The sequence below is a fragment of the Pedobacter sp. KH_004 genome (assembly GCF_057840755.1).
In genome coordinates this window covers 2,882,489-2,940,159 of sequence record NZ_CM174519.1, presented here as the reverse complement: position 1 = coordinate 2,940,159, position 57,671 = coordinate 2,882,489, and the positions used below count along the sequence as shown (strand labels likewise).

The 57,671-nt window shown below is 37.4% G+C and carries 51 protein-coding genes and 1 pseudogene (2 of these 52 running past the window's edge); 34 read left to right on the top strand and 18 right to left on the bottom strand.

What is annotated here, in order from left to right; all coding sequences use genetic code 11:
• Together AC3ITD_RS12745 and yihA are read right to left on the bottom strand one after the other, a co-directional pair.
• Nucleotides 1-153, bottom strand: partial view of a UbiA-like polyprenyltransferase gene (locus AC3ITD_RS12745; RefSeq protein WP_489360202.1) — the beginning only. Its footprint begins 705 nt before the window's first position; the window shows 153 of its 858 coding nt (coding positions 1-153); the start codon lies at nt 151-153; the stop codon falls past the left edge of the window.
• Nucleotides 154-214: 61 nt separating this feature from the next.
• A complete protein-coding gene (yihA, locus tag AC3ITD_RS12740) occupies nt 215-838 on the bottom strand; it encodes a ribosome biogenesis GTP-binding protein YihA/YsxC (RefSeq protein ID WP_489360200.1) in 624 nt (207 codons plus the stop codon).
• A 250-nt stretch (nt 839-1,088) separates the two neighbouring features.
• On the opposite strand from yihA, the gene ubiE reads away from it, so the two are divergent.
• The 13 genes from ubiE to murI all read left to right on the top strand — a co-directional run bounded on the left by ubiE (nt 1,089) and on the right by murI (nt 13,020).
• The gene (gene ubiE / locus AC3ITD_RS12735) at nt 1,089-1,820 is read left to right on the top strand and encodes a bifunctional demethylmenaquinone methyltransferase/2-methoxy-6-polyprenyl-1,4-benzoquinol methylase UbiE (protein WP_489360198.1); all 732 of its coding nucleotides are present in this window, start codon (nt 1,089-1,091) and stop codon (nt 1,818-1,820) included.
• Complete coding sequence (porT, locus tag AC3ITD_RS12730; protein WP_489360196.1) at nt 1,817-2,614, top strand: type IX secretion/gliding motility protein PorT/SprT; 798 nt, start codon at nt 1,817-1,819, stop codon at nt 2,612-2,614. Before ubiE ends, porT begins: the two co-directional genes overlap by 4 nt.
• 94 nt (nt 2,615-2,708) lie before the next feature.
• Entirely contained in the window at nt 2,709-3,467 is a 759-nt protein-coding gene (locus AC3ITD_RS12725) for an SDR family oxidoreductase (RefSeq protein ID WP_265800927.1), read from the top strand.
• Between the two features lie 105 nt (nt 3,468-3,572).
• Complete coding sequence (locus tag AC3ITD_RS12720; RefSeq protein ID WP_265800925.1) at nt 3,573-4,019, top strand: GatB/YqeY domain-containing protein; 447 nt, start codon at nt 3,573-3,575, stop codon at nt 4,017-4,019.
• A gap of 185 nt (nt 4,020-4,204) precedes the next feature.
• Nucleotides 4,205-4,969: an alpha/beta fold hydrolase gene (locus tag AC3ITD_RS12715; protein WP_265800923.1), complete on the top strand. Its 765-nt coding sequence runs from the start codon at nt 4,205-4,207 to the stop codon at nt 4,967-4,969.
• Entirely contained in the window at nt 4,969-5,631 is a 663-nt protein-coding gene (locus tag AC3ITD_RS12710; RefSeq protein WP_265800922.1) for a CBS domain-containing protein, read from the top strand. The genes AC3ITD_RS12715 and AC3ITD_RS12710 overlap by 1 nt, the downstream gene beginning before the upstream one ends.
• Before the next feature lie 8 nt (nt 5,632-5,639).
• Nucleotides 5,640-6,521 carry an NAD kinase gene (locus AC3ITD_RS12705; RefSeq protein WP_489360191.1) on the top strand — a complete coding sequence of 294 codons (882 nt, stop codon included), beginning with the start codon at nt 5,640-5,642 and terminating at the stop codon, nt 6,519-6,521.
• Nucleotides 6,522-6,523: 2 nt separating this feature from the next.
• Complete coding sequence (gene porG, locus AC3ITD_RS12700) at nt 6,524-7,327, top strand: type IX secretion system protein PorG (protein WP_265800920.1); 804 nt, start codon at nt 6,524-6,526, stop codon at nt 7,325-7,327.
• A 19-nt stretch (nt 7,328-7,346) separates the two neighbouring features.
• Nucleotides 7,347-8,087 (top strand): undecaprenyl pyrophosphate synthase, encoded by a 741-nt coding sequence (gene uppS / locus AC3ITD_RS12695; RefSeq protein ID WP_265800919.1) that lies wholly within the window; start codon nt 7,347-7,349, stop codon nt 8,085-8,087.
• Between the two features lie 84 nt (nt 8,088-8,171).
• A complete protein-coding gene (gene bamA, locus AC3ITD_RS12690) occupies nt 8,172-10,784 on the top strand; it encodes an outer membrane protein assembly factor BamA (RefSeq protein ID WP_489360188.1) in 2,613 nt (870 codons plus the stop codon).
• A gap of 99 nt (nt 10,785-10,883) precedes the next feature.
• Nucleotides 10,884-11,414, top strand: coding sequence for an OmpH/Skp family outer membrane protein (locus AC3ITD_RS12685; protein WP_265800918.1), 531 nt, complete (start codon nt 10,884-10,886; stop codon nt 11,412-11,414).
• Between the two features lie 61 nt (nt 11,415-11,475).
• A complete protein-coding gene (locus AC3ITD_RS12680; protein ID WP_056851820.1) occupies nt 11,476-12,054 on the top strand; it encodes an OmpH/Skp family outer membrane protein in 579 nt (192 codons plus the stop codon).
• Nucleotides 12,055-12,201: 147 nt separating this feature from the next.
• Entirely contained in the window at nt 12,202-13,020 is an 819-nt protein-coding gene (murI, locus tag AC3ITD_RS12675; protein ID WP_265800916.1) for a glutamate racemase, read from the top strand.
• A gap of 227 nt (nt 13,021-13,247) precedes the next feature.
• Here murI and AC3ITD_RS12670 read toward each other — a convergent pair whose 3' ends face one another.
• The 4 genes from AC3ITD_RS12670 to AC3ITD_RS12655 all read right to left on the bottom strand — a co-directional run bounded on the left by AC3ITD_RS12670 (nt 13,248) and on the right by AC3ITD_RS12655 (nt 20,144).
• Entirely contained in the window at nt 13,248-14,387 is a 1,140-nt protein-coding gene (locus AC3ITD_RS12670; RefSeq protein ID WP_489360184.1) for a cytochrome-c peroxidase, read from the bottom strand.
• 4 nt (nt 14,388-14,391) lie between these two features.
• Nucleotides 14,392-15,957, bottom strand: a complete 1,566-nt coding sequence (locus tag AC3ITD_RS12665; protein WP_489360182.1) for a DUF6850 family outer membrane beta-barrel protein — start codon at nt 15,955-15,957, stop codon at nt 14,392-14,394.
• Nucleotides 15,958-16,019: 62 nt separating this feature from the next.
• Nucleotides 16,020-17,342, bottom strand: coding sequence for a DUF4876 domain-containing protein (locus AC3ITD_RS12660; RefSeq protein ID WP_265800913.1), 1,323 nt, complete (start codon nt 17,340-17,342; stop codon nt 16,020-16,022).
• A 21-nt stretch (nt 17,343-17,363) separates the two neighbouring features.
• A complete protein-coding gene (locus AC3ITD_RS12655; protein WP_489360180.1) occupies nt 17,364-20,144 on the bottom strand; it encodes a TonB-dependent receptor in 2,781 nt (926 codons plus the stop codon).
• 235 nt (nt 20,145-20,379) lie between these two features.
• Here AC3ITD_RS12655 and AC3ITD_RS12650 point away from each other — a divergent pair, with 235 nt between their 5' ends.
• From AC3ITD_RS12650 to AC3ITD_RS12640, 3 genes and pseudogenes are all read left to right on the top strand, one after another.
• Nucleotides 20,380-22,281: an amidophosphoribosyltransferase gene (locus AC3ITD_RS12650; RefSeq protein WP_056849393.1), complete on the top strand. Its 1,902-nt coding sequence runs from the start codon at nt 20,380-20,382 to the stop codon at nt 22,279-22,281.
• 148 nt (nt 22,282-22,429) lie between these two features.
• Nucleotides 22,430-22,663: pseudogene (locus tag AC3ITD_RS12645) on the top strand (transposase); the annotation flags it as partial.
• A 588-nt stretch (nt 22,664-23,251) separates the two neighbouring features.
• Nucleotides 23,252-23,815, top strand: coding sequence for a hypothetical protein (locus AC3ITD_RS12640; protein ID WP_265800911.1), 564 nt, complete (start codon nt 23,252-23,254; stop codon nt 23,813-23,815).
• 9 nt (nt 23,816-23,824) lie between these two features.
• Here AC3ITD_RS12640 and AC3ITD_RS12635 read toward each other — a convergent pair whose 3' ends face one another.
• On the bottom strand, nt 23,825-24,451 hold the full coding sequence (locus tag AC3ITD_RS12635; protein ID WP_056849395.1) for a LysE family translocator: 627 nt from the start codon (nt 24,449-24,451) through the stop codon (nt 23,825-23,827).
• Between the two features lie 143 nt (nt 24,452-24,594).
• Here AC3ITD_RS12635 and AC3ITD_RS12630 point away from each other — a divergent pair, with 143 nt between their 5' ends.
• The 5 genes from AC3ITD_RS12630 to AC3ITD_RS12610 all read left to right on the top strand — a co-directional run bounded on the left by AC3ITD_RS12630 (nt 24,595) and on the right by AC3ITD_RS12610 (nt 30,745).
• Complete coding sequence (locus AC3ITD_RS12630; RefSeq protein ID WP_056849396.1) at nt 24,595-26,028, top strand: MFS transporter; 1,434 nt, start codon at nt 24,595-24,597, stop codon at nt 26,026-26,028.
• 63 nt (nt 26,029-26,091) lie between these two features.
• Nucleotides 26,092-26,550 carry a deoxycytidylate deaminase gene (locus tag AC3ITD_RS12625; RefSeq protein WP_265800908.1) on the top strand — a complete coding sequence of 153 codons (459 nt, stop codon included), beginning with the start codon at nt 26,092-26,094 and terminating at the stop codon, nt 26,548-26,550.
• A 153-nt stretch (nt 26,551-26,703) separates the two neighbouring features.
• Nucleotides 26,704-28,233 (top strand): glutamine-hydrolyzing GMP synthase, encoded by a 1,530-nt coding sequence (gene guaA / locus AC3ITD_RS12620; protein WP_056849398.1) that lies wholly within the window; start codon nt 26,704-26,706, stop codon nt 28,231-28,233.
• A gap of 109 nt (nt 28,234-28,342) precedes the next feature.
• Nucleotides 28,343-29,557 carry an ABC transporter substrate-binding protein gene (locus AC3ITD_RS12615; RefSeq protein ID WP_489360175.1) on the top strand — a complete coding sequence of 405 codons (1,215 nt, stop codon included), beginning with the start codon at nt 28,343-28,345 and terminating at the stop codon, nt 29,555-29,557.
• Between the two features lie 21 nt (nt 29,558-29,578).
• On the top strand, nt 29,579-30,745 hold the full coding sequence (locus tag AC3ITD_RS12610) for an RsmB/NOP family class I SAM-dependent RNA methyltransferase (RefSeq protein WP_489360173.1): 1,167 nt from the start codon (nt 29,579-29,581) through the stop codon (nt 30,743-30,745).
• A 423-nt stretch (nt 30,746-31,168) separates the two neighbouring features.
• Here AC3ITD_RS12610 and AC3ITD_RS12605 read toward each other — a convergent pair whose 3' ends face one another.
• The 4 genes from AC3ITD_RS12605 to AC3ITD_RS12590 form a co-directional block, all read right to left on the bottom strand.
• On the bottom strand, nt 31,169-31,750 hold the full coding sequence (locus tag AC3ITD_RS12605) for a MarC family protein (protein WP_265800903.1): 582 nt from the start codon (nt 31,748-31,750) through the stop codon (nt 31,169-31,171).
• A gap of 58 nt (nt 31,751-31,808) precedes the next feature.
• Entirely contained in the window at nt 31,809-33,146 is a 1,338-nt protein-coding gene (locus AC3ITD_RS12600; RefSeq protein ID WP_489360171.1) for a porin, read from the bottom strand.
• A 95-nt stretch (nt 33,147-33,241) separates the two neighbouring features.
• The gene (locus AC3ITD_RS12595) at nt 33,242-34,699 is read right to left on the bottom strand and encodes an amino acid permease (protein ID WP_265800901.1); all 1,458 of its coding nucleotides are present in this window, start codon (nt 34,697-34,699) and stop codon (nt 33,242-33,244) included.
• Nucleotides 34,700-34,829: 130 nt separating this feature from the next.
• Nucleotides 34,830-37,076 (bottom strand): sodium-translocating pyrophosphatase, encoded by a 2,247-nt coding sequence (locus AC3ITD_RS12590; protein ID WP_489360168.1) that lies wholly within the window; start codon nt 37,074-37,076, stop codon nt 34,830-34,832.
• 306 nt (nt 37,077-37,382) lie between these two features.
• Between AC3ITD_RS12590 and AC3ITD_RS12585 the strand changes: the two genes are divergently transcribed.
• The 5 genes from AC3ITD_RS12585 (at nt 37,383) to AC3ITD_RS12565 (ending at nt 43,657) form a co-directional block, all read left to right on the top strand.
• Nucleotides 37,383-38,828, top strand: coding sequence for an APC family permease (locus AC3ITD_RS12585; protein ID WP_489360166.1), 1,446 nt, complete (start codon nt 37,383-37,385; stop codon nt 38,826-38,828).
• Between the two features lie 434 nt (nt 38,829-39,262).
• Nucleotides 39,263-40,210, top strand: a complete 948-nt coding sequence (gene mnmL, locus AC3ITD_RS12580; protein WP_489360164.1) for a tRNA modification radical SAM protein MnmL/YtqA — start codon at nt 39,263-39,265, stop codon at nt 40,208-40,210.
• Nucleotides 40,211-40,556: 346 nt separating this feature from the next.
• A complete protein-coding gene (locus AC3ITD_RS12575; protein ID WP_265800895.1) occupies nt 40,557-41,945 on the top strand; it encodes an ammonium transporter in 1,389 nt (462 codons plus the stop codon).
• A gap of 37 nt (nt 41,946-41,982) precedes the next feature.
• A complete protein-coding gene (locus AC3ITD_RS12570) occupies nt 41,983-42,999 on the top strand; it encodes an outer membrane beta-barrel protein (protein WP_265800893.1) in 1,017 nt (338 codons plus the stop codon).
• Between the two features lie 82 nt (nt 43,000-43,081).
• A complete protein-coding gene (locus AC3ITD_RS12565) occupies nt 43,082-43,657 on the top strand; it encodes a DUF4468 domain-containing protein (RefSeq protein ID WP_489360161.1) in 576 nt (191 codons plus the stop codon).
• 1 nt (nt 43,658) lies between these two features.
• Here AC3ITD_RS12565 and AC3ITD_RS12560 read toward each other — a convergent pair whose 3' ends face one another.
• From AC3ITD_RS12560 to AC3ITD_RS12550, 3 genes are read right to left on the bottom strand one after another with little or no spacing between them, the layout of a single operon-like run.
• Complete coding sequence (locus AC3ITD_RS12560; RefSeq protein ID WP_489360159.1) at nt 43,659-44,126, bottom strand: SRPBCC family protein; 468 nt, start codon at nt 44,124-44,126, stop codon at nt 43,659-43,661.
• A 31-nt stretch (nt 44,127-44,157) separates the two neighbouring features.
• Nucleotides 44,158-44,685 (bottom strand): TlpA family protein disulfide reductase, encoded by a 528-nt coding sequence (locus tag AC3ITD_RS12555; RefSeq protein WP_265800890.1) that lies wholly within the window; start codon nt 44,683-44,685, stop codon nt 44,158-44,160.
• A gap of 48 nt (nt 44,686-44,733) precedes the next feature.
• The gene (locus tag AC3ITD_RS12550) at nt 44,734-45,207 is read right to left on the bottom strand and encodes a ribonuclease H-like YkuK family protein (RefSeq protein ID WP_056849412.1); all 474 of its coding nucleotides are present in this window, start codon (nt 45,205-45,207) and stop codon (nt 44,734-44,736) included.
• Between the two features lie 242 nt (nt 45,208-45,449).
• Between AC3ITD_RS12550 and AC3ITD_RS12545 the strand changes: the two genes are divergently transcribed.
• The 6 genes from AC3ITD_RS12545 to AC3ITD_RS12520 all read left to right on the top strand — a co-directional run bounded on the left by AC3ITD_RS12545 (nt 45,450) and on the right by AC3ITD_RS12520 (nt 49,014).
• Entirely contained in the window at nt 45,450-45,668 is a 219-nt protein-coding gene (locus AC3ITD_RS12545) for a hypothetical protein (protein ID WP_489360156.1), read from the top strand.
• Nucleotides 45,669-45,711: 43 nt separating this feature from the next.
• Nucleotides 45,712-47,016, top strand: coding sequence for a DEAD/DEAH box helicase (locus AC3ITD_RS12540; RefSeq protein ID WP_489360154.1), 1,305 nt, complete (start codon nt 45,712-45,714; stop codon nt 47,014-47,016).
• A gap of 86 nt (nt 47,017-47,102) precedes the next feature.
• Nucleotides 47,103-47,333: a DUF1456 family protein gene (locus tag AC3ITD_RS12535; protein ID WP_047798500.1), complete on the top strand. Its 231-nt coding sequence runs from the start codon at nt 47,103-47,105 to the stop codon at nt 47,331-47,333.
• 24 nt (nt 47,334-47,357) lie between these two features.
• Entirely contained in the window at nt 47,358-48,080 is a 723-nt protein-coding gene (locus tag AC3ITD_RS12530; RefSeq protein ID WP_265800885.1) for a GDSL-type esterase/lipase family protein, read from the top strand.
• Nucleotides 48,081-48,255: 175 nt separating this feature from the next.
• Nucleotides 48,256-48,603 carry a hypothetical protein gene (locus AC3ITD_RS12525; protein WP_265800884.1) on the top strand — a complete coding sequence of 116 codons (348 nt, stop codon included), beginning with the start codon at nt 48,256-48,258 and terminating at the stop codon, nt 48,601-48,603.
• Nucleotides 48,604-48,621: 18 nt separating this feature from the next.
• A complete protein-coding gene (locus tag AC3ITD_RS12520) occupies nt 48,622-49,014 on the top strand; it encodes a hypothetical protein (RefSeq protein ID WP_056849416.1) in 393 nt (130 codons plus the stop codon).
• Between the two features lie 46 nt (nt 49,015-49,060).
• Here AC3ITD_RS12520 and ettA read toward each other — a convergent pair whose 3' ends face one another.
• The 3 genes from ettA to AC3ITD_RS12505 form a co-directional block, all read right to left on the bottom strand.
• Entirely contained in the window at nt 49,061-50,740 is a 1,680-nt protein-coding gene (gene ettA / locus AC3ITD_RS12515) for an energy-dependent translational throttle protein EttA (RefSeq protein ID WP_489360150.1), read from the bottom strand.
• Nucleotides 50,741-50,867: 127 nt separating this feature from the next.
• Nucleotides 50,868-52,391: a DUF4394 domain-containing protein gene (locus AC3ITD_RS12510; RefSeq protein WP_489360148.1), complete on the bottom strand. Its 1,524-nt coding sequence runs from the start codon at nt 52,389-52,391 to the stop codon at nt 50,868-50,870.
• Between the two features lie 53 nt (nt 52,392-52,444).
• A complete protein-coding gene (locus AC3ITD_RS12505; RefSeq protein ID WP_265800878.1) occupies nt 52,445-52,762 on the bottom strand; it encodes a hypothetical protein in 318 nt (105 codons plus the stop codon).
• A gap of 717 nt (nt 52,763-53,479) precedes the next feature.
• Between AC3ITD_RS12505 and AC3ITD_RS12500 the strand changes: the two genes are divergently transcribed.
• Nucleotides 53,480-56,032, top strand: a complete 2,553-nt coding sequence (locus AC3ITD_RS12500; protein ID WP_463485521.1) for an ATP-dependent Clp protease ATP-binding subunit — start codon at nt 53,480-53,482, stop codon at nt 56,030-56,032.
• A 333-nt stretch (nt 56,033-56,365) separates the two neighbouring features.
• Complete coding sequence (locus AC3ITD_RS12495; protein ID WP_489360145.1) at nt 56,366-56,554, top strand: hypothetical protein; 189 nt, start codon at nt 56,366-56,368, stop codon at nt 56,552-56,554.
• A gap of 243 nt (nt 56,555-56,797) precedes the next feature.
• Here the strand turns inward: AC3ITD_RS12495 and AC3ITD_RS12490 are convergent, their stop codons facing one another.
• Nucleotides 56,798-57,671, bottom strand: the 3' portion of a protein-coding gene (locus tag AC3ITD_RS12490; protein ID WP_489360143.1) for an ATP-grasp domain-containing protein. The gene runs 8 nt beyond the window's last position; the window shows 874 of its 882 coding nt (coding positions 9-882); its start codon lies beyond the right edge, outside the window — the gene reads right to left on this strand; the stop codon is at nt 56,798-56,800.

The following is a 57,671-nucleotide window of genomic DNA, read 5'->3' as shown; positions in this document are numbered from 1 at the left end:
TCTGGCGAAAACCATACAAAGCAATACCAAGATTAATTTATACCACGAAAAAGGATTTTCGGTAGTGGTAACGCCCAGGAAAAACCCAATCATTGCAAACGGTAAAGCAAAAACCGAGTGAGCGAATAATACGAGTGAAAAGTATTTTTTCATTTACTGATATACGAATATTGTTATGTTAAGATCTCAAACTTCTTTGAAAACTGTGAAGCGCTTAAAACTTTTTATAGTCTGATGGAACCACAAAATCTTGATTCACCTCTGTAATGAAATTTAAAACTTCATCTTTTCCATTTCCTTTTTCAGCTGAGGTAATAAAGGTTGCGGGGATCTCTTCAAAAAACTCACCTAACTTTTTCTTAAAAGCAGCTACGTTTTTTTGAGTGGTGGTCATGCCCTGTTTATCTGCCTTAGTGAAAATCAACGAAAATGGGATTTGCTTTTCGCCCAACCAATAGCAAAACTCGATGTCAATCTGTTGTGGCTCTAAACGACTGTCTATCAATACGAAAACACACTGTAAGCTTTCTCTTTTGGTGATATATGCACGAATGAATTTCTCCCACTTTTCTCTACTGGTTTTAGAAACCTTTGCATAGCCGTAACCCGGCAAATCGACAATGTACCATTTCTCGTTAATTAGAAAATGGTTAATGAGTTGAGTTTTTCCTGGCCGCTGAGAGGTTTTTGCCAATCCATGTTGATTAACCAACATGTTAATTAAAGAAGATTTGCCCACATTTGACCGGCCAATAAATGCATACTCGGGCATTTTTGGTATCGGTAAAGCCGAAATCTGGGTGTTGCTGCAAACAAATGTTGCCGTTTTGATAACCATGTTGCAAAGGTAGGGTTTTGAGTCGGAAGTCCGAAGTCCGAAGCCTTTAGTCTAAATCTGCAATCTCTTGATATTGTAAAATTCGCTCAAGCATATAGTCTATCTGCTCTCCAAAACTGCATTTAAAGTCATCTGTAATCCACCTTTGGTTTAAATTTATCTTTTTATCGCTTTTGATATCTTTTGATACTTTGGACTTCCGACTATTGACTCCCGACTTCGGACTTTTTCCCTATCTTTGCCCCATACCATGAATCAGAATATCACTCCTTATCAAGTAGAAGACGCAACCAAGAAAGAGCAGGTTGCAACTATGTTTAACAATATTTCGGGTACATACGATTTTTTGAACCATTTTCTTTCTTTAGGGATTGATGTACTGTGGCGTAAAAAAGCGATCAAAGAACTGGTTTCCATTCAACCGAGGAATTTACTGGATGTAGCCACTGGAACAGGTGATTTTGCTTTCGAAGCGATTAAAAAACTTCATCCTGAGAAAGTGATTGGTGTAGATATTTCTGAAGGAATGCTGGATGTGGCTAGGAAAAAGATTAACGAACGCAGCTTAAACGAAACTTTTACCGTTCAGTTAGGCGATTCGGAAGGCCTGCATTTTGAAAACAATACTTTCGATGCCATTACCTGCGCATACGGAGTTCGTAACTTCGAAAACCTCGAAAAAGGTCTAACAGATATGTACAGGGTGTTAAAACCCAACGGCAAAATGGTCATTTTAGAATTTTCAAAACCCCGTGTTTTTCCAGTAAAGCAACTATATAATTTTTACTTCCTGCATGTTACGCCATTCTTCGGAAAGTTGTTTTCAAAAGATGCCAGAGCCTACACTTATTTACCTGAATCTGTAGCCGCTTTTCCTGATGGAACTGATTTTACAAGCCTTATGGAAAAAGTTGGTTTCAAAAGTACCAAGCAAAGAATTTTAACGTTTGGAATAAGTTCAATCTACGTCGGTACTAAATGATAAAAAAATTAAGCCTCATCTTTTCGTTATTCACAATTTCTACCGCTTGCCTGGCTCAGAACTGGGGTGGGGGAATTGATGATGAAGATTGGAGCTTTGGGTTTAATTTTCAGTATATTTCTGCAGAATACAAAATTCTTAAAAAAGAAAACTGGCGGGCACCTTTTTACGAAGTGCGAAATTCTTTGGGCGTGTCTTATGATCCGAATTCGGGTTTGCCGGTTACAAATTCTTTGAATGCTATTTCAAGTCCACCTTCGCAGGGCTTTGGTTTAGGTTTTGTGATGAACAGGCGCTTGGCAGAGAATTTTGATATTCGTGCAACTCCATCATTGATTTTCAGCGATCGTGTAGTTTCGTATGAGTATTTGCCATTAGACCCCATTGATCTCGGCAATGGCCAAACGAAAAATTATCAAACCTTAATCGATAAGAAGGTTCAGGCAACCATGTTCGAGTTTCCGATAGGTATAAAAGTTAAATCGAACCGCATGAATAATTTTAGGGCTTACTGGTTGGGCGGAGCGAAGTATTCGATTGATATTGCTTCGAAAAAGAAATTCTTCGATGAAGGCGAAACGCCAATAAACAAGCTGTTGAAAAATCAACGCAATTATCTATCCTATGAAACGGGAATAGGTTTTGACTTGTATTTCGAGTATTTCAAAATGTCGCCCGAAATTAAGTTGGCCTATTCAACCAATGATTTGCTTCAGCACGACGATACTGCTTTTGCTAATCCGATTGATAAGTTAAAATTACGTCAATTAACGTTCAGTTTAATTTTTCAATAGCCGTACAATTCAAAAAAACTTACCTTTGCCTGCATTAAGAAAAACCAATTGCAGCAATGCTCCTGGTTAAACTGAAGCTAAATTATTCATAAACATGTCTAAAATTGCATTAATTACAGGCGCAACTTCTGGTATTGGCGAAGCTTGTGCGCACACCTTCGCCCAACAAGGTTATCACTTAATTTTACTTGCCCGTCGCGAAGATCGTTTGGCGAAACTTTCGCATCATTTGGCTGATAAATATGCCATCGAAATTAAGCAGGTTTTGGCTGATGTTCGAGACAAAGAAAGTTTATCAACCGTGTTGGAAAATTTACCTGCAGATTGGAAAAATGTTGATGTATTGGTTAACAATGCAGGTTTAAGCCAGGGCTTGGATCCTATTGATAAGGGCGATACCAATGATTGGGATACCATGATCGATACCAATGTTAAAGGATTGCTGTATGTTACCAAAATTGTTTCCAACTGGATGATTCCAAATCAATCGGGTCATATCATTAACATCGGTTCAATTGCTGGAAAGGAAGTTTATCCAAACGGAAACGTATATTGTGCCAGCAAACATGCGGTTGATGCATTAAGTAAGGGTATGCGGATTGATCTTTTGCCTCACGGAATTAAGGTGACTGAAATTAATCCAGGTATGGTGGAGACCGAATTTTCGGTAGTACGATTTAAAGGGGATGAAGATAGGGCTAAAAAAGTGTACGAAAACCTGGAGCCACTTATCGCCGATGATATAGCGGATGCGATTTGGTATGTAGTAAGCCGTCCGAAACATGTAAATATAAACGATATGCTGATTATGCCGACTGTACAGGCCACAGCAACGATAATAAATAGAAATTAAAGTAGTGGGTTGCCAGTTACCGGTTGCGAGTTTACAGTTTAGGTGTTTAAAAGGTAGCTCAAACAGGTAACCCACAACCCATAACTCATAACTGATAACAGAAAAATGATATCAAACACAATAGATCAAGAAATAAAAAAAGCCATGCTGGCTAAAGATAATGCTCAACTAAGAGGATTAAGGGCAATTAAAGCGGCTTTACTGTTGGCTAAAACCGAGAAAGGTTCATCAGAAGAGATTACCGAAGAAACGGAATTAAAAATTCTTCAAAAGCTAATCAAGCAACGCCGTGAGTCTGCTGATATTTACAAGCAACAAAACCGTGAAGATTTGTTTAAGGTAGAGGAAGAAGAAATTGCGGTGATTAACCAATTTTTACCACAGCAGTTAGATAGGACTGAGGTTGCAGTTATTATCGAAAACGTGATCAAACAATCTGGTGCCACATCGGTTAAAGATATGGGGAGGGTGATGGGTTTGGCCAATAAAGAACTTGCAGGTAAGGCAGATGGCAAATTAATAGCTGAAATTGTAAAAGAGAAGCTTGCATAGTTAAGCTTAAAGACTAAAGGTAAAGACATGAATCTAGCAACTGTCTTGATACTTGATACTTGCATTTTCATGCTTTAACAAAGGTTTTTATACCGTTATCGGCTTTATTTTAGAAAAATGGCATAGAAATGCGAAAATTTAATTTTACTCTACTAACTTAGTGCACAATACCACCTATAATATATATGACATACCAGATAATTGAAGAAGACGGATTTAAATACATTGAAACTGGAAAAGGCGAAAAGTTGGTATTGCTGCATGGTTTAATGGGTGAATTAAGTAACTGGGAGCGTGTTATAGAGCAATTTAAAGATCGTTATCATGTAATTATTCCCATTTTACCTATTTACGATTTGCCAATTTTAACTTTAGGCGTTAAAGCACTTTCCAGGTACTTACATCGTTTTTTAAAATTTAAAGGATTAAATCAAGTGGTTTTAGTGGGTAATTCCTTAGGAGGTCACGTGGGTTTGGTTTTTACAGTTGCACATCAGGAGTTTGTTAAAGCTTTGGTTTTAACAGGTAGCTCTGGCTTATACGAAAACGCTTTCGGAGGTTCATTCCCACGTCGTGAAAGTTATGATTATATTAAAGAAAAGGTAGAATTTACTTTTTACGATCCAGCAACGGCAACGAAAGAATTGGTTGATGATGTGTTTAAAACCGTTAACGACCGATCTCGGGTGATTAGGATTTTAACGATGGCTAAGTCGGCAATTCGCCACAATATGGCCAAGGAACTTTCTAAAATAACCATCCCGGTTTCATTGATCTGGGGAAAGAATGATAAAGTTACACCGCCAGAAGTGGCAGAAGAATTCCATCAATTGTTGCCTAATTCTGAATTGAACTGGGTTGATAAATGTGGTCATGCCCCTATGATGGAGCATCCGGAGATATTTAATGGTTATCTGGAGAAATTTTTAGATAGAATTTTACTTAAATAATGTTTGCTGAAGAAATCATATCGAATGCTATTCCATCATTAAGAGCTGATGACACGGTGCAAAAAGCTTTAGATCGTATGAACGAATTTAAAGTGAAGCACATGCCGGTTCTTAGCGAAGCTTCTTTATTGGGTTTAGTTTCCGAAGATGATTTATTAAATATCAGCAAGCACGATACAATCTTGACGGATTCTGGCGTTAATTTCTTAAACGTTTTTACCTTAAGCGACGCACACACTTATGATGTGATTCGTTTGATGAGCCAGCTAAAACTAACAGCTGTGCCGGTTGTCGATCAGCAAAAAAACTACCTGGGCTTAATTTCTATTAACAACATGGTTGATGCCGTGGCAGAACAGTATGCTGTTAATCACCCAGGCGGAATTATTGTGTTGGAAATCAGCAACCGGGATAATTCTTTGGCACATATCTCACAAATTGTCGAAGCAGATAATGCTCAGATCCTGTCATCTTATGTCAATACTTTTGATGATTCCACTCGTATGGAAGTGACTTTAAAAGTTAATAAAACAGAAATTACATCGCTTGTGGCTTCTTTTGAAAGGTACGATTACCTGGTGAAGGAAGTTTACAACAACACACAAATTGACGATGGTTCTCAAGAACGTTATGATTCTTTCATGAACTATCTAAACGTTTAAAATATTTTATGAGGATCGCAATTTACGGGAGGGATTTTAACGATACAGTTTTGCCCTATGTGCAAGAGGTTTTTAATTATCTGGCCACTCATAATATTCAACCCGTTTTATATTCTAAGTTTAAAACTTCGCTTCACGGTAAAATTAAGCTGCCAGCCAATACAGTAATTTTTCATAACCACAAAGAACTCAAAGATCATGCAGATGTACTTTTAAGTTTAGGTGGGGATGGAACTTTGCTTGATACACTTTCGTTAATTCGCGATTCAAATATTCCCGTTATTGGGATTAATTTTGGTCGTTTGGGCTTTTTGGCCAGTATCAATAAAAACGAAATAGAATCGGCGCTTAATGCGTTGGTAAATAAAGAATATAGCTTAGATACACGTTCACTTTTGGTTTTAGAATCGGATAATGGATTATTTGGTGAAGAAAACTTTGCGCTGAACGACATCACCATCCACAGGCGGGATAATTCGGCCATGATGATTATTCATGCATCAATGAATGATGAATTTATCAATTCGTACTGGGCAGATGGGTTAATTATTGCCACGCCAACGGGTTCTACGGCTTACTCGCTAAGCTGCGGTGGACCAATTATTTATCCAGATTCAGAAAATTTTGTGGTCACGCCTATTGCTCCCCACAATCTAAATGTGCGGCCAGTAGTGCTTCCTGATGATAATAAATTATCCTTCGAAGTAGAGGCCAGAGAATCTAAATTTTTGGTTTCGTGTGATAGTAGAACTGTAACGGTTGAGCGTTCAGTTAAAATATCGATAAAAAAAGCCGACTTTTGCATAAATCTTATTCGTCTTAACAATGAAACTTACTTAAACACGTTAAGGAATAAATTATTATGGGGCATAGATACCCGTAACTACTAAGTATGACGCTAAATAAACTCCTAATCATCATCTTATTTCTTATTACCGGAGGAAAAATATCTTTTGCTCAAGAGGGCAATTGGGAGATAGGGCTGATGGGCGGCGGCGCAGGATACATTGGTGATCTTAATCAAAACCATCCTTTAAAAGTGAGTGGTATTTCTGCCGGAGTTTATGGAAAGAAAAACTTCAATCAATACTTAGGGGTAAGATTAAACTATACTTACGGCCAGATTCAGGCTAAAGATTCACAATCAAACAATGCACAGTTCAGAGAAAGAAACTTAAGTTTTAATACTTCCTTAAACGAATTGAGCGCACTAATTGATTTCAATTTTTTTAATTTCAATTTGGGTGGTGGAACCCGTCAATTTACACCTTACTTATTTGCCGGTGCTGGTTTTGTGGTATTTAAACCAAAAGTTAAATACGACGGTGAAACCTATCGTTTGGATAGACTGGCTACAGAAGGACAAGAGAATGGATATAGAAATGCCGTTTTAACCATTCCTTATGGCGTGGGTTTACGATACAATTATAAAGATACCTGGACTGTTTTTACCGAATTAGGCTATAGAACGCCGTTGACTGACTATATTGACGACGTTAGCGGAAGGTATCCGGACAGCGATAAACAGGTATTTGTTGGTTCAGATGGAAATCGCATCAATTTATCCGATCCATCTATCAGTCAAATTGGTGTTGCAGGAACCCAAAGAGGAGATTTTAGAAAAAGGGACACTTATCTATTTGTTAGTGTTGGCATATCTTTTACCTTTGTATCCTCAAAATGCTACTCGTTTTAAGCTGATTTTGACTTAATTAATGGATTTTAAAGAACAAATAGACTATAGCCGCCTGCCAAAGCACATTGCCGTTATCATGGATGGGAATGGAAGATGGGCAAAAGGCCAGGGAAAAGTACGTGTTTTTGGGCATGAGCAAGGTGTGCTATCTGTAAAAGATATTGTAGAAGGCTGTGTTGAAGTAGGTATTGAATACCTAACCCTTTATGCTTTTTCTACTGAAAACTGGAATCGTCCGAAGGAAGAGGTTGATGCTTTGATGCAAATCCTGATCTCAACAATTAACAGAGAAACCGAAACGCTCAACAAAAATAAAGTTAAGCTTAATGCCATTGGCAACATATCATCTTTACCACAAGAGTGTATTGATGATTTGAAAGAAGCAATGGATAAGACTGCCCACAACGAAAAATGTACCTTAACACTGGCCCTTAGCTATAGTGCAAAATGGGAAATTGTTGAGGCTGCCAGAAAAATTGCTGAAGCCGTAAAAGATAATACAATCTCTATGGATGATATCGATGAGGGTCTCTTTTCATCGAAACTTACAACCGTAAATATTCCTGACCCGGAGTTAATGATCAGAACAAGTGGCGAACATCGGATAAGTAATTATTTGCTTTGGCAAATGGCTTATACGGAGTTTTATTTCACTGATGTTTTGTGGCCAGATTTTAGAAGAGAAGATCTCTTTGAGGCTATTGTTGACTATCAAAAACGCGAACGCCGTTTCGGAAAAATTAGCGAACAATTGAACTAATTTTTCTTTTAACACTTTTTAACAAGCGTTTAAACTAACTTAGCACCACTTTTATACGATAAATGAAACCATAATAAGGGAAACATGGCAAATGTAAATTTTGCTAAAAAAAACATTGTTACCTTCGTGGCCATTACTGAACAAATTATTTTAATGAAAAGAATATTTCAAGTTTTAATCCTAGTCATTTTAGCTGCTCCAGCCTTTGCGCAAATACGTCCGACAGGTAAGGCGCCAGCAACCCCATCTTTAAAAGTTGGAGGCTTAGATCTCGATTATTTTAGTCCAAAAGAATATATCATTGGTGGCACAACCGTTACAGGAACGCAATATCTCGATAAAGATGTATTAATCACCTTATCAAAATTAACAAAGGGAGATAAAGTTACTCTTCCTGGTGAGGCTACTTCTGATGCAATTAAAACGCTTTGGGCACAGGGATTGTTTGATGATGTTAAAATTAATATCGAAAAATTCGTTCAGGATTCTGTGTATTTCGAAATCGAAGTGGTTGAACGTCCTCGTTTAAGTTCAATCGATTTAAAGGGAATCAGTAAATCGCAAAAAACGGCTATTCAGGAAAAACTTAATGATAAAACCGGGAAAATTGTAAATGACAACTTATACAACACTACTTCGGCTATTGTAAAGAAGTACATGCTAGATAAAGGTTATTTTTTCACTACAATAGATTACAAAACGCGTAAAGATCCAAATGCTGAAAATAGCGTGGTATTGGAAGCGAATATTGATAAAGGTAGCCGTGTAAAAGTTCAACGTATCGAATTTACTGGAAACAAGGATTTTAAAGCCGCTAAGCTTAGAAAGTACTTAAAAAATCCTAAGCAATTTGCATGGTGGCGTTTTTGGGGTTCAGGAAAATTCTCTAAAGAAAAATATGAAGAGAATAAAGTGAAGATGATTGGTAAGATGCATGAAAAGGGATACCGTGATGCTGAATTACTGAAAGATAGTATTTACCAATACAATAAGAAAAGGGTAAATATTAAAATGGATTTATATGAAGGAAAGAAATATTACTTCGGTAATATTACCTGGGCTGGAAATGCCATCTATCCTGATAGTATTTTAAATAAAGTTTTAACCATTGAGAAAGGCGATGTATTTAATGAAGAAAGGTTAAACAAGAAATTAAACGGCGGCGGTGAAAATGGTGGCGATATCAACAGTATGTACACCGATAATGGCTATTTAACTTTCAATATTGATCCGGTACAAACCAAAATTTATGGCGATACGGTTGACGTAGAAATGCGAATGTATGAAGGGCCGCAATACACCAACAATAGAATTACTTTAAAAGGGAATACAATTACCAATGATAAGGTTGTGTTACGTGAGATTCGTACCAAGCCGGGGCAAAAATTTAATAAAAGTGACTTAATTCGTACCATTCGTGAGATTGGTCAGTTAGGTAACTTTGATGAGTCGAAGACAGTTCCTACTCCTCGTCCTAATCCTGCAGATGGAACGGTTGATATTGAGTATGCTGTAGAGGAGAAACCTTCAGATCAGATTGAGTTATCAGGTGGTTTTGGTGGTGGCCGTATTATCGGTACCTTAGGATTAACTTTCAATAACTTCTCATTAAGAAATTTATTTAACCTGAAAGCTTATAAACCACTTCCAAAAGGAGATGGACAAAAACTAAGTTTACGTGGACAAACGAATGGTAAATACTATCAATCTTATAGCTTCTCTTTCTCTCAGCCATGGTTTGGTGGAGAAAAGCCAGTGAGTTTTGGTGTAAGTGCTTTTACCTCACTACAGTCAAACGGTTTAAATTCGGATAACTCTCAGTTCCAGAAAATCCGTTTAAATGGTGTTACCGTGAGTTTGGGTAGAAGATTAAACTGGCCGGATAATTATTTCCAGTTGAGCCATGCCGTTAACTTACAGCAGTATATTTTAAGTAACTACCCAGGTTATTTATTTACTTCGGGTACCTCTTACAATTTAAACTTATCGCAAGAAATCAGCCGTGACTCAAGAGATTCACCAATTTTCCCTAAATCGGGTTCATTTATTCGTTTCACTATTCAGGCCACGCCTCCATATTCATTATTTAATAAAGTGAATTATGCAACCGCACCTGATAAAGAGAAATATCGCTTTACTGAATACCACAAGTGGAAATTTGATTCGCAATGGTACCAACGTGTTGCAGGTAATTTAGTAATTAAAGCACAGGCACAGTTTGGTTTCTTGGGCCAATACAACAGTGCAGTAGGTCAATCAGCGTTTGAGCGTTTCAAATTAGGTGGTGATGGTATGCAAGGATTTGATTTCTTACAAGGATCAGAATTAATCGCGATGCGTGGTTATGCAAACAATACAGTTATTCCAGTAGGTTCAGATCCTCGTATTGCACAACAATCTGGTAGCCCGATTTACACCAAATATGTTTTAGAAGCACGTTATCCAGTTATTGCAAGTCAACAAGCTACTGCTTTCGTATTGGCTTTTGCCGAAGGTGGTAATACTTGGAATAAGTTTAGTGATTTTAATCCTTTCAACGTGAGAAGATCAGTTGGTGTAGGTGCGAGAATCTTTCTACCGATATTTGGTTTATTGGGTATTGATTATGGTTACGGTTTTGATGCGATTCCAGGATTACCTGATTCGAACAAAGGCCAGTTCCACTTTAGTATCGCACAACAATTAGGTGGATTTTAATTGATAAAGTATAAAAATTTAACTAAATATGTAATAAAACGCCTTAAGTTGAGTTTATTAAAAGCTTAGGTTATAACGAATCATTAAATACACACACAAATGAAGAAGTATCTTTTTATCGCATTTTTATTATGCACAACCTTTGGCACTTATGCCCAAAAGTTTGCTTATGTAGACACCGAGTATATTTTGAAACAGATGCCAGAATATAAGTCTGCATTAAGCCAATTAGAAGTAGCATCTAAACAATGGCAACAACAAGTTGACCAGAATTTTTCTGAAATCGACCGGATGTACAAAGCCTATCAGGCAGATCAGGTATTGTTAACTGATGATATGCGAAAACGCCGTGAAAACGAAATTATTGAGAAAGAAAAACAGGCAAAAGAGTTTCAACGCCAAAAATTCGGACCAGATGGTGAGCTTTTTCAAAGCAGAGCAAAATTGATCAAGCCAATTCAAGAGAAAGTTTCTGATGTAATTAAACAGATTGCGAAGGCTAAATATCTTGATTTCATTTTTGACAAAAGCAGTGAAGCAACCATGATGATTTATGCAAGCAGCAGCTACGATGTTAGTAATGATGTAATTGTGAAATTAGGTTACAAGCCAGGGGCTGGAAAAAATTAGTATATTCGCCCCCTTAGATTTTAGAAAACAAACAAAAAAAATAAAAAAGTAAAATAGAACGATGAGAAAGTTAATTAACGTATTCTTTGTAGCAGCAGGGTTGATGTTTACAGCGAATATGGCAAGTGCGCAACAAAAATTAGGTCATATTAATTCAGAAGATGTGTTTGCAAATCTTCCTGAAGCTAAAGCGGCTCAAACTACCTTAGAAACTTTGGGTAAAACAAAACAAGCAGAAATTGATGCGATGATCAAAGAATATCAAACTCAATTGGCTGCAGCCCAAGCGAAAGAAAAAACTTTAAGCGAAGCAAATAAAGAATCAGTTGGTAAAGAATTACAAGCCGCTGGCCAAGCATTACAGGATTTGGAAAAACGCATTACTGATGCCCGTACTAAAGCATCTCAGGATGTTGGTACTAAGCAAGGTGAGTTATTTCAACCTATTCAAGCTAAAGTAGCTACTGCAATTTCTGCTGTAGCGAAAGAAAAAGGTTTAGCTTACGTTTTCGATATCGCAAACGGACAAGGTGGTAATAACCTGGTTTTCTGGGAAGGTGGTGATGATATCACTTCAGCAGTTAAAACTAAATTAGGTATTTCTGCTACTGCAGCTAAAGCACCAGCTCCTAAGAAATAGTTTGGAGTCGAGAGTATTGAGTCAATAGTCTCAAATACAAAGTCAAATATAAAGCGGAATCGAGGCAACTTGGTTCCGTTTTTTTTTGGTCATCACCCAACTTTTCAACAACACAACTTTCCAACAATAAATAATATCTTTACGGTGATGCAAAAATGTTCGCCCATAGGTATTTTCGATTCAGGTTATGGTGGTTTGACTGTTTTTCGGTCGATAGCTGATCAATTGCCCGAATACAGTTACATATACTTAGGCGATAATGCCCGTTCTCCTTACGGTGATCATTCTTTTGATACAATTTACAAATATACCCTAGAATGTGTTGAATGGCTTTTCGCACAGGGCTGTGAATTGGTTATCCTGGCTTGTAATACCGCTTCTGCAAAAGCTTTAAGAACTATCCAGCAAAAAGATTTACCTGTTAAGTATCCAGATAGAAGGGTTTTAGGTGTCATCAGGCCAACGGCGGAGGTCATTGGCAGCTTCACATCCAGTGGCCATGTTGGCGTAATGGGTACTCGGGGAACTGTAAATTCACAATCCTATTTATTGGAGATTAATAAGTTTTTTCCAGAGGTTAAGGTATATCAGCAAACTTGCCCGATGTGGGTGCCCTTAATAGAAAACAATGAGCATTTGCAATCTGGTGCTGACTTTTTTATCAACGAATATTGCAATCGGTTAATAGAGCAGTCTGCAGAAATAGATTGCGTTCTATTAGCCTGCACACATTATCCGTTACTTATGCCAAAGTTAAAAATGATTTTGCCTGACTATATTAATATTTTAACCCAGGGAGAAATTGTAGCTAAAAGTATGGTTGATTATTTAGGAAGACATCCTGAGATAGAAACGAAGTTGAGTAAAGACGGACTTAAGTCTTTTTACACCAGTGGCGATCCGCTGGCTTTTGATGCCCAGGCTTCGATTTTTTTTGGTGAGGAATTGAATTCAGGAAAGATGTAATGTTATCCTAAACTAGTGCATCATAATTAAATGATTTGATCATGCTATTGCGATAATAGATGTGCTTTCGGAAATCGATCCTCCTAATGTGTCAGCCAAGGCGTCATTCCTACGCAGGTGGGAATCTTAACGGGCTCGCTGATTGTTGGTAAACTTTTTATATGACTAGATTTGTAACCAGTAACGGGTAACCGGCAACTGACTGACAACCGGTAACTGGCAACCGATTAATGCGGCAATTTCTCTACCCTAACCAAAATTGTAGGCGAGGAGAGGGCCTCTAGAAAGGAAACCACCGCATCCTTTTCTGCTTTACTCAACATTAAACCTTTTAACAACTTGTCGTTCTTAGGCAGTAGAGGGTTATTTATTTGTTCAGCCCTAACCCTCTGAACGGGCATGCCCACATTGTACATGTTCATCACACCATCCATATCAGGGAATAAACCATTATGGAACCAAGGCGCCGTTTTCATTACATTTCTTAATCCAGGCGTTTTAAATTTACCTACATCTTCAGGTTTCTTCGTTACGTTATATAAACCTAAGTCTTCATATTTACGTTTGAAATAAGTTAACCCATCGTTGTGGAACTCATTATCGGTAAATAACGGACCATTGTGGCAATTAATACAACGGGCTTTGGTGCGGAATAAATGTAAACCCACTAGCTGTTGATCGGTCAATGCATTCTTATCTCTAGCCAGGAAACGATCGAATGGGGTTCTCCTGCTTACAATGCTGCGTTGAAAAGTGGCCAGACTTTCGAATATTCTTTTATTGGTGATGGCCTTCGATCCAAATGCATCAACGAAGAATGGTTGATATCCTTTTATTTTGCTCAGCTTTTTGGGTAAAGCTTTCATATCCTGGTGCATCTCGTTATGTGCCGCCACAGGGCTTTCTGCTTGTTCTTCCAAACTCGCCGCTCGTCCATCCCAAAACAAACGTTTGTAAAACCAAACGTTTTCTAAAGAGGGTGCATTACGGATGTTCGTTAAGTGATCATGTCCAACAGAAACCTGACGACCATCAGACCAGTGTAAATCTGGTGCATGGCAGCTCGAGCAGGAAATTTGGTTTGATCCCGATAACCGAGGGTCAAAAAATAAAATTTTACCCAATTCAACTACCTTTTTAACGGAATCATTTTTTAAATCGACGGGAGAGGGTAGAAGTTCTCCTAATTCCTGAAAAATGGCTCCTTTATCTACGGTTGGCTTTGGCCATTGATCTGTAGGTTTCGAATAAACTTTGCGCAAGCTATCTATGCTCAGTTCCTCATCATCGTTGAAATTTGTTGATTGAAAAGATAACAGGGTTAATCCGGTAAAGATTAGGGCAAGCGTGAGGAAAACTTTATTCATAAGGCTAAAAATAGAGATTTAAGCTGATATTGGAAGAAAAGCGGTGTTTGCCGGGCTCAGAAATGATGGTTCTAGTTAGGTTTTGCTGCTCTAATTTCTTCATGTATGTAGCATTTATCTGAAGAGAAGCGATCATGTCTTTAAAAACAGAAAAGCCATACTCACCTGAAACTGCTCCGCCAATGTAAGAGGAAGTGTTGTAGAGGTAATCATGATAAATTACATACCTTGTGAAATATCCTTCATTCGCTTGTGCTACAGTAAAACGGTTACCCATTGGCATTTTGTAACTAGTAGAGATATTTGCTCCAAAAAAATTTTTATTTGATTGGTTTCTTTTTACCGATGATCCAATTTCCAAAAGCAAATTATTGTAAGAAACATTGTTTCCTCTTATGCCGTCAATCCGTTCCTGAGAAAACTGTAAAGCGTTAATATAATAATTGAATGAGTTTTTGTTAGCGGTTGTATTAAATAATATTTTGGCGTTAATTCGTTGACCAGCATAGATATAATTGTTAGCGCTAAATTCGAGATTTTGATCCCGGCCATCCAACTTTTCGTATACTAAATTTGCACCTACCCTAGTATTTTTGTTAAGTGATTTCAACCAACGCAAAGCTACATTCATTTTCTCGAGGTCGTAGTTTGAGAAATATTTGAAGCCTGTTCCGCTAGTTTGAAAATAACGCTGATTTTCTTTGATGTAACTTCCATATAAATTTATTTCGCCAAGGATATGGTTGCTGAAGTCAAGATATAAGTCAGCCCCTTGCCTTTTAAAATTATTAAAATATTTTCTGTCTGGACCAGCTAGCACTGGTCTACCTTCGCCATAACCGTTTATTAAGTGATTATAGTACATTGGGAATGACGAACTTTCATAATATCGTGGGTTTTTGTAAGCTACATTAATGTCCTCTCTTCCATAACCCGGACGATATCCCAATCCTATTTTAATTTCTCGAGATAACTGATATCCAACTGAGGCATTGATATCTAACTGATACTCATTCACTGCACCCCGTGGATCATTAGTAGAAAAGTGATTCGCTACATTATAATTACTTCCTAGCGCAAAAGTCAATCTGTTTTGTAGTATAGATTGACTTGCCATTGCGGTTATGTTATAAATACTTCGCTCATAGTGAACATAACCTGGTGATCCAAAATAATAAGGCGTTGTAAAATTATTTCTGGTTTGATGGGCAAAGCGGGTACTGTCCTCAAAGATTTTTCGGTATTGAAAGCTTCCAAATACTTTTACCGATTTCAGTTTTGTTGTTCCTTCAGTATATAATTGTCCTGATCTTATTTTTGTTGCACCCTGTGAAGGAATAAAGTTTCCTCTCTCAAAACTAAAGGCACCTCGAGCCATACTCATTTGATCAGGAAGTAAACTGAGATAATAAGCACTTTTCCTTGCAAATATTCTCCGCTGATTCTGAAGAGAATCCGTGTAAAAGTTAGCCGATAGAGAAGTCTGGCTTTCTCCAATCTTTTCTTGTCCACTCAATCCAAATGGGATAGAAGTTATTGCGAAAAGAATATAGCGTGTAATTTTTTTCATTAAGATTTAATGATTTAAGCAAGAAATCGGGCTTGATCAGTTCAAGCCCGATAAAAAGGATTTTATTTAAAACCTCTAGGGTTTGCAACCTCTAAAAAAGTAAAATCCTCAGTGCTATTGTTTGTGTCTTTTAAGATTATTCTGCCATTGATCGTTTTATCAGTTTTGCGAATAACAGATTGAGAAGTGTATTGTCCGGCTGGGTTGAATGCAAATCCAGCATCCAGATTAGCAGAGTATTTTTTAGGAACTCTTTTGTTTGCTTCTGTTGGCTGGACTTCTACAGCATCTAAAATATATTTTGCGGGGATTTGAAACACTTTTGAAGCAGTAGAACTTACAGTCAGTGTGGGTATCGCATATTGAGGAAAGTTTGCAGGGTTAACACCATCTGTAAATTTTAAAAGAGCGTAAGAGTATCTTCCATCTCCATCAAAAATCATATCATTTCCAAAATAATCAAAAACCTCAAGATTAGGAACCAAAGGATTGTCAACATCAGAAGCAAGTGGTCTAGTTACAAGAGAGCCATAGTGTGCCTCAAAATCCGCACCGCTTAAATCAACGGTAAGGGCGGGATTAAGTACCGAAATTGTCTTGCCGTCAAGGCCTGTGAAAGGACTTTTATGATTAATGGCGGACTGGGCGACAATAATGCTTTTGCCTGGTTGTACAGCGTACTGGCTTCCTGTACCAGGAATTTTTAAAAATGCTCTTACGTAGATGTAATCATTGTTAGCGTCTATTCCAGCAGGAATACCTTCTGCTTTATTCCAATCATATTGACCATTGGATAGCAGGTGGTGTCTTGGTGGAGTCGATACAGTGATAATCCCTGTAGTCTCAGTGAAACATAATCCATCTGCATACAATGTTTTATCACTATTGTTATAAAACTCAATAAAATTGTCGCGATAAGTTGCTCCATTCACCCTGTCAGAACCAGCATAGTAAATTTGTTTGATTACCCAATCGCTTATCGTTCCAGTAACTAGAGTTAGGTCTATGGTTTCAGTAAAACCAACACCAATAACTTTATTTTTTACTGAAGCATTGAAGGTTACATCATTAGGACTTTGAATCCCTGTAAGTGTGCTGTATCTCGCTGCTGTAATTGTGATGGTTGCATCAAGATCATAAGTTCCAGGGCTAAGCTGGGGTGCTACTAATTTTCCTTTGTCATTAGTAGTAAACTGCAAGGTGTTTTTGGTATCAACATTTGTCACTTTAACTTTTACCTCATTAAGAGGTAATTGGTAGCCACTGGTTTCAGTTCTATAAGAGACGTTCAAATTTAAGTCAACAGGTACAATCTCTGTTGTTTTTTCCTTCTTGCAAGAAGTGAGTGCAAAAACGCTGATTAATAAAAGTAGGTATTTTTTCATTATAAAATTAAGTTTAAAATATTAAAGTTTTATTGAGATTTCTGCCCCAAAATTTGGCGCAGTTCCAGGGAATACATAATTATTTGAGGCATTTATGTAGTAGGGCTGATAATTGAAAACATTAAAAACATTGAACGAGAATCGAAAACGTTTTTTAATGTCTTTGGCCACGCTTAAATGAAAATTAGGAATGATGCGTGGAATATCTTGGTCATTCAGTTCATTGGATGGAATAAAAAGGTGGCCATATTTTGGGTTGTTTGGATCAGGGTTTGTAAGCATAACTTCATTTCCATTTTGGCTAAAGTATCCTAATGGAATTCCCTGTGAAGCTTCGATATTTGTTTTTTGTAATAAAGAAAAATCAGCGGTAAAATTGATCATTAAGCCAATTTTAGGAATGTGTGTTGCTGAACTTATCCTTGCATTACTTAGATAGGAGATTCTCTTGGTTGCCTCATAAATACCAAGAATAGCATATTCCGGATCATTTGGGCGATCCTCAATCTCGGTGCCTAAACGGGGTTGATTGTTTTGGTAGTAAGTGCGGAAAAACCCCCCACTAATATTAAATGTAGTAGCCATTGGTTTAATTTGAGGGCTACTTAATATGAGTTCAATTCCCTGATTGTCGGATTTTAAATCATTGCTGAAATTGTGATATACAAAATTTACTTCTCTTGTGCCTGTTTGGGTTATAAGCGGCTTCTGGCCCGGTATAGCTGTAGCAACGTAATTTGGAACAGTTAAAAATTTTCTGTTTGAAATCGTTGAAATTCCATCTTTTGAATTTTTGTGAAACAGCGACAGCGACAAATTGAAATCTTTGATTTTAGTGCTTGTGCTTAGCTCGAACGTTTGACCATATGAAGGTTTTATGTTTGCACTTTCAGGATCATATCGCTCTACGTAAACCAAGTAAGTGCTTTCTGCTGCATTTCCATTGAATGCATTTACAAGTGGTACCTCGAAATAAGTTGGCCCCGGATATAGCTGTGAAAGTGATGGCGATTTATATGATAGTCCATAAGCGAAACCTATTCTAAAGTCTTTATTAATCTCGTAATTCATATTCAAACGCGGAGAAAAAGAAGGTAAAGAATTTTGCATATCATACCTGATCCCAGCCCTAACATTAAGATTTTTTTCAAAAAGATTCACTTTAAACTGATCTTCCAAGTATAAACCCAGGTTTTGCTGGGCATTAACTAGGTTAAAGTCATAGTATCGCTCTGAGCGGTTGGACTGAAGTGATGTCGACGAAACGGCTGTAAATGCCCTCGGACGATTAGGATCAAAAACCTGGCCCAGCCCTTTATTTTTTCCGTAATCGTAATTTACTCCGAATCCTAAAAAGTGGGTTACATCACCAGTTTTGAAATCAGCATTAAAATCCAGCCTTGCTGTAGCGTTTACAGGTCTTCCATCAATTAGCGATGCGGCTGTATAAATCCCTGGAGCGTAAGTTCCTTCATGTATTCCTGAAGTTGTAGCTTCAGAAATGATTACATAAGGTTCGTTGCGATTGGTTTCGCGATAACTTTCTTGGTGCCCTTCAGAATACCTTAAATTTAAAGAGATATTTTTTAAAAAATTTGTGTTAAGCGCATAAGATGTTCTGTTCGAGATTGCTGCATTCCAACTGTCAAATCGTACAATTGTTTGAGTAATATCATCAGGATCACTTCGTAGTCCATCCAAATTTCGGCCATAATCAGCACTGAAAGTGTTTTTAATTCTTTTTTCAGCTCCGAAAGTGTTGGTGTACATTAAAGAGGTGTTGATTCGTTTGTATGCTTTTAGTTTATCTCGGTTATCTGCCAGTGAATTAACGTAATTTACACCTACATTCATTGCACCGCCTTTTGGAGAAAGTTTAAATCCTTGAGAATAGCCGTAAGATGTAGCGTCATTCCTAATCTGCATCCGTAAATATGCAGGGGCTTTGCCGGCCTGTCGATCTACAATAACAGCGCCGTCACTCAAATCACCATATTTTGCAGGTGCAACCCCGGCGATAACCTCAATGTTTTCAATGTTATCTGCCGGTATCTGTCTTAAATCTGTTCCTCCAAATGCAAAATCGCCTGAATAACCTGAATTTGTAGCACCGCTTAAGCCATACGTGCCCGTTGATATCTGGTATGAGTTGCTACCTCCAATACCTGTAATACCCGGATTGAAACTTTGCATATTCATATTATTGCTGATTGCATTTCCATCTAAAATAATTGCAATTCCAAAAGAATTATTCAAGTCATAAGTTCCCCTCGTGTTTGCTGTAGTTGTAGCAAATGTCGATCGCAAGTTGATGTTTTGAACACTTTGTAAAGACGGCGAAACTATTTTTCTGTTGGGTATTTGATTCAATAAATCACTTAAACTTAAAGCTGGTGTTTGCTCTATAATATCCCTGGAAATTATTAGTGAGGAATTTGATTGTCCTTCATAGTTACGTTTAGCATTTATAGCAATAGTTTCCAAGCTTAGGTTAAGTTCCTTTAAAACAACATTGCCTAAGTTTACTCCATCCCCAAAAATCAGTACTTTTTTAGTTAACTTTTGATAGCTTATAAATGTGAACTCAAGCGTTAGTGTACTATTTGATAAATTTTTTACCGGTAGTTTAAACAAACCGTCCGAAGCAGTTATTCCATATTGATTGGTTTCAATAATTTTGATGTTGGTTGATGGGATCGGCTTTTTTTGCTGATCAACTACCCTACCTTCGACAAACATTCCTTGCTGCGCTTGGGCTGATATCGCAATAAACAGTAAAACAACTAGGTATAATCTTTTCAAGCAATATTGGTAATTATGGGTGCAGAAACTTAAACGTGAATCATTTTTTGCAAAGGTGTAAAAATTACACTTACCTTCCAATTTATTTAGACTAATTCTAGATAATTTAATATTTGCTATCTTAAATGTATCTAATTATGGCTTTTTCAAATTAACCTCATTGTGACAAAAGAAAATACTTTTGTTTAGGTTGTGATTATTTAAAAGGATAACTTTGCGGCTTCAAACCCACACAATGAGTGATCAGATAAAACACGAATGCGGAATCGCTTTTATTCGCCTGTTAAAACCACTTTCCTACTACCAGCAAAAGTACGGTACAGCACTTTACGGCCTTAACAAGTTATATCTTTTAATGGAAAAACAGCATAACCGGGGCCAGGATGGCGCAGGTATTGCCACCATTAAACTGGATATGAAACCTGGCAGTAGGTACATTAGCCGATACCGGAGCATGGCTTCGAATGCAGTAGCAGATATCTTCGAGTATGTTCAAAACAAATTCGTAGATATACAAGAAAACACACCTGAATTAATGCAGGATACAGAGTGGCTCAAAAACAATGTTAGCTTTATCGGCGAGGTGTTATTGGGCCATTTGCGTTATGGTACACATGGTAAAAATAGTATCGAAAACTGCCACCCTTTCTTAAGGCAAAACAACTGGATGACCCGTAACCTGGTTATTGCTGGTAACTTCAATATGACGAATGTTGATGAGTTATTGGAGCAACTATACGAGTTAGGTCAACATCCAAAAGAAAAAGCCGATACTGTTACTGTTTTAGAAAAAATTGGTCACTTTTTGGATGATGAAAATCAAGAACTTTTTGATCAATATAAAAAAGAAGGACACGATAACGTAGCCATCACGCACAAAATTTCTGATCATTTAGATATCGCAAATATTCTTCGCCGCTCGGCTAAAACCTGGGATGGTGGTTACTCTATCTGCGGTATGGTGGGTAATGGCGATTCATTCATCATGCGTGACCCAGCTGGTATTCGTCCGGCATATTACTATTATGATGATGAGATTGTGGTAGCCGCGTCTGAACGACCAGCACTACAAACTGCTTTCAACATCCAGTTTAAAGATGTTAAGGAGATCGATCCTGGTCATGCTTTAATTATCAAGAAAAATGGCGAGGTAAGCATGGAGCAATTCCGTGAGCCTACTGAAAGATTATCTTGTTCGTTCGAACGCATCTATTTCTCAAAAGGAAGTGATGTAGAAATTTACCGTGAACGCAAGCAATTAGGTCGTTTATTGAGCGATAAAATTCTTCAGGCCGTTAACTACGATTTAAAAAATACCGTTTTCTCTTTCATTCCGAACACTGCTGAAGTGGCTTTCTTCGGTATGGTTGACGGTGTGCAACAATATGTGCGCAGGCACCAAAAAGATATTCTTCTACATAAAAAAGAGGAGTTATCCGATGAGCAGCTGGAGGAATTGTTGTCTCTTGCACCCCGCGTTGAAAAGCTGGCTGTAAAAGATGTGAAACTGCGAACTTTTATTACGCAGGATGCGGATAGAAGTGAAATGGTGGCCCACGTTTATGATACCACTTATGGTATTATCAATAACCATCAGGATACTTTGGTAGCCTTGGACGATTCTATTGTTCGGGGTACTACCTTAAAGCAAAGTATTATCAAAATCGTGGATCGTTTACATCCTAAGAAAATTATCATTGTTTCATCGGCACCTCAAATCCGTTACCCGGATTGTTATGGTATTGATATGAGCAGAATGGGGCAGTTTGTTGCTTTCGATGCTGCAATTCAGTTATTAACTGAGCGTGGCATGTGGCAGGTGATCGAAGATGTTTATGCAAAATGTAAAGCTTCATTATTACTTCCGAAAGAAGAAATCGTGAATCATGTAAAAGAGATTTACAAACCCTTCACCCCGGAAGAAATTTCAGCTAAAATTGCACAAATTATTACTCCTAAAGGCACTGTGGCTGAGGTAGAAGTAATTTATCAAAGTTTGGAGAACTTGCATGAAGCTTGTCCGAAAAACAAAGGTGACTGGTATTTCTCTGGTAATTATCCAACTCCAGGTGGCAATAAAGTGGTGAACAAAGCTTTCATTAACTGGAAAGAAGGGAATAATCAAAGAGCTTATTAATCCTTTGATATTTTGAATAAAAATAGCCCAAAATTATGCGAGGGCACTGGAAAAGTCCCTTCAAGATTGGGTCAGAAAAAAGGAGTAGAAATTAATAATTTCTGCTCCTTTTTTTGTATTTTAAAGGTGTACCAGAACGGCTTTTAAAATGCTTCTTCAACAACAAAAAATCCAGTTTAGCGAATTTTCCAGGCTCTACGATGTGATTGTCACCAAGGAGAATCTGCTTCGCAAAATCAACGAGCTTATAGATTTTGGTTTTATATATAACGAGCTTTTGGACAAATATTGTCAGGACAATGGGCGTGCGGCAGAGAGTCCTGTCCGCATGTTCAAATATCTGCTTTTGAAAACGATATTTACCGTTTCGGAGGTATCCATAAAATCAGGCCTGCACAAGGAGCAGATGATCTTTCAGGAGACTGAATATTACAGGGACAAAGCCCGGCACCGATACAAGATTGAAGCCAAAAACAGCGAGTTAAAAAACGTCCACGGATATGGACGGGGAATAGACGGCATGGAAATGCAGGGTGCACTTGCTATTTTCACTGTAAACCTGAAAGGAATCATCAAACTGGCTATCTAGAAGCCAAAATAGTGTCAAATAAAGACCCAAAACTTCATATTCCAATGTCAGCACACAAAAGCAAACTTACAGACTAGAAAATAAAACCCATTAAATAAAAAATCGATCAAGTGAAAACATGTTCACATGATCGATTCTCAAAGTTAACCCACTAAAGGAGGTAACTTTTTCAGTGCCCTCATTTATGCGGGCTATTTTTTTTGCCCTAAAAATGTAAATTCATTTGTGTTTGATATTATATAGAAAGTGACACTATTACCCCGTTATTAGAGATTTTAAGTCCCGTTTGGTAAACGTTTTATCATCCTTTTTTCTTGTAGATTGCATATCTTCTTTGACAGCGAAAAACATTTAGAAGGGTGTAAATGTTAATTTTCCATTATGAAAAACCTAATAAAATTTTTCCTGATATCTACCGTTTGTTTAGGCTTAAGCTGTTCTGAAAGTAATCAACAACAGGTTACAAACGCTATCGATAATACAAGCGATAGTATTTCAACTAAGCTTTCTGAATTGAATGATACCTTAAAAAATGTAAAAGAAGATATCAAGAGCCATATTCCTAAAGTAGAAATAAATGTGAGCAAACGCGTTCCGATAAGTTTACAATGGATCAGTTTCGAAAGTGAAAAGGGTTCGGCCGAAATCCTTAAAAAGGACAGTAAATGGTTTTCAATAAAGGGGGAGCAAACGAATACCGACAATGAATATCTTAAAATTGATGGTCGTTTGAAAAGATTGGATTCCAACAGAATTTCCTTCGAAGGAACGATAATCACGTATATTAAAGATAATAATGGCGGTGTTCCTTGTGAAAAAACTGATGCTCAGGTATTTTTTAAAAAAGGCAGCCGTTCCTATTATCGTTTGCAAAAAATGGAAAACTGCGCTGGTGGGAGGCTTTTGGATTATGTTGATATTTATAATCTCGATGACGTACTTTAGTGAGTGTTCTTATGCATAAAACTGAACATATGTTTTGTAAATAAGCCAGAAAGCAAATAGAATAATAATTACCCCTGCAATTTTATTAAGTGTTTTTAGGGCATCTTCCTTTATTTTGTATCTGAGTTTACTTGAATAGAAACTCTTTGCTCCATCTATGCTCAGTTGAGTAACCATCGCGATAAAAAAGCAAACCAATTTTTCGTTCAGCATGTTATTTAGCTTAACAGAAATAATTCCGCTTACAATAATCCAGAACATTAAGGTAGAAGGAGTGAGGATACACATCAAAAATCCTTTTAAAACATAACCTCTCTTACTGATCTTCTGGAGGGTTGCGGAATCGTAATTAACCTTCATTTTCGAAACCAGATAATATATTCCTACCGCGAGTAAGAAAATCCCGCCGATAGTACCGACATATTTGTCGAAGCTAGCTTTATAATCAAAAAACTGACTTCCAAAAAGGACTAATGCGATTAATATAACATCACTAATTATAACCCCAATAGCTAAAGAAAACCCTGCCATAAAGCCTCTTTCTATACTGGTTTTAATCATTGCAAAAAATACCGGACCTGTTAAAAACGACGAAATAATCCCTGCCCCAATACCTAATAATATGGCTTCAAACATGTATTGTATTGTTTATAATATGCGAATATGCAATTTTATACCTAAAGATGGTACATTTATTTTTGTTGCATAAGTTGCATAAAAGTTACTATTTTTTAATTTTTTTTATCTAAGTTTAGCCCCACTAAAACTATATTTTAAACATGAGTTCAGAACAAACACAAACCAAGTGGGCCCAATTTATTCCCTTGGTAACCGTATTCTTTTTTTGGGGCTTCGTTGCCGCAAGTAATGATATTTTAATTCCGGTTTTCAAGAAGGCTTTTGATTTATCACAAGCTGAAAGTCAGTTGGTTTCACTGGCATTTTATATTGCATACACCGTGGGTGCGCTTATCTATAACGGAATTTCAGTGCTAATCGGGCAAGACATTGTAAATAAACTAGGCTATAAAAACTCGCTTGCGTTAGGTCTCGTGATTTCGGCATTAGGTACACTATTATTTTATCCGGCGGCAAATTTGGCATCGTTCCCGCTAATGTTATCCGGTTTATTTATTGTTGCATTAGGTTTTTCGCTACAGCAAACCGTTGCCAATCCCTTAGCAATTGCATTGGGTCCAATTAAAACGGGCTCACAGCGACTCACCCTTGCAGGCGGTATCAATAACTTCGGAACTACTATTGGACCGCTTATTGTAAGTTTTGCCATTTTCGGTTCGGCAGCAAATGCAAGTTCAGATATTAGTATAGAAAGTGTTAAGATTCCTTATCTAATTCTGGGGGTTGCCTTCATTGCTGTCGCGATATTCTTAAAATTATCTTCTTTACCAGATAGACCAGCGTTGGTTGAAGCGAAAATAGAAGAAAAAGGGGCAAAGGGATCTGCCTTGAAGTTCCCACAATTGGTTTTGGGGATGATTGCAATTTTTGTTTATGTTGGTGTTGAAGTATCAACGGCGAGTAATTTGCCAGCTTATATGGAGAAAGATTTAGGTTTCGCACTGCATGATATTGCACCTTATATTTCGCTATACTGGGCAAGTATGATGATTGGTAGATGGACCGGAGCTGTAGAAGCTTTCACCGATAACATCCAGACTCAAAAAATATTAAGATTTGTTGCGCCATATTTAGCTTTTGGAATTTTCTTAGCGGTTAATGCAATTGCCGATCACGATCTGGCTCCATTCTACGTTTACGGATTAATCATTTTAGTATTGATTATTGCTGATATGGCGAGTAAAGGAAATCCGGCAAGAATGCTATTAATATTTTCTGCAATTGGCATACTTGCTTTACTTATCGGAATGTTTACCACTGGAATGGTTAGTGTTTATGCCATCACAAGCGTAGGTTTATTTTGTAGCACATTGTGGCCATGTATTTTCACTTTAGCAGTAAGTGGTTTAGGAAAACACACCAGTCAGGGAAGTAGTTTCCTAATTATGATGATTATGGGCGGCGGAATTATCAGCTGGTTACAAGGTGCAGTATCGGAGTATACTGGTATTCAATATAGTTACATTGTTGGTATTCTGTGTTTCGCATATCTTGCTTTTTACGCCTGGAGAGTAAGTGGAATTTTAAGATCACAAGGAATTAATTTTGATCAGAAAATTTCTGGCGGACATTAATTTTTAATAAAGTATTTTTACAGCCACGAAGTTAAACTGCTTCGTGGCTTTTTTATTTTAAGCATGACTAATAAACCAAGTTTCGATACCATATTTATGAATCTCGCTACTGATTTAGCGGAACGTTCGCATTGCGTACGTGCCCATGTTGGTGCGGTTTTAACAAAAGATACCAGAATCATCTCTATTGGGTATAATGGGCCGCCGGCAGGAACACATAATTGTGACGAAGAATGGCCAGAACACGGTTGTGCAAGAGACAGCAAGGGAAGCTGTTCTTTGGCGCTTCATGCAGAAGAAAATGCTATTTTATACGCTTCCAAAAATGGCTCCAAGATTGAAGGATGCACACTCTATACCACCTTATCACCATGCATCGCCTGTGCCAGATTAATTTTATCATCAGGAATTAAACTGGTCTATTATTCAAAATCTTACGCAGCATACAAAGGTTTGCCGAGTGATGAAGGTGTTGATTTCTTGATGAAGTTTGGGGTAGAGGTAATGTTAATGGAAAGCTAAACTGTAAATTGATAATTGTTAGAATTAATGAAGTATGGAAGTGTCGAGCTGCTGATAACAACCGGTAACTGAAAACCAGTAACGAACAATAGATTTGATTATAAATAACGATAAAACAATTTAACAATTCCCTTTCTTTATCTATCTTTGCGGATGCAAGAAAAAATCATTATCGTCGATTTTGGTTCGCAATTTACACAACTCATCGCTCGTAGAGTTCGCGAACTAAATATTTACTGTGAAATATATCCATTCAACAATCTTCCTGAAATTACCGAGGATGTAAAAGGTGTTATCTTTTCAGGTAGCCCATATTCAGTTCGTCAGGATGATGCTCCACAAATTGATCTATCAAACTATCATACCAAATATCCATTATTGGCTGTATGTTATGGTGCCCAATATATTGCGCAACAAACTGGTGGTCAGGTTCGCGCTTCTTCAACACGCGAATATGGTCGTGCAAACTTAAGCTTTGTTAACCAGGAAAATAAACTTTTCAAGGGTATAAACATTGATTCTCAGGTTTGGATGAGCCATGGCGATACCATTACAGATTTGCCAGAAAATGCAGAATTAATTGCCAGCACAGAGAGCGTTAAGGTTGCCGCTTATCACATTAAAGATTCTAATACTTATGCGATACAATTTCACCCTGAAGTAACACACAGTATTGATGGAAAAGTTCTATTGGAGAACTTTCTGGTAGATATTTGTGGCTGTAGCCAGGATTGGACTTCAACAGCATTTATTGAAACCACCATTGCTGAACTGCAAGCTACACTAGGCAATGATAAAGTTGTTTTGGGCTTATCTGGCGGTGTTGATAGTAGTGTTGCTGCGGTTTTATTGCATAAAGCAATTGGTGCAAATTTACATTGCATCTTTGTTGATAATGGTTTGCTTCGTAAAGATGAATATGCTCAGGTATTGGAGCAATACAAACACATGGGTTTAAACATCAAAGGCATTGATGCTAAAGACCGCTTTTTAAGTCAGCTAGCTGGTGTTACCGATCCTGAATTGAAACGTAAAGCCATTGGTCGTGTTTTCATTGAGGTTTTTGATGATGCTGCACACGAGGTAACTGGTGTAAACTGGTTAGGTCAGGGTACTATCTATCCTGATGTAATCGAGTCAATCTCTGTTAACGGTCCATCTGCTACTATAAAATCACATCATAATGTGGGTGGTTTGCCCGATTTTATGAAGTTAAAAGTTGTGGAGCCATTAAAAACACTGTTTAAAGATGAGGTAAGAAGAGTTGGTAAAGCTTTAGGTATTGATGATGTGATATTAGGTCGCCATCCTTTCCCTGGGCCAGGTTTAGGAATCCGTATTTTGGGAGAAGTTACAGCAGAGAAGGTTGCTATTTTACAAGATGCAGACGCGATTTATATCAACGAGCTTAAAGCTGCTGGCTTATACGATAAAGTTTGGCAGGCAGGTTCTATCTTTTTGCCGGTTCAATCGGTAGGGGTAATGGGCGATGAGCGTACTTACGAAAACGTAATTGCGCTTAGAGCTGTTGAATCAGTGGATGGCATGACAGCCGACTGGTGCCATTTGCCGTATCCATTATTGGCGAAGATTTCCAATGAAATTATCAATAAGGTTAAAGGAATTAATAGGGTGGTATACGATATCAGCTCGAAACCACCTGCAACTATTGAGTGGGAATAAGATTGGAGGATCCTGATTTTTAAATCTTAAAAATCATTTAAAACAAGTATTGGAGTATGCTAGCAAAGTGAATAAACTTTTGCTGGCATATTTTGTTAAAAAGATAGGTATGAATTTAAAAAACAGTTACTGGATATTACTTCTATTCACTTTGGTTTTGGGTGCTTGCTCACCGAAAATAAGAACACCCAAACCACCAACCAGCAAACCTGTTGAAAAGGAAAAACCTGAAGAAAAAAAGAAACCTGTAAAGAAGTTTACTCAAGCTAGCATCTCATTATTAGCACCATTTAGACTTGATGAAATCAATTTAAAAACCGCTACCAAGGCAGATGTAGAAAAGTATGCAATGCCGATTGATTTTTATCAGGGATTTAAGCTTGGGATTGATTCAGCGGCTGCATCGGGACTAAACTTTAAATTGAATGTTTTTGATACACAGGATGATAATGCCCATATTTCGATGCTTTATAAAAATGAGCGTTTTAAACAAAGCAACTTAATTGTGGGGCCTGTTTTTCCTGATGGACAAAAATTTATTGCATCCTATTCCAAAGAAAATAATATCCCGGTAGTTTCGCCTTTAGCGGCTTCAAGTCCATTGGAATTCAATAATCCAAATCTGATTTCGATTGTTAATAATATCGATTTGCATGGTAAGAAAATAGCAAGCTACATCACCAGAAATTTCAACCCTGCTAATACGATTGTGGTTCTAATCAACCCTAGAAAAAGTGAGGATGAGCAGTTTGCTGCTCCTTTGAGAACATATTTGCAAAGTAATCCTAAATTTATTGTGCAGGAGTATGCATCGGCATATACCTTCGAAACCAAAATGATAAAAGGCAAACAATATGCAGTTATTGTTACTTCAGCGGATAGAGCCTTCGTTTTACCTACCGTAGAGAAACTGTATAAATTAAAAAATCTTCCTACAGGAGGTTATAATATAAACCTATTTGGTCATCCAAACTGGGTGAAACAAAATTATCCAACAGAAAAGGTACAGGCATTAAATACGATAGTGAGTTCATCCTATAAAATTGATTATAAAAGCACTGCTGTAACCTCATTTATAAAAAAATATCGGCGCCAATATGGCTTTGAACCTGGAGAATATGCTTTTAAAGGTTTCGATATTGGGGTTTATTTCGGTAAACTGCTAGATCAGTACGGTGAAAATTATTTGGAGTACATTACCAAAGAAAAGTACAAAGGTTTACATAACAATTTTTCTTTTATTCATGATGAAAAATTAGGCTATATTAATACCAGTTTAATGCTTTTGAAGTATAAAAACTTTGCCCTAAATATTATCGAATAATATTATTACTTCCTGTTTTTTATGAGAGCTGATCATCAGTTACGTGCCTTGGAACAAATTTTAACCCATTACGATGGCAGTTTGCCACTGCATCGATTTTTACCTGGTTATTTTAAGCAAAATAAACAAATGGGTTCTTCCGATAGGCGATGGGCAACACGGCATGTTTACAGCTTTTTTAGATTGGGCAAAGCGCTTTTGCAATTGAATCAAGAGCAAAGGTTAAGCATTGCAGATTTTCTTTGCCATAACACGCTAAGTCCTATTGTAGAGAAGAACTTTCCAGAATTTATAGATCAAATACAACTTTCATTGCTGGAAAAGTTAGAAAAAGTCAAAGAGAAATTTCCAGCATTTGCATTAACAGATGTTTATCCTCACCACGAAAAGTTATCTGAAAGTTTAAATAAAGAAGATTTTTTCATATCATTCTTTACACAACCTGATTTATTCATCAGGGTTGCGGAAGGTCAGGCAGGACAGATTATTGATCAATTAAAAGGTGAAAATATTGATGTAAGACAGGTATCAAAAACCGCATTGGCTTTAGCCAACGGCACAAAGTTAGAAACCATTTTGAAAGAAGGATCTTATCAGGTTCAGGATTTATCTTCACAATATACTGGAGAATATTTTCTGCCTAACAAATGGGATAAATGGTGGGACTGTTGCGCGGCATCTGGTGGGAAAACCTTGCTTTTACACAGTCTGGAGCCCGTAATAGAGTTGTTAGTAAGTGATTTGCGAGAGTCTGTTCTATTGAATCTAGATGAGCGATTCCGTTTGGCAGGGATAAGGAAATACCATAAAAAAGAACTCGATCTTTTGAGAAATAATGATCAAATACTGCATCATTATCAATTCGACGGGATTATTTTAGACGCTCCATGCACAGGTTCGGGTACTTGGGGAAGAACGCCAGAAATGCTTACTTTTTTTGAAGAACGGAAGATAGATCAATTCGCCACGATACAAAAGGCTATTGCCACTAATGTGATTAAATATCTTAAGTCTGGAAAGCCTTTGGTTTACATTACCTGCTCCGCTTTTGCTGCCGAAAATGAAGATGTTGTTAATCACCTCCTGGAAACTTTACCCTTGACTTTAGAAAAAATGGAGCTTATTAAAGGTTATCAGAACAATGCTGATACGATGTTTGTGGCAAGATTGATTAAGCGCCAGGATTAATTAAGACTACTGGATTATTTTCAGATAATTTTTTGAACTTGTTTTAATGCACAGGTTATACATGCTCAAACCATGAATTGAAATTCTTTTTGACGTACTTCACTGCTTCGATTAAAACAGCAATCGCCCCAATTATTAATGTATATTCCTCAAAGCTGTTCATTTTCGTTAGCTTTATGTTTAGATCAATATACGAAATTATTGTTACAGATTCATTTTAGGATTGTCATTTAATACAATGATCGTCATTGCGAGGCACGAAGCAATCCTACAACTATAGCAGGTAGCGATCACATTAAGATTGCTTCGTCGTTTCTTTTGGCAACGACGACTTGGCGTGTAATGAAAAAACCAAGCTTCCTCATCTGTTTTGCGGTATTGAACCTTGAGATAAATGGAGGTGACGAATCTTAAAAATAATCCCTAAAGCCCCGTATTATTCCTGAACAACTTAATTGCAATGGCTAACAGGATTACCCCAAACGCTTTGCGAAGGATATTTAATCCTGTTTTTCCAAATAATTTTTCCAATCTCTCCGTATTTTTCAAAACGAAGTAAACAAAAAGCATATTCAAAATAATGCCCACTAAAATGTTTTGCGTTTGATATTCAGTCTTTAGGGAGAGTAATGTTGTCATCGTTCCTGCACCTGCAATTAACGGGAAAGCCAGTGGTACGATCGAAACCGTTTCAGGTGCTTCTTCTTTAAAAATGGTCAAACCTAAAACCATTTCCATTGCAATAAAGAAAATTACAAATGAGCCCGCAATAGCAAATGATTCTACATCAAGCCCTATTACCCTAAGAAGCGATTCTCCTAAGAAAAGAAATAAAATCATCAGGGCTGTAGCTACGATAGAAGCTTTTTCTGATTCGATATGACCTGCTTTTTTGCGTAGTTCTATCACTACCGGAATTGAACCTAAAATATCGATAATGGCAAAAATAACCATTGTAGTGGTTAAAATTTGGTTGAAGTCGAATTTTAAAAAATCGAATTTCATAGGGTGCAATTTTAATAAAGGTAAGTCAATTTGTATTAAATCATTATCAACAAATTCTTTAGAAATAGAACTGGGTTCTTAAAGTAAACACATTGTCTTTTCTATCGTCTGTATAATCTGGTATTTGGGTCGATTCATTTTTAATGATATCGTAGTATAAAACCGCTTTAAAGTGTGGATTAAAATGGTGCAAAAAGCCGAAGCCAAAGGTATCAAAGCGAACGTCAGCAGCAGTTAAGCCTCTGGTTGCCGAGATATCCATCCCTTTAACTTTCGAATTGGGATCGTACCAGTCATATTTAAAAATAAGTTGATTATCGGTGCTATTTAAGGTTTGCACAAAAGTGAAATAAGCGCCATTAAAGTTTCTGGTATAATAAGGCAATGGGACTGATTTATTATCGACAGGGTAAGAGCCCGGCGTAGTAGAAGTTGTGGCCGTTGCAGATTGAAGCCCGGAAATCACCTCTGCTCTTAATTCCGATTTCCAGCTTTTAATTGATGTTGCAAGCTGGATGTCCACTCCATAATACTTCCTCGGAGCAACCTTGTTCATAGTTGAAGCAGAAGAATCTTTAACCATACTCAAAATGCCATTTTGATTATCTATCTTATAACTCACAGGCAAGCGATGGTTTAGCCCGCCTTGTAAGGTACTTATTCCGCCAGCAATGGATAAACCCACGCTTTTTATTTTATATGGCTTATGGCTTAGTCTTGCAATTACGTCTTTACTGTTATCAAATTCTCCGGGACCAGCCAAGCCTTGACCATTGTAAACGCCTAAATCGAGTACGAAATTTTTGAGCGTAGCGTCTTTCCATCTTGGATTAAAGGTAAAAGTAACGCCTAAATCACGTTCGGTCTTCATTAAAATCTGCGACATCCGCCCACGTTCTGGGGCTTCCCTTACTGAAGAGGAGAGTTGTAGTTCATTACCAAAAGGACGGCCGGAAAGACCCAATGTGATATAGAGCAATTTCCACTTGTTTTCGTAATAACGTCCCCAAAAATCCCTGATATTAACGCCCTGCTCAGTTCCATCGAATTGCAAAACAAAATAGGTAGATGGACTTTGGTCATCATTCAATATCATATAATCGGCCCTTAGCCTGCCTCTTCTTAAACGAAAACGATTATTGGTGAACTCGCCAAAATTGCCACCCTGATATTCTGCCTGTGTACCGTTCGTTTGAGCCACCTGAAACTGAGGTTGCATGTAACCGCTAAATGATAATGAACCATATTTCTTGGAGATGATTAACAGGTGATTCACCGTTGTAGAATCCATGATATCATTTATAGTGCGTTGTGCTAAAGCACTTGAAGAAATAACGAACAAAAATAAAATACCAATAATGTATTTACCAAATGCCGATAAAAATGGTTGGTTCATGTAGCTGATTTTCTGCAAAGGTATATCAATAAAATCTTTACCAAAATAAATGGCACAAAAAAGCCCCGATTTCTCGAGGCTTTAAATATTTATTTCTATAATTCAGGTTTTGGAGGATCAACTGGAGTAACCACTTTTCCTTTATTTCTGAGTACTGAATTTCCTTTTCCGTAGAAGAAGTAAATCGCTACACCTAAAGCCATCCAGATTGCTAAACGAATCCATGCTTCTAATGGTAATGACGACATTAAATAAACACAAACAATTACGCCCATAATTGGAACAAATGGCACCAACGGCGTTCTAAATGGTCTTGCTCTATCTGGATCAGTTTTACGTAACAACATTACACCGATACAAACCAATGAGAAAGCGAACAAAGTTCCTATTGATACCATGTGGCCTAAATCGGTTACCGGAACAAAACCAGCGAATATGCTCACAAAGAACATAAAGAAGATGTTGGTTTTAAATGGCGTTCTGAACTTAGAGTGAATGCTACTGAAGAATTTAGGCAATAAACCATCTTTAGACATGGTATAAAATACCCTTGATTGTCCCATTAACATTACCAGAATTACCGAAGTGTAACCTGCTAAAATGGCAATGATTAATCCCATCTGCAGCCAACTATATCCTGTTACTTTAAATGCAGTAGCTGCAGGCGATGCATCACCTTTAAAGATAGAATAAGGAACTAATCCCGTCATTACGTGTGCAAACAATACATAAAGTATAGTACAAACTACTAGTGAACCTAAAATACCTATTGGCATTCCTTTTTGAGGGTTTTTAGCTTCCTGAGCCGCTGTTGAAACAGCATCGAAACCAATAAAGGCGAAGAATACTAGAGCGGCACCAGCTGCGATGCCAGAGATACCAAATTCACCTTTAACACCTGTATTTTCGGGAATATATGGCGTGTGGTTAGCAGGATTGATAAATTTCCATCCAAGCGCAATAAATACAATTACAACAGTAACTTTTACAATTACCAAAATATTGTTAAGACTAGCTGATTCTTTAGTACCACGGATTAACATGAGTGATAATAATGAAACTATAACAACAGCAGGAAGGTTAATTCCGCCGCCATCAACTTCAGCAAAAGATTTTGTTAAATAGAGCGGCATTTCCATTCCGAACTCGTGGAGGAGTTTATTGAAATAGCCAGACCAGGATACACCAACTGTGGCCGCTCCAAGTGCATATTCCAATACCAAATCCCATCCAATTACCCAGGCCATAAATTCGCCCATGGTGGCGTAAGAGTAAGTATAAGCACTACCCGCAACCGGAATCATAGATGCAAATTCTGCATAACATAATCCAGCGAAAGCGCAGCCTACCGCAGCCAATACAAATGATAAGGTCACAGCCGGACCAGCGTGGTCTGCAGCAGCGATACCAGTTAAAGAGAATAAACCTGCCCCAATAATAGCTCCAATACCCAATGCAACAAGGCTCGTACTGCTTAGCGTACGTTTGAGTGTGCCCTCTCCACTTTCAGCAGATTCTGCTATAAGCACATCAATAGGCTTTTTTAGATTCATAATTTGTTTAGTCTTTTATGTTTGTTGATTTTATGATAATAAGCGGTAAACCTAAATAAAAATTGCGAAAAACAAAAAGGGATTTTGCTAAAAACCCCTTTTAAGTCCTAATCTCTCTATGATTTTACAGTTAGTGTGTTAAAGTATCGGTACTATTGATCAAAGTATCGTTAATTATATTGCCAGATGCATCTATTTTCTGCTGAATCTTAATTTCTTTCCTAACTTCCTGCTGATGATTGCTAGGGATTGCCTTAACTGCGATGTATGGAGCAATAACTAATGAAACAATCGACATTAATTTGATTAAAATGTTCATTGATGGTCCAGAAGTATCTTTGAAAGGATCGCCAACGGTATCGCCGGTCACCGAAGCTTTATGTGGTTCTGACTTTTTATAAAACATTTCGCCATTGATCATTACACCTTGCTCAAAAGATTTTTTGGCATTGTCCCAGGCACCACCAGCGTTACTCTGAAAAATTCCCATCAATACGCCCGTTACTGTAACCCCAGCCAACAAACCACCCAAAACTTCCGGCCCGAAAGCAAATCCAATAATAATAGGTGTAATCAGTGCGATTGCACCCGGAAGCATCATTTCTCTGATTGAAGCCTTTGTTGAAATGGCTACGCACTTTTCATATTCAGGCTTTGCTTTATACTCCATAATTCCTGGAATTTCACGAAACTGCCTGCGAACTTCTTGAACCATATCCATCGCAGCCTTTCCAACCGCCTGAATACACAATGCTGAGAAAATAAAAGGGATCATCCCGCCCACAAATAAGCCTGCCAGAACTGGTGCTTTGTAAATATCGATAGCGCTAATACCAGCAATTCCAACAAATGCAGCAAACAAAGCCAATGAAGTTAAAGCTGCAGAGGCGATAGCAAATCCTTTTCCAGTCGCTGCAGTAGTATTTCCAACTGCATCTAAATTATCTGTTCTTTCTCTAACTTCGGGAGGAAGCTGGCTCATTTCTGCAATACCACCTGCATTATCTGCAATCGGACCAAAAGCATCAATGGCCAGTTGCATGGCGGTAGTTGCCATCATTCCAGCAGCAGCAATAGCTACTCCGTATAGCCCGGCAAAGTAATAAGACGACATGATCCCACCAGCTAATACCAAAATAGGAATAACCGTCGATTTCATTCCGACAGATAAACCAGCAATGATATTTGTAGCATGACCAGTAGAAGACTGTTGGATAATTGAGTTTACGGGACCTTTACCCATAGCGGTGTAGTACTCGGTAACAATACTCATTATGGTGCCCACTACAAGGCCGACCATGATCGCATAGAAAACGTTTATACTAGAAAACTCGTATCCACGTAAATTCAAGGTTTCAGGCAACATCCATTTTACGATGAAGAATGAAGCAACTGCGGTGATGATAATCGAAGACCAGTTTCCCAGATTCAGCGCATTTTGAACATTTGATTTTTCATCTTTAATGGTAACAAACCAGGTTCCTATAATAGAAAAGATAATGCCTAACCCACAAATCACCATCGGCAAAAGGATAGGGGACATTCCGCCAAAATTATCTTTCACATCTATTTCCTGCCCTAAAACCATTGTTGCTAAAATGGTTGCTACATATGAGCCAAATAAATCGGCGCCCATTCCGGCAACGTCACCCACATTATCACCCACATTATCGGCAATTGTTGCCGGGTTACGTACATCATCCTCAGGAATGCCCGCTTCCACTTTACCCACTAAATCGGCACCTACATCGGCAGCTTTTGTGTAAATGCCACCACCTACACGGGCAAATAAAGCAATTGATTCAGCTCCTAACGAAAATCCCGTCAATACTTCGATAGCGGTTTTCATCTCTACGCTGTTAACCGAGACTACATTAAAATATTTTAAAAAGACGATGAATAGTCCACCTAGTCCCAACACTGCTAAGCCAGCCACACCTAATCCCATCACTGTTCCGCCGGTAAACGAAACTTTTAGCGCCTGTTTTAAGCTAGTCCTTGCAGCTTGCGTAGTTCTTACGTTAGCTTTAGTGGCCGATTTCATTCCGATATAACCAGCACTTGCAGAAAAGAATGCACCAATTAAAAATGAAATCGAGATAATCCAGCTAGAATGCATAGGAACACCATTGATTTCGGTAATGGTTCCTGAATAAGCAAGCAAAGCCGCTGTAAATACAGCAAAAATGCTCAAAACTTTCCATTCAGCTTTTAAGAAGGCCATTGCACCATCGGCGATATAGCCAGCAAGTTGCTGCATGTTTTTATCCCCTGCATCTTGCTTGTTTACCCAGGCGCTTTTAATCATCATCACAATTATTCCAACTAGGCCCAACGCCGGAATAGTGTAAATTAAGTTGTCTTGTAAAAAATTCATAGTTAATATTTGGTTATTGGTTTGTTGATATCAAGTTCATAAAATTACCCTCATCAGTAAAGAACATTGATTTTAGCATTTTGGTTATTAGTTAGCAATATAATAATTTTATTTCCTTGTGGTTAAATAAAATAATAGAGAATGAAGGAATGACTGAAGTGCGGAATTTTCAACACATTCTTAATGCTAAATGTCATTCAGGCATTTCATCTTCATCAAAATAATACAAAGCAAGAAGTTGCTTTATGTATTTTTATAAATAAATTAGCCGCTAACTACAACTAAAAACCAAACTAAAAATTTAAAATGGAAAATCTTCAGGAAAAGGGATCTACGAAAAGGAAATTAGGTCTTTTTGATGCTGCGATGTTGGTAATGGGATCAATGATTGGTAGCGGAATCTTCATTGTCAGTGCCGATATCATGAGAAACCTCGGCTCTGGCTATTGGTTAATTGTGGTTTGGGTAATTACCGGGGTAATGACGGTTGCTGCTGCAATTAGTTATGGGGAGTTATCGGCAATGTTTCCAAAAGCAGGAGGTCAATACACTTATCTCAAAGAAATTTTTGGTAAAATGATGGGCTTCCTTTACGGCTGGGGACTTTTTACAGTAATCCAAACGGGTACCATTGCAGCTGTTGCGGTAGCCTTCGGAAAATTTACCGCCTATTTAATACCCGCTTTAAATGATGCCGCTCCGATTTTTCAAAGTGGTGGATATAAAATTACCTGGATACAGATTTTAGCCATTGGTGTGATTTTATTGCTTACTTATATCAATACAAAAGGTGTAGAAAGCGGCAAAATATTGCAAAACATCTTTACAGGATCTAAAATAGTGGCTTTAATCGGCTTAATTATCTTAGGCTTTCTGTTGGTGAAGAGCAACTTCTGGGCTGAAAACATGAGCTTCGGTTGGGATGCTTTTAATAATCTTAAAACAGATTCGGCTGGCAATTTGACCAAATCGGGCTGGGAATCTATTTCCGGAATGACTATTATGGGTGGCATCGCCGCTGCAATGGTGGGCTCTGTATTTTCAAGTGTAGCATGGGAAAACGTAACCTTCGTTTCGGGAGAAATTGAAAATCCAAAGAAAAATGTAGTCCGATCAATGGTTTTGGGCACTTCGGCAGTAATGATTCTTTATCTATTGGTTAACTTTATTTATCTGAATACCTTAGGTAGAGATAGTATTGCATTTGCTGCTAATGATCGGGTTGCTGTTGCTGCATCCGAACAAATTTTCGGAAGTGGGATCGGAACAATTGTAATGGCTGTTCTGGTAATGGTTTCTACATTCGGCTGTGTAAATGGTATCGTGCTGGCAGGAGCAAGGGTTTTTCAAACCATGGCACAAGACGGAATGTTTTTTAAAGCTGCTCTTGAAAACAATAAAAACGGAGTGCCTGAAAAATCACTTTGGATGCAAGGAATATGGGCCTCGGTTTTATGTTTGAGCGGCCAATACGGCAACTTATTAGATATGATTTCTTTTGTTATCGTGCTATTTTATATGATCACCGTTTTTGGCGTTATATATTTAAGATTGAAGCAACCCCATTTAGAAAGGCCATATAAAACTTGGTTATATCCAATAACGCCAATTGTTTACTTATTAATTGGTGCTGCATTTTGCATCTTGCTTTTGATATATAAACAACAATATACCTGGCCTGGGCTTATCATTGTTTTACTTGGTGTTCCGGTATATTTCTTTATCAATAGAACAAAAGAAGGTTCAGTTTAAAGTTGATATTAAAAAGTTAACATTGTAAGGGAGCAGATTTATTTGCTCCTTTTTGTAGAATAATGTCTGTAAGCTATTTTTTTATTCGAAAGCAGGTTTCTGTGTCCATCGGTTTCCGAGGTCCCGCCTTCACTCCAATCTTTTTATTTAAACCTTATAGGTTTTCAAACGGCTACGCCGAAACCTATAAGGTTTATAAAAAGGATTTCCGCAACAGTCGGGTTTAATCAATTTCAACAATTGCATGAAACTAAATCCGTGAACCAGACGGCATAAAAATCCATTTTACTTTTAATGATTGCTTGCCACGGTAGCCAGACGGGAAATCCCCCATTCAAATGGAATACTGTTTTGATTTTTAATATTTATGATCGATATGTAAACTTAAAAGCTAAAAACTTATACTATAAATCTATTTGTGTATTTTTGCGACGATGGGAACACAGGTTGATTTAGGTATAAAAGGATATAAAAATTATGGCACACATCTACGTGAAAAATATAACGGCCAGCGTGTATTTAAAGTAATCGTAGATGGTGGTTTTACCTGCCCTAACAGAGATGGTAGTAAAGGTTTTGGTGGCTGTACTTATTGCAATGTAGATTCTTTTACGCCCGAGCCGTCACGCAAGATGCCTACCATTAGGGAGCAATTGGAGGAGGGAATTAAGCGTGCTAGAACCAGTTACAAAGCCGATAAGTTTATCGTTTACTTCCAGCCGAACACCAATACCTATGCGCCAACACATTATTTAAAGATGATGTATGATGAAGCACTTTCAGTAAATACAGAAGATATTGTTGGTTTTTCGGTAGGCACTCGTCCCGATTGTATTGACGCAGAAAAAGTGGCTTTGCTGGAAAGTTACGCCGATCGTTTCGACGTTGATTTGGAAATGGGAATGGAATCCATTTATGATGAAACTTTAGAACAGATTAACAGAGGCTGCAGTCATGGAGAATTTGTAGCCGCAGTTAAGCTCCTGGAAAATAGTAAACTTGAGCTTTGTGTGCACACCATCTTTGGTTTCCCCTGGGAAACTAAGGAAATGATGCATGGCTATATTCATGAAATCAATCGTTTCCCTCAAATTAAGTTTGTTAAATTTCACCACCTTCATATTGTGGAGGGTTCTATAATGGGTGCAAAATATAAAAAAGAACCCTTTAAGCTTTTTACCCTAGAAGAATATACAAATTTGCTCTGCGAACTTATTCCGATGCTACGGCCAGATATTGTAATTCAGCGTTTATTTGGAATTTCCGATTGGGATTTGCTAATTGCGCCAAATTGGGGGTTAAATAAATCGGCAATTCAAACATATATAGATAAAGCGCTAGAAAAAAGAGAGGTTGTTCAGGGTTCTCTTTATTTAGGTTAATTATTTACCTTTTATTAGCTTTTTTATTAAATCCTGCGAATTATCGTAGGATTTTTTTTGTTTTTACGGCTTTAATGTGATAATATTCTTCAAAAAATTGATAAAAACTTGTTATTCTTTCAAAATATCCGATTTTGTTTTTGTTAAAATGCGCCTATAAAAGGTATCGTTTTTTGTTATCGTTTCATTTTTAGCGTTGTTTTTTGCTGTGTTTTATAAAAATTTGTTGTTTTTGTTATAATTATTTAATTAAATGATGTAAAAATTACAATATGTCGTATTTTTATAGAAATAATTATTGAATTATTAAGAGATTTATTAAAACAAACAAATTAAACTAAAAAACATGAGTAAATTTTCCCTCAAACAGTATGCGCCCTTCGCAGTCTTAATGATTGTGGCAATTGCGGCACTATTTATTCCTTTACTTCCAAATTTTGACGATGGAAAATACAGTGCACCTGATATTGCCTTCGTTTTAATTTCGGCAGCTTTGGTGTTTTTAATGACTCCTGGTCTTGCATTTTTCTATGGTGGTATGGTTCACCGTAAAAATGTACTATCAACTATGATTAAAAGTGTAGTTGCTGCGGGGGTTATTACTGTTCTTTGGACAGTTGTAGGTTTCAGTCTAGCGTTTGGAGAATCAATAGGTGGATTTATTGGAAATCCTTCAACTTATTTGTTCTTTCAAGGTGTAAACTCTGGACCAGCTTGGGGTACTATTCCTTTATCGCTTTTCGCTGTGTTCCAACTTATGTTCGCCATCATCACTCCAGGTTTGGTTGTTGGTGCTGTAGCTGAACGTATCAAATTTACTTCTTACATTTTGTTTATTGTATTGTTTGCCATTTTCGTTTACTCGCCATTGGCACACTGGACATGGTCGCCAGAAGGATTCTTATTAAAAATGGGTGTTCTCGATTTTGCTGGTGGTACAGTTGTTCACATTTCAGCTGGTATGGCAGCTTTAGCGGGGGCATTGGTATTAAAACGTAGAAAATCTCACTTAGAGCATAAAGAAGTTCCGCCTGCAAATATTCCTTACGTATTAATTGGTACAGGTTTACTTTGGTTCGGTTGGTTCGGCTTTAACGCAGGTTCGGCTTTAGGAGCAAACTCTTTAGCAGTTTCAGCTTTCTTAACCACAAATACTGCGGCAGGTGCGGCAGGTTTATCATGGATGTTCTTTGATGTAGCGAGAGGCAAAAAACCATCCGTTCTAGGTTTCTGTATTGGCGCAGTAGTTGGTTTAGTAGCCATTACTCCAGGTGCTGGTTTTGTAAGTATTCCTTCAAGTATCTTTATTGGTGTTATCGCGTCAGTAATCTCTAACCTGGTTGTTTCATGGAAACAAAAAACAAGCTTAGATGATACTTTGGATGTATTTCCTTGCCACGGTGTTGGTGGTATTGTTGGGATGATTTTAACAGGTGTTTTCGCAACAAAAACGGTAAACAGCATTGGTGCTGATGGTTTATTGTATGGCGGTACTGAGTTTTTCTTTACTCAGATTAAAGGTGCTGTAATCGTAATCATCTTCAGTTTTGTGGTGTCTTTCATCATCTTTAAATTTATCAACTTAATCCAACCAATTCGTGTATCAGAAGAGGAAGAAGAAATGGGACTTGATGAATCGCAACATAATGAAAAGTATTCTCAAGGTACATTGTTAGTGGAAGAGAGAGCTATCTACATTGAAAAAAATAGCCCTTTAACAGAACCAATAGCCTAACCTTCTATTAATATCTAAACCCAAATAAAGCTCAAACATGAAGAAATTTTTAACTGCTATTTTCGCAATGGCTAGCGCTAGCTGCGCCCTCGCTCAAGAAACGCCAACATCTCCACTCGAAATTTCGGGCTCGGTTGATACCTATTTTAAGTACGATTTTGCTAAACAAACCAATATCGGAACTTCATTTGCATCAGATCATAATTCAGTATCATTAGGGATGATTGATTTGGTTTTGAAGAAAAAAACCGGAAAAGCATCATTCGTAGGTGAACTTTCATTCGGACCAAGAGGCCAAACCCAATCAATTTTAGATGCTTCTGATGATGGATCATCTTTCCATATCCAAAACTTATACGTAAACTACGATTTTACAGATCAGTTTTCTATGACGGCAGGTTACATGGGAACATTTATTGGTTATGAAGTAATATCTCCGGTAGGAAATTTTAACTATTCTACTTCGTACTTATTCACCAATGGCCCTTTCCAAAATGCGGGAATTAAAGCAACCTATAAATTCTCTGATAAAGTAAGTTTAATGGCTGGTTTATTCAACGATTGGAATGTTTATACGGCAACTCGTGGCGTATCAAGTATTGGTGGTCAGTTAATGGTTTCGCCTGTTGAGGGCTGGACTGCATATTTGAACGTATTATCTGGTGCTGGTGGTGGTGGTTATGGCACAATTGCTGATTTAACTACTGCTTATCAAATTACAGATAAGTTCAAGTTGGGTTTAAACGCAGCCAACTATGATATCAATGATGATGCTGGCGGCTATGCTGGTGCAGCACTATATCCTCAATATGCATTTACAGATGCAGTTGCATTGGGTTTAAGAGGTGAGTATTTTAAATACAAAAATGTAAGTGGTATTGAAGGTGACAAGTATACTTCAGTTACGCTAACAGCCAACATAAAATCTGGAGGCTTAACTTTCATTCCCGAGGTTAGATTAGATCATAGCGGAACTAAACCATTTGCAAAGGAAAATGGAATGGCTGCTCCAAATGCCGGGCAGTTTTCATTAGCAGCTGTTTACGCTTTCTAAAGGCAATCAATATTTACCAAGCCGCCAGTCCATCTAAACTGGCGGCTTTTTTTTACCTTAGGTTCCGATTAACACCATTAATATGAAATATACACTCGCAATTTTTCTCTTACTTTTAACAATTGAGCTCTCGGCTCAGGAAAAGCAATTTCCTAAAGATGAAAATGGTAAGTTTATTTATTATAAAGTTGTTGATTCTCAAAACCTTGATAAGGCAGTGTTGATAGATCGGGCAACAGATTTTTTTTCTGCTAACAAAAATTCATTAAAAATAACACAGCGCACAGATACTTCTATTTTAGCTATAGGAAAATTAATAATCGATAAAACTGTTTTAGTTGTTGGTCATCCTAGCGGCGAACTAAATTATAATTTTTCTTTCCAGGTTAAGGAAGGGAAGTATCGCTATTGGTTAACTGATTTTACCTACATTCCTTATCAAAGAGATCGCTATGGTAATTTCGTAGCCAAAACAAACGTTGCTACGCCACTCGAAAAGCAAGCGGATAAATTAAACGCAGGGTCTTGGAGAGATGTTCAAGCCGGAGCCTATGCAAAAGTTGCAAAATTAAGTGAGGCGTTTAAAAAGTATTTGGCTACAGATAAAAAAGCACCAGTACCTGCAAAAGAAAAAACCATCTCTACCAAGAAGTGGTAGGTTATGGTTTACCAAAAAGTGCTTCTGCCTTTTGGTAACGAAAATCAAATATACCCTTGATTTTGTTCTTCACCACAACTGCATTTGCTACATTACCGATGGGCCCCCAACCTACGCTGTAATGCAAAATATCATGCATTAAAACACCGCTATCTATTGGTTTAAAATGGTGCTGATGATGCCAGAAGGCAAATGGCCCAAAGCGCTGCTCGTCTATAAAATATTCCTGGTCTTTTACGTGGGTAATCTCCGTAACCCAGTCGAGCTTTATTCCCAAAAGCGGCGATACCTTGTAAGTGATAATCAAACCTGGATACATCTTTGTGTTCTCCATATTAGGCGAAGTAACATCGAAAGTCATATCAGCTGGAGTAATTTCTGCCAGATTTAACGGCGAAGAGAAAAAATCCCAGGCTTTTTCTATGGTAATGGGAAGTTTTTGAGTGAATTCTGTCCTATGTAATTTCAAATCAGATTTTTATACATAAACACATTCAGCGTTATTTTGTGTTAGCTGCAGCATTTAATTTATCGTCGATCAATTTTACCAGGCTCTGAAATTCTTTTTCTTCGTAGCCAATAGATTGATAAATGATCTTCCCATTTTGATCAATCAAAATGTTTCGAGGGATAGATTGTTTTGCGAATTTGCTGAAAATACTTCTGTCTACATCAGGAAGAATAGGAAATGTGAAACCTCGTTTCGTTTTATAGGGTATCAATTTGTCCCATCCTTCCTCTCTTCCAAATACAAAAAATTGAAAGTTTTTGTCGTTTTTATGCTTATCCCAAATTTGTTTTTGCACCAGTGGCAACTCGGTATTGCAGGGTGGGCACCAGGTGGCAAAAAGGTTAATTAAAATTAATTTACCCTTAAAATCGGCTAAATCTACAATTTTGCCTTTTTCGATTTCGAATGTAAAAGTAGGCGCTGTATCGCCAACTTTTGTGTACGAGCCTTCATCGCTTGTCTGCGCAAATGTGTTAATCGAAAAAGCCAGAGATAATAAAAGGAATATCTTCTTCATACAAAATGATTTATGTTAAAGATACTCTTATAAATTTTCTTTGCAAAACTAGTGTACCATTTTATCTGCGCAGGTGGAGCTGGCAAATGCTTCAGGTTTGGCTTTGAAAATAAAGCCCATACTTAAAATATATCCCATGGCATCGTTTAGTGCCTTGTTCGATTTGAAAGAAGGATTGGTGTTAATATCTGCATGAACTTCCAGAGCAACATCATATATATCCAGCAAATCGCAAATAGAATAAGCGGTTTCGATTGATTTTTGAACCTCCATCAACATTCTTTCTTTTATACCCACTTGTTGAGTGCTTTTTTCCTGATGGATGTACATGAAGCCTCCATGATGCTCTCTTAGCAGTACGATAACCGTTGCAAAATCGGTTGTTAGTCCCTTAACTTGCGAATCGGTTCCGATACAGACTTTCAGTTTGTAGCCATTTTCTGTTTCTCGGATAATGGCTTGCTCTACTTCTTCAAGGATAGAAGATTGGATGATTTCTCCACTAAATTTTTTCCAGGTCATACACTAAGTTGTTTTTTAAGGTTAATTTCAAAGGAATCCCTTTGGCACAAATGGTACTTTGGTTTATATAAAAATAGGAGCTAGAAATTAAATTGATGTTAAGCTAGGTTATTTATTTGTTAACAAAAACTTAGTTTTCAACAAGTTAAGTGTTTTAATTGTGATTAATATCAATTGATTCATATTAATTACAACTTAACGAACGTTTTATTTGTTACATGTCATATTAAAAACCAATGATTATGAGAGCAGAATTAATTCAAGAACTTCAGCTTTTGCAAAACAGCAGAGCCAATAAATTTGCGGATGATTTAAATGATAGATTAAAATCATCTGTTGATCTTGTAACAGAAAAAGTTAATTCATCAATGGCCAAACGTGGTAGCATGTTAATGTTATTGGAAAAACGTTTCAGCTTTTCTGCTATTAGAAAACTTAAATCAAGGCTGTTTAAGTTCTAATTGAATTTTATCAGGGCCAATCGAAATGCTTATCTTTGGCGAAATGATAGAGGACGCCTTAAAAAGATTAAATATTGCCAAGCTTAATGAGATGCAGGAGGCTGCTTTAAAGGCAGTAAAATCTGGCAACGATGTATTGCTGATTGCGCCAACCGGATCTGGCAAGACCTTGGCATTTCTATTGCCCTTGCTGCAAAAATTAAAACCCGAAGTTAAAGGCGTTCAAGCCATGATTTTGGTGCCTTCAAGAGAACTTGCTTTGCAAATTGAGCAGGTTTTTAAACAAATGGGAAGTCCATTTAAGGTTAATTGTTGCTATGGAGGACATGCCGTTCGAGTAGAAAAGAATAACCTGACTCATCCACCGGCTGTATTAATCGGTACGCCAGGTCGGATTGCTTATCATTTAGAACACCAGAATTTTGATGAATCTTTCGTCGAAAATTTAATTCTGGATGAGTTTGATAAATCTTTGGAGTTTGGTTTCGAATCGGATATGTCTTACATCATCGGTAAGCTTTTATCTTTGAAGCAACGAATTCTTACTTCGGCTACAAAAATGGAAGAGATTCCTGCTTTTGTTAAATTGAAGAATCCTGTGGATATTGATTTTTCTACAAACTTAAAAGCCAAGCCAGATTTAATATTGAAAAAGGTAACGGCACCAGCAGCAGATAAATTGGAAATCGTATTTAGGTTATTAAGTAAGATAGGGAACAAAAATACGCTGGTGTTCTGTAATCACCGTGAAACGGTAGATCGAATTAGTGATATTTTGTTTGAGCATGGTTTAGGACATGATGTTTTTCATGGCGGAATGGAGCAGATTGATAGGGAGAAAGCACTATTGAAATTCAGAAACGGCAGTCACAAAATTTTAATTACAACTGATTTGGCCGCCCGTGGGCTCGATATCCCTGAAATTGAACACATCGTTCACTATCAGCTGCCCTATACTGAAGATGCCTATATTCATCGAAATGGACGTACAGCCAGGATGCATGCAAAGGGAACTGCCTATGCTGTAATTACCCCTGAAGAAAATTATAAGTATCTTCCAGAAAATATAGAAGAGGAAGAGCTTAAAGACAATTATGCTATTCCGGAAGCCAGTGATTGGGTAACATTGTATTTGGCACACGGAAAAAAAGATAAAATTAATAAAATAGATATAGTAGGTTTATTCTTGCAAAAAGGTGGACTTGCCAAAGAGGAATTGGGATTAATAGAAGTGAAAGATACCACAAGCTATGTAGCTGTAAAGCGAGCGAAAGCTGATCTATTGCTGCGCACATTGGCTGGCGAGAAAATTAAAGGAAAGAAATTAAAACTGGAGATAGCGAGTTAGCTGAAGGTTGAAGGTTAAATAGAATTGGGCAATAAAGTTAGGTGTATAATTCAATCATTCACTCATTCAATAATTAAAAACAAAACATGAGCAATAACGATATTTTAAAAAAATTGAGAGTCGCACTGTCATTAAAAACGGAAGATATTATTACCATTTGCGATTTAGTTGGATTTAAAGTTACAAAAGCTGAATTGGGCGATATTTTTAGAAATGAAGACCATGAAAATTTCAAGCCCTGTGGAGATCAGATTTTGCGTAATTTCTTAAATGGTTTGGTAATCTATAAAAGAGGCCCTAGAGAAGAGAAAAAGTAAATCGATTAACAACATCCCATGTTAATGAAAATTAAGATATTAATATTCCTATTTGCCTTAAGCTCTGTAACCTTATTTGCCCAACAATCCGATCCAAATAAAAAGGAGGATTTTTCCGACGATTGGGCGGCGCTTTCCAAATATAAGCGAGAAAACGAATTGTTGGCCCCGACAGCAAAAGGCGAGAAAAGAGTGGTGTTTTTAGGTAGTTCAATATTCGAATTCTGGAAACAGAAAGATCCCGAATATTTTAAGCGCAACCCCTATATAGATAGAGGAATAAGCGGACAAATCTCTCCCCAATTATTGATTAGGTTTAGGCAGGATGTTATTAACCTGAAACCGAAGGCAGTTATTATTTTAGCAGGTAGCAATGATTTGGCTGGAAACAAGGGACACGTAAGCAATGAAACGGTTTTAAACAACATCAAATCAATGGCTGAATTGGCGAAGAAAAATCATATTAAGGTTATTCTCTGCAAATATTTGCCCATTTACGAGTACCCTTGGAATAAAAATTTAAAAGGTGTGGCAGATCAGATTATTTCGCTTAATGATGAAATTGTTGCCTATGCAAAAGCCAATCATTTTACTATTTTGGATTATTGGACACCATTGGTAGACGAAAGAAATGGACAAAAAGCCGAATATACTGAAGATGGAGTACATCCGAATTTCGCTGGTTACAAGGTGATGGAAACCGTAACAGAACAAGCAATAGATAAAATCTTAAGAAGAAGAAAATAAAATAAACCCATGGCTAACCGTCATGGGTTTATTTTTTTATTTAAACTTTCAATAATATTTGAAAATACAGGAAATAGTATTTATATTTACTTCATCAAAATGAAAGTATGTGGATTTATTGCTACTGAATTTTGATTGGATAGCATGGGGTTGATAATCATTAAAAGCTGGTAAAATGAATTACAATTTATTAGGTTACGGCATCTTCATTTCAGTAATTGTTTTTATCATCGTTATAGTGGGAAAAATTTGCTATCGATACGGTAATATTTTTGTCGCTGCACTGATTCCTGATCATTTGGAATTGTGCCAACAAATTAACAAATCACTTTTGGTTTCTTACTATTTGGTTAATATCGGCTATTGCGCTATGACGCTCATAAGCTGGGAAACCATTAACAACCCTCTGCAACTCGCAGAAGTTTTGGCTAGCAAAGTGGCCACAATCATCTGCATACTTTCAATATTACATTATTCGAATATTTTTTTGCTTACCAATACCATTCATAAATTAATTAAATAACAATCTAAAAATTTAGTCATGGAAACTACCAAAATTTTAATCGGTTATGCTGTCTATTTACCAGTAGCACTTTTCTTAACTTTTTATGTTTCAAAAACATTATTTAAAAATAGTAAGATTTACATGCTCGATATTTTTAAAGGAAGAGAGGAGATTGCAAATGCAACAAATAAACTTTTCGAAACAGGATTTTATTTATTGAATGTTGGTTTTGCACTTTTAATCATGAAAATAACCATCTACTCTAATAGCTATCAGGACTTAGTTGAAGCTTTAAGCTCTAAAATCGGTGGATTTTCTATTTATCTGGGAGTTATGCTGTTTCTTAATCTTTATTTCTTTTTTAGAGGAAAGAGAAAAGCTAAAGAAAGTCAACAACCGAATGTTCCCTTTATTACAAGTTCACATTAAATTGATAAAAACAAGAAGTCCCGATTTTACTCGGGACTTCTTGTTACTAGTTTAGTTTTTTATATCTAATTCGTTTCGGAGCTACATCTCCTAAACGTTTCTTTCGGTTTTCCTCGTAATCAGAATAATTTCCTTCGAAGAAATAAACTTCAGAATTGCCTTCAAAAGCTAAAATGTGCGTACAAATCCGATCTAAAAACCACCTATCGTGACTAATAACCACGGCACAACCACCAAAGTTTTCTAAAGCTTCTTCTAGTGCCCGTAAAGTATTCACATCGATATCATTTGTCGGCTCATCAAGCAAAAGTACGTTTGCCCCCTTCTTTAAAGTAATGGCCAAGTGAACTCGATTACGTTCTCCACCCGATAAAATGCCTACTTTTTTCTGTTGATCGCCCCCGTTGAAATTGAATTTTGAAACATAAGCTCGACCGTTAACGGCTTTGGTTCCCAATTGAATGTTATCCAAACCATCGGTAATGTTTTCGTAAACGGTTTTATCTGCATCCAAATCATTGTGCATTTGATCTACATAACCCAGCTCAACAGTTTCACCCACACGGAAGGTCCCATTATCTGGTTCTTCCTGACCGGTAATTAAGCGGAATAAAGTTGTTTTACCTGCACCATTTGGACCGATAATGCCGACAATACCAGCCGGTGGCAACGAAAAGTTTAAGTTATCAAACAAAACTTTATCGCCATAAGCTTTAGTTACGTTCGTTGCTTCGATTACCACGTTCCCCAAGCGAGGGCCCGCAGGAATGAAAAGCTCTAGTTTATCTTCTCTTTCTTTTCCATCCTCTGATGCCAGCTTGTCATAATTTGCCAAGCGGGCTTTAGATTTTGCATGACGTGCTTTTGGTGCCATACGTACCCATTCCAACTCACGCTCCAAAGCTTTTTGACGTTTACTTTCTGTTTTATCCTCTTGTGCCAAACGTTTAGCTTTCTGATCTAGCCATGATGAATAATTGCCTTTCCAAGGAATACCTTCACCGCGATCCAACTCCAAAATCCATCCGGCTACATTATCTAAGAAATACCTATCGTGGGTTACGGCGATAACGGTTCCTTCGTAGTTTTGTAGGAATTGCTCTAACCAATCAATACTTTCTGCATCCAAGTGGTTGGTTGGCTCATCCAATAATAGAACATCAGGTTTTTGAAGCAACAAGCGGCACATGGCCACGCGGCGGCGTTCACCACCTGAAAGTACGCCAATTTTAGTTTCCGGATCAGGGCAGCGCAAAGCATCCATTGCTCTTTCTAATCTCGAATCAATTTCCCAGGCACCTAAAGCATCGATTTTATCTTGTAGTTCGCCTTGGCGAGCCATTAATTTATCCATCTTATCGGTGTCAGAATAATTTTCTTCCAAGCCGAAAGCTTCATTTACTTCTTCGTATTCTTTTAAAATAGCAGTAACTTCAGCAACACCTTCTTCAACCACTTCCCGTACTGTTTTCTCAGGATCAAGAATCGGTTCCTGCGCAAGATAACCTACAGAGTAACCTGGCGAAAATACCACTTCGCCTTGTATAGATTTATCCAGGCCAGCAATAATTTTTAGTAAAGATGATTTACCAGAACCGTTTAAACCGACAACGCCAATTTTAGCACCGTAGAAAAATGATAAGTAAATATTTTTTAAAACCTGTTTTTGTGGTGGATAGATTTTACTCACTCCAGCCATTGAAAAGATTATTTTTTCGTCAGACATAATGGAATTTTATTTCTGCAAAGATGCTTATTTTGAAACAAAAATCTAAGCGATAGCCAGAATTAGTATGCCAAAAAAAATGGCCGCAGTAATTATACTGCAGCCATTCATCAATAATTTGTAGTGATTAAAAACCTAAGCCTAAAGCAAAACCTCTGGAAGCATTAGTTATAGTTGCACCAGCAGTAGCTGCTCCAGTAGTTAAGTTTACGCTATAAACTCTTTGGGTTGTACCCACGGTAAATAAGCCGTAAGCTAAGCCACTAGTACCGCCTATATCAAAGCCGTTGCTTGCCTCAACATTAACACCTAAAGCACCCACGTCAACCAACAATCCACCGTTTGGATTATCTTGTTTTACCAACTTATCGCTAATTGAATCGATATCAAATAAAACTGTTGTAGTTGCGCCAAAAAAGTTGTTGGTGTAAGCAGCACCAGTAATTCCTGTAGTTGCAGGATTTAATGTTCCATCTGCAATTACACTCCCATCCAATGGATTGAACCTTAAATTCTGACCAGCATTACTTACAATCCTGATGCGATCGACAGTTGGATTGAAATCGAAGCCGAATTGTGTGCCACTCAACAAAGTGCTAAATGGAGTAATACCTACAGCCGTAGCTGCCCCAGAAGATGTATTAATGGTATAGATTCTGCTGCTGCTGCCTAAAGCATACAGTTGGCCGTTTAGTGGACGGAAATCTATCCCTAAAATTTGTTCGCCAGTTTGAATACCAGCAATCATTTTAACCGCAATTGTTGGTGTTGCAGCCATTGGATTGAAAATTAATAACTCATTATTATTCGAAACTGCATAAGCAACTGGCTCAGTTGGGATAGCTAACCCTGTAATATTTGCAGGAAGGTTTCCAATTTTTGATGCTTTACCAGTATTGGTATCAATAGTGAAAAGAGATGAAGTTCCTGCAACCGATAATGCTGCAATAGCCGCAGTTCCATCAGAATTGATATCGAAACCGCCAGCTTCTTCAACATCGAAGCCTAAGCTTCCAACTTCAACCAGTTTCCCATCATTCGGTGGATCTTGTTTATAAAGTTTATCCGTAGCAGCATCAATATCAAAAAGAACGGTTGCTGTAGCACCGGCTTTGTTTTGTGTATAAGCTACCGAAGTAACTTTTGCATTTGAAACACCGTTGATGGCGCCATCTACAATCATTACTGTGCCCGTTTCTGGGTTTAAACGTAGGTTTTGACCATTATTAGTCACCACGCGAATACGATCTACCGTTGGATTGAAATCGAAACCTACAGCTGTACCAGATAATAATGTAGTAAAAGGAGCGGCAGAAATGGATCTTGCTGCACCTGTTTTTTGATCGATCACATATAAACGGCTAGTGCTGCCTAGGCCATAAAGCTGTCCTGTAGCAGGGCGGAAATCTATTCCTAAAAGCATTTCGCCTTGTTGTAAGCCAGAAATGTTTACTGTCGACGTTGCAGAAGAAGGGTTTTTAGCATTGATCATCAACAATTTGCTGTCGGATGTTAATGCGTAAAAATTTAAATCCGGGCCCGGAACAAGTGTTTCCATCAGGTTTTTTCTGTCCTTTTTGCAGGCAGAAAATAAAATTGGGGTCATAAGGGCAAAAAGTGCCATTATGAAGAAATGTCTAGATTTCATCATGATTGTAGTTTTAGTAATTATTTTAATTGAAAAAATAGGAGCTAGGTAGGCTACTATTTCGGGGGTTGTTCAGGTACCTGAAGATGGCAATAAGCTAAAATGAAATTGCGGGAGAATGAAAGCTGATTGGCGGTGTTTAAATCGGAAAATACAAAATTTAAAACCTGGTTCAAATCAAGATCTGTTAGTTTCACTTTTTCTTCCAGTTGGTTTTGTTTGTCTGAAGCTGACTTATCAGTTTCGTCAGTCGAATTTTTCTTGATGACTTCTTTGGCTGTTTCTGTAACGGGATTTGCATATACCACTATTCTGCCGGCAAAAGCAAGCAGCAAAAAAAGTATAATAAAAAACCGTTGGTAGAGAGTTTCCATATTGTTTGTCAAAATCAGTTACATATACGTTAGTTATTTGGGGTTAGATTTTTTTGGAATAAATTATTCTTGACTACTGATGCGATGTCTTTTCAAACCGTAAAAGATTAGTTCCGCAGCTTGAGCAATCTGCGTTAATAGATGTAATATACTTGTTAATTAAACCCGATATTAACGAAAAGCCCGGGTTGTGTTTTTCTACACAAACGGACTTGTCGTGTTAGCGGGGCTTGCCTAAATAGTTGTCGGTGGACAGCCTTTTTCAGAAAACAAAAGCATTTATAAAAAGGTTAATTCATTAGTAATTAAGCAGATTTTTTATTTGGCCACGATTAAGTTTGTAGTTTATTCGAGAAACGATGTCAATATCTTTTTATTTACTGTCAAAATTTGTAAATTGCTGATGTAAAAGGTTACAATTTGTCAGTATGAGTTGGTGTAAATTTCCTTACAAAAAACCGACAATATTGAAAGCGGCATTAAGGTGAGTACTAAAAATCTGCCTCAAAACTTATAAAACACTTATTACGTAGATATATATAAAGTGATTTAATATTATCTTAACGAATTTCTTACGTTGATTTCTGGAAGATTAGGGTTACGAAAGCCTGTTTCTCCACCTTGATGGCGCAATTGTTGATAAAATAAAGAAAACAGCAGGTACTCTTTTTATAATATATTTTATAGTTTAGGGACGTAGCTGTTAAGAAAGGTATTATGGAAGCAAAATTTTCACCACAGGTTAAAGATGTAATCTCTTTTAGTAGGGAGGAAGCGCTCCGTTTAGGGCATGATTACATTGGAACCGAGCATTTATTATTAGGCCTGATTCGCGAAGGCGATGGCATGGCCATAAAAATTTTACGATCGTTAGGAGTTGATACCGGTAAATTGCGCCGCTCAATTGAAGATGCTGTTCGCGGTACTTCGAGTGTTACAGTTAACTTGGGTAACATTCCGTTAACTAAACAGGCAGAAAAAGTTTTAAAAATTACTTACTTAGAAGCTAAAATATTTAAAAGCGATTTAATTGGCACTGAACATTTATTGTTGTCGGTTTTAAGAGATGATGATAACATCGCCTCGCAAATTCTACTACAATATGGTGTAACTTATGATGTTTTTAAACAGGAGGTTGAAGTGAATAAAAATGGTTTTAGAGACGATATTTCAAATAGCGCATCAACAGGTGGCGATGATGATTATCGGGAAGAAGAGAGCTTTAGTACACCTAAAAAGGTTTCGGATATTAAATCAAAAACTCCGGTTTTAGATAACTTCGGTCGTGATTTAACAAAGGCTGCGGAAGAAGGTCGTTTAGATCCGATTGTTGGCCGTGAGAAAGAAATCGAGCGTGTGTCGCAGATTTTATCTCGTAGAAAAAAGAACAATCCAATTTTGATTGGAGAGCCTGGAGTAGGTAAATCGGCAATTGCAGAAGGTTTAGCCTTACGCATTGTTCAACGCAAAGTTTCGCGTGTCCTGTTTGGCAAGCGTGTAGTTACATTGGATTTAGCATCATTGGTGGCCGGTACAAAATACCGCGGTCAGTTTGAGGAGCGTATGAAAGCCGTAATGAACGAGCTTGAAAAATCTACTGATGTAATTTTATTTATTGATGAAATTCACACCATTGTTGGGGCAGGTGGCGCATCGGGTTCTCTTGATGCTTCGAACATGTTTAAACCAGCTTTAGCAAGGGGAGAAATTCAATGTATTGGTGCAACCACTTTAGACGAATACCGTCAGTACATTGAAAAAGACGGTGCTTTGGATCGTCGTTTCCAAAAAGTGATGGTTGAGCCTGCTACGCCAGATGAAACTGTTGAAATTTTAACCCGAATTAAAGATAAGTACGAAGAGCACCATGGTGTAACTTACACTGATGAAGCGATTCAGGCTTGTGTAACTTTAACTTCTCGTTATATTTCTGATCGTTTCTTGCCAGATAAGGCGATTGATGCTTTAGATGAAGCAGGTTCGAGAGTTCACTTAACTAACATTCATGTTCCTCAAAACATTATTGATATCGAGGCTAAAATCGAAGATATCAAGTTAGAGAAAAACAAAGTTGTTCGCAGTCAGAAATATGAAGAAGCTGCTAAACTTCGCGATACAGAGAAAAATTTAATTGAAGAATTAGATAAAGCCAAAGCGGAGTGGGAAGCTGAGACCAAAACTAAACGTTACGAAGTATCGGAAGATAACGTAGCGGAAGTGGTTGCAATGATGACTGGTATTCCGGTACAACGTGTAGGGCAAACTGATAGCCAGAAGCTATTGAACATGTACGATAAAGTGGCCGAAAAAATTATTGGTCAGGATGATGCGATTAAGAAATTAACAAAAGCCATCCAACGTACAAGAGCTGGATTGAAAGATCCTAAAAAGCCAATCGGTTCATTTATTTTTTTAGGCCCTACAGGCGTTGGTAAAACAGAATTAGCAAAAGAGTTAGCTCGTTTCATGTTTGATAGTGATGATTCACTAATTCAAATTGATATGAGTGAATACATGGAGAAATTTGCCGTATCACGTTTAGTGGGAGCGCCTCCAGGATACGTAGGTTACGAAGAAGGTGGCCAGTTAACTGAAAAAGTTAGAAGAAAACCTTATGCTGTAATTTTATTGGATGAGATTGAAAAAGCGCATCCAGATGTATTCAATATCTTATTACAAGTTTTAGATGAAGGACAATTAACAGATAGTTTAGGTAGAAAAGTTGATTTTAGAAATACAATCATCATTATGACCTCAAACATTGGTGCCCGTCAGTTAAAAGATTTTGGTCAGGGTGTTGGTTTTTCTACCTCTGCAAAAACCAATCAGGCCGATTCTCACAGCCGCGGTGTAATTGAAAGTGCATTGAAACGTGCTTTCGCTCCTGAGTTTTTAAATCGTGTTGATGATGTAGTGGTATTCAATAGCCTAGGTAAAGACGAAATTTTCAGAATTATCGATATTGAATTAAAAGCTTTGTTCGGTCGTGTACATACTTTAGGTTACGAAATTGCGCTAACTGAAAACGCGAAGGATTATATTGCAGATAAAGGTTTCGACAGTAACTTTGGTGCCCGTCCGTTAAAACGTGCCATTCAGAAGTATTTGGAAGATCCAATTGCAGAAGAGATTCTTAAAGGTGAATTAACTGAAGGCGATGTTTTAGAAATCGATTACGATAAGGAAACAGAATTGATTTCAGTCAATCACAAAAAAGGTGAAGCGAAAAAAGAAGAGCCTAAAAAAGAAGAAGATTCTTCAAGTAAATAAAACAAAAAACTCCCAATTTTCATTGGGAGTTTTTTGTTTTACAAAGTTTTTTCCGTACTGTATTTGTAGGATTACAAATTGCATAAATATTGCTTTAAATAGGTTGAATGGCAATAAAACATCGAAAATTTAAATTTTTTGTTGTTTGATTTCGCTGTATTTTTCCCTCAGAAATCAATCCTATCTAACGAAATCATTTGTCCCGATGATGTGTTTAGCAATGATCTGCCTGGCCACATCCTGTAAGAAAACCTCAATACTGCTAATGATGAAAGTCTGCCACCTCAAGCGAAAACGGAGAGTACTGCCCAGACTAACTTAAACAACGATTTAATGTTAAAATTAATAAATGATACGCAATTAACAGGATGTAACTGTGGAAATACTGTTATGCCTCCTGTAGCGCCTGTGGGCCGGAATGCTAATTTGACGCTGACTGCGATTGCGCAAAGCAAATACATGCTGTCTATCAATAAATGCGGCATGAATCTGAAGATGGAACTAGCGCTGGCAATCGGATAACGGCCACAGGTCATACTGGAAAGCCGTTGGAGAAAATATCGCCTCAGGACAAACTACCGAGCTACAGGGTTTAACGACTGGCTCAAAAGTGAGGGGCATTGCAAGAACATGATGAATGCAAATTTCAAATAGATGGGAGCGGCCAAGTCGGGAACTTTCTGGACGCAGGTTTTTAGGGGCAAAAATGTAACTAGCTAAAAACGTATCTATTTCTTGAATATTGATTCGAAGATATTTATTCCATTATAAATCTTCTATTAGTTCAGTTAACGCTTTATGATAACGCTCATAATTTTGTTGATCGGTATTTAAAAAAAGAAACGGCTCAATTAGTTCCAGTTCCATAAGTAAAAAATCACCATTTACGAAAACACCATCCACTCTTGCGTAAAGACAATTCTTTGCAAATTGGCGAACATATCTGGCTGCAGTTTCAATCAATTTTTGATCGGGCTTTTGCGGATGGACTGAACCGCCATGTCCAGGCTGAACCCTAAAATCTCCAGTTTTGGCTTGTTTAATTAGAGCGTGACTGTAGAAGCCGTTAAAAAAAACGAAAGACCATTCTCCGCTTTCTAAAATTTCTGGCAGAAATGGCTGAATAATAAAGTCTTCCATTTTGATCAATTCTGCTAACTTCTCCTTGATTTCTTTTGCATTTGTTGGAGTAACTTTAAAGGTATTTTTGGCGCCGCCGCTTACACAGGGTTTTACAATTAGCTTTTTTGTTTCGAAATTTTCGAAAAATACATTGAAGTCAACATTTTCATCTTTTTCAAGAAAAATGCTTGGTGTAATCTTTAAGCCAGCTTGCTGAATTTCCTTTAGGTAGTGTTTATGGGTATTCCACCTTACCACATCAATTGGATTGAGCAGTTTTACCTTTTTATCTTCGAGCAAGCTGAGCCACTGATGAAACTGCTCGATTAAATCAAAATAATCCCACGGCGATTTTAAAATGGCAAGCTGATAATTTTCCCAGTTGGTATTTGGATCATTCCATATTACTTTTTGAATGTTTAATCCTTTTGCCTGCAGAAAGTCTAAGAGTCTATCATCTTCGCTTTCAACGGTATCTGAATCATATTTTCCTTGATCTAAATAAGTCACTAATGCA

Coding starts and splice junctions, on each gene's coding strand:
- AC3ITD_RS12605 (WP_265800903.1), bottom strand. CDS start 31,750: ATGAAATTCGATTTTTTAAAATTCGACTTCAACCAAATTTTAACCACT.
- murI (WP_265800916.1), top strand. CDS start 12,202: ATGCAAAAATGTTCGCCCATAGGTATTTTCGATTCAGGTTATGGTGGT.
- AC3ITD_RS12665 (WP_489360182.1), bottom strand. CDS start 15,957: ATGAAAAAAATTACACGCTATATTCTTTTCGCAATAACTTCTATCCCA.
- AC3ITD_RS12625 (WP_265800908.1), top strand. CDS start 26,092: ATGACTAATAAACCAAGTTTCGATACCATATTTATGAATCTCGCTACT.
- AC3ITD_RS12550 (WP_056849412.1), bottom strand. CDS start 45,207: ATGACCTGGAAAAAATTTAGTGGAGAAATCATCCAATCTTCTATCCTT.
- AC3ITD_RS12615 (WP_489360175.1), top strand. CDS start 28,343: ATGAATTTAAAAAACAGTTACTGGATATTACTTCTATTCACTTTGGTT.
- AC3ITD_RS12635 (WP_056849395.1), bottom strand. CDS start 24,451: ATGTTTGAAGCCATATTATTAGGTATTGGGGCAGGGATTATTTCGTCG.
- ubiE (WP_489360198.1), top strand. CDS start 1,089: ATGAATCAGAATATCACTCCTTATCAAGTAGAAGACGCAACCAAGAAA.
- AC3ITD_RS12710 (WP_265800922.1), top strand. CDS start 4,969: ATGTTTGCTGAAGAAATCATATCGAATGCTATTCCATCATTAAGAGCT.
- AC3ITD_RS12670 (WP_489360184.1), bottom strand. CDS start 14,387: ATGAATAAAGTTTTCCTCACGCTTGCCCTAATCTTTACCGGATTAACC.
- AC3ITD_RS12585 (WP_489360166.1), top strand. CDS start 37,383: ATGGAAAATCTTCAGGAAAAGGGATCTACGAAAAGGAAATTAGGTCTT.
- AC3ITD_RS12600 (WP_489360171.1), bottom strand. CDS start 33,146: ATGAACCAACCATTTTTATCGGCATTTGGTAAATACATTATTGGTATT.
- AC3ITD_RS12715 (WP_265800923.1), top strand. CDS start 4,205: ATGACATACCAGATAATTGAAGAAGACGGATTTAAATACATTGAAACT.
- ettA (WP_489360150.1), bottom strand. CDS start 50,740: ATGTCTGACGAAAAAATAATCTTTTCAATGGCTGGAGTGAGTAAAATC.
- AC3ITD_RS12650 (WP_056849393.1), top strand. CDS start 20,380: ATGAGTGATCAGATAAAACACGAATGCGGAATCGCTTTTATTCGCCTG.
- AC3ITD_RS12725 (WP_265800927.1), top strand. CDS start 2,709: ATGTCTAAAATTGCATTAATTACAGGCGCAACTTCTGGTATTGGCGAA.
- AC3ITD_RS12565 (WP_489360161.1), top strand. CDS start 43,082: ATGAAATATACACTCGCAATTTTTCTCTTACTTTTAACAATTGAGCTC.
- AC3ITD_RS12555 (WP_265800890.1), bottom strand. CDS start 44,685: ATGAAGAAGATATTCCTTTTATTATCTCTGGCTTTTTCGATTAACACA.
- AC3ITD_RS12545 (WP_489360156.1), top strand. CDS start 45,450: ATGAGAGCAGAATTAATTCAAGAACTTCAGCTTTTGCAAAACAGCAGA.
- AC3ITD_RS12495 (WP_489360145.1), top strand. CDS start 56,366: ATGTTAAAATTAATAAATGATACGCAATTAACAGGATGTAACTGTGGA.
- AC3ITD_RS12510 (WP_489360148.1), bottom strand. CDS start 52,391: ATGATGAAATCTAGACATTTCTTCATAATGGCACTTTTTGCCCTTATG.
- AC3ITD_RS12595 (WP_265800901.1), bottom strand. CDS start 34,699: ATGAATCTAAAAAAGCCTATTGATGTGCTTATAGCAGAATCTGCTGAA.
- porT (WP_489360196.1), top strand. CDS start 1,817: ATGATAAAAAAATTAAGCCTCATCTTTTCGTTATTCACAATTTCTACC.
- AC3ITD_RS12630 (WP_056849396.1), top strand. CDS start 24,595: ATGAGTTCAGAACAAACACAAACCAAGTGGGCCCAATTTATTCCCTTG.
- AC3ITD_RS12525 (WP_265800884.1), top strand. CDS start 48,256: ATGAATTACAATTTATTAGGTTACGGCATCTTCATTTCAGTAATTGTT.
- AC3ITD_RS12520 (WP_056849416.1), top strand. CDS start 48,622: ATGGAAACTACCAAAATTTTAATCGGTTATGCTGTCTATTTACCAGTA.
- AC3ITD_RS12720 (WP_265800925.1), top strand. CDS start 3,573: ATGATATCAAACACAATAGATCAAGAAATAAAAAAAGCCATGCTGGCT.
- AC3ITD_RS12590 (WP_489360168.1), bottom strand. CDS start 37,076: ATGAATTTTTTACAAGACAACTTAATTTACACTATTCCGGCGTTGGGC.
- AC3ITD_RS12540 (WP_489360154.1), top strand. CDS start 45,712: ATGATAGAGGACGCCTTAAAAAGATTAAATATTGCCAAGCTTAATGAG.
- AC3ITD_RS12685 (WP_265800918.1), top strand. CDS start 10,884: ATGAAGAAGTATCTTTTTATCGCATTTTTATTATGCACAACCTTTGGC.
- AC3ITD_RS12535 (WP_047798500.1), top strand. CDS start 47,103: ATGAGCAATAACGATATTTTAAAAAAATTGAGAGTCGCACTGTCATTA.
- yihA (WP_489360200.1), bottom strand. CDS start 838: ATGGTTATCAAAACGGCAACATTTGTTTGCAGCAACACCCAGATTTCG.
- AC3ITD_RS12610 (WP_489360173.1), top strand. CDS start 29,579: ATGAGAGCTGATCATCAGTTACGTGCCTTGGAACAAATTTTAACCCAT.
- AC3ITD_RS12640 (WP_265800911.1), top strand. CDS start 23,252: ATGAAAAACCTAATAAAATTTTTCCTGATATCTACCGTTTGTTTAGGC.
- AC3ITD_RS12505 (WP_265800878.1), bottom strand. CDS start 52,762: ATGGAAACTCTCTACCAACGGTTTTTTATTATACTTTTTTTGCTGCTT.
- AC3ITD_RS12660 (WP_265800913.1), bottom strand. CDS start 17,342: ATGAAAAAATACCTACTTTTATTAATCAGCGTTTTTGCACTCACTTCT.
- AC3ITD_RS12500 (WP_463485521.1), top strand. CDS start 53,480: ATGGAAGCAAAATTTTCACCACAGGTTAAAGATGTAATCTCTTTTAGT.
- guaA (WP_056849398.1), top strand. CDS start 26,704: ATGCAAGAAAAAATCATTATCGTCGATTTTGGTTCGCAATTTACACAA.
- AC3ITD_RS12680 (WP_056851820.1), top strand. CDS start 11,476: ATGAGAAAGTTAATTAACGTATTCTTTGTAGCAGCAGGGTTGATGTTT.
- AC3ITD_RS12705 (WP_489360191.1), top strand. CDS start 5,640: ATGAGGATCGCAATTTACGGGAGGGATTTTAACGATACAGTTTTGCCC.
- mnmL (WP_489360164.1), top strand. CDS start 39,263: ATGGGAACACAGGTTGATTTAGGTATAAAAGGATATAAAAATTATGGC.
- AC3ITD_RS12570 (WP_265800893.1), top strand. CDS start 41,983: ATGAAGAAATTTTTAACTGCTATTTTCGCAATGGCTAGCGCTAGCTGC.
- AC3ITD_RS12530 (WP_265800885.1), top strand. CDS start 47,358: ATGAAAATTAAGATATTAATATTCCTATTTGCCTTAAGCTCTGTAACC.
- uppS (WP_265800919.1), top strand. CDS start 7,347: ATGGATTTTAAAGAACAAATAGACTATAGCCGCCTGCCAAAGCACATT.
- porG (WP_265800920.1), top strand. CDS start 6,524: ATGACGCTAAATAAACTCCTAATCATCATCTTATTTCTTATTACCGGA.
- AC3ITD_RS12575 (WP_265800895.1), top strand. CDS start 40,557: ATGAGTAAATTTTCCCTCAAACAGTATGCGCCCTTCGCAGTCTTAATG.
- bamA (WP_489360188.1), top strand. CDS start 8,172: ATGGCAAATGTAAATTTTGCTAAAAAAAACATTGTTACCTTCGTGGCC.